This is a genomic window from Microcoleus sp. MOSTC5 (genome assembly GCF_036701825.1).
Classification (GTDB): domain Bacteria; phylum Cyanobacteriota; class Cyanobacteriia; order Cyanobacteriales; family Microcoleaceae; genus Microcoleus; species Microcoleus asticus.
Genome location: NZ_JAUBRK010000056.1, coordinates 1 through 52,697 on the forward strand (window position 1 = coordinate 1; position 52,697 = coordinate 52,697).

Genomic DNA, 52,697 nt, shown 5'->3' on the forward strand with positions numbered 1-52,697 from the left:
CGATCGTGTCTTCTCTGTTTGACCCTCATGAGTGAGTGTCAGTAACATGATACCTCATCTTTTCGAGAAAGGCTATATGTATATCTTGCCTTACAGATTTTTTTTGGCTCATTTTTTCAGTGCCATTGGGCTAAAGTCCTCATAAAACTCCTTCGGACTTGGGTAGTCACTACAAACTTTATAACGGTTATTTTACCCGACATTATATAATGACTGAGACTATTTGCGACTGTGACGCTCTAACTCTTTAATTATTTTCAGAACAAACAGCGACATGAAAGCGCCAATTAATGCCAGTTGCCACAACCCGCATCCTGCAGCAGTTCCTAAAGCTGCTGACACCCAAATAGCGGCCGCAGAGGTGAGCCCGTGAACTTCAACTTTGCCTATTTCCTGTTGATTTTGTCGCAGGATTTCTCCGCCTCCCAAAAACCCAATCCCGGCAGCAATGCCTTGAATTACGCGCTCTACAGAATCTCGTCCGTTTTCATGTTGACCCATTGACAGCGGTATTAAAACAAACAGTGCAGAACCCATACTTACTAGCATATGAGTTCTCAAACCCGCTGGTTTGTGTCTGAGTTGGCGCTCCCATCCAATAATTCCGCCAACAAACATGGCTAGGCACAACCTTAACAGTATGCCTAGCCAATTATCGGGAGACCACAAGTTAGCGATCGACAATGTTTTACTGCAAATAATTAATCGGAAGATTCCAATATTAGCGGAGCACGATGTCCGATCGCAATCTCACTGCCAAATCTTGTTCCGGGCGAATCACGATCACGTCAACGCTGCGCCGCCCCAACAAGACTCCAGCTAAAGCGCCGATCCCAGCACCTCCCAATACTTCTTCAGTGGCGATCGCTTTGTCGCCGGTAATGCCTGCTAGTGCTGCTGCTGCTGCTGCACCCAATGCTGCACCTTGGGCTAATGAACCTGTGCCAGCACCTTTTTGGACTCTTTCGGTTCTGGTAATAACTCCTGAATTTCCGTCAATCCGATAGCGTTGGCGGCGGCTGATAATTAACTCTCTGGCAACAAATTGAGTACCAATTTGATTGCCCCTTCTGACAGGTTGCAATACCCCGACTATCTGGCTGCCTGCGGGGATTAATACTCTGCCTTGACCTGTGCGGATGTCTCGCGCTACTGTTAAAGTTAAAGGTGCAGTTTCTTCGCGCGTGACAATAATTTTGTCTTTTTCATAGCTAACTGGAATTACACTGCCCGAGGGAATTCGGATGCTATCAAATTGGGAAATTCGTTGTTGAGCTTCTGCGGGAGTAGCTACTACCAGCGGCGCGCTGGTTGCAACTGTAATGCCCAGTGCGAGGATTGCTGCTGTTGCTGAACGCCATTTTTGAGAAGTAATCATATAAATTGTCTCCTTGCTTCGGTTTTGGTTTACTTAGGAACGCACTACTGCTAAATTTGTTTCTGGTTTCGCCTTCATCTGATGTTTTAATTATGGCAGGCTGGAATTCTACAAGTTGGGAAGATAAGGTAGATAATCCAGAATTTGAAAATTTGGAAAAATCGAGAAAACCCGCAAGACAGGGCGATCGGGAAGATAAGGAAGATAGTCAACAGTCAGCAGTCAGCATTCAACAGTCAACAGTCAACACTTAATTGTTGAGAGCGTTTAAGGCTAACAATCCAGCACCGAAAGCTGGTTCGTATCGAGGCAAAATTACCTTAGCTGTCGGGGCGATCGCACTTATTGCCGCTTCAAACCGAACCCGGCAATTTGCCTCGCCGCCCCACACACCTCCTACGAGCACAATTTCAAATTCTTCTCTGGGGTTAAATAGCGCTGAAATGGCTATTTTTGTTGAAAAGGTTAATTCTGCCACGGCACTATTAATAATGCGGTCAGCGACGCGATCGCCCTCTGCTGCGACTCGATCGACAATCGGCGCTAAAGCTGCAATTTCTTTGATTCCCCAACCGCGCCGGTAAACGACTTCTACCAATTCTTCTAGGTGATTTAGGCCTAAATGGTTTTGAAAATTTTCGGCAAGTGCTGTAAAGTCTCCGCGTCCGTCATAGAACTTCAAAGCCGCTTGCAAACCTTGAACGGCGATGTCATATCCGCTGCCTTCATCGCCTAAAAGATATCCCCAACCGCCGACTCGTTTAGTTTTCCCTTGACTGTTTTGCCCGAAAACAATCGAACCGGTTCCTGAAATAACGGTGATACCGACTGGATAGCCCGTGCCGCCAACAAGTGCGATCGCGCAGTCGCTGCAAATTACTATATTCCTAGGCAAGAACGATCGGGTTACTGGTAAAGTATTCGTCAACTGCAAGTTCTGCACTAGAAATTGCACTATTTCAATATCTTTTTGACGCCCCACGCCTGCTAGTCCCAGACAAATAGCTTCTATGTTGAAATTGCTATTCGCCTCGATTTTAGCGGACAGAACTGCTCGTTCGATCGCCAATTGAATCGATTGTTTTGCTCTCTCAATTCCCAGCGTTTGATAATTTGACTGCCCTGCTTCGCCGCGTCCCAAAACAAGGCTGTTTTCGTCCATTAAGATGCAGATAGTTTTTGTGCCGCCGCCGTCGATGCCCAATACATAACTCATGGATAATTTAGAGAATGAACCGCTGAGCAACCCAGCTCAACGCAGATATCTCTATTCTACGCTTTCTATAATTCGATTAAATCGACAGAGCAATGCTAATAAGAATTAAACCTAATAAAGCTAACCAAACGAGATGGCGCTGACACCAATTTTTGATTGATTGCGGCCAGCCGCCGCTGATGTAACGGCTCGTCTGCGGCACAAGCGGCTCAGCTCGATCGTGATAAAGCGTGCATTCTTTGGCAAAAGGACGTTGCGGGTAGTTGCAAGTGTCATCTTCGTGATAAATACAGGTAGTGCACAGAAATTCTTCGGCTTGCGATCGATAAAGGGGGATACCCGGATGACCGAAAGCCTTGAGAGGGGTTTTGCAGTGCGCGCAGGCGATCGCTCGGGCGTCTACAGGTTGGTGACAGCGGGGGCAATCAGGCATATACAGGATGTGATTGGGTAATTTTGTCGGTAGCTCGTTAGGGGGTTTACCGAACGCTGCTCGACACGCTCAACTCGCCATCAGGCGGCTGGATGCTCCAAAATAGAAAGGTAGGTGTGCGCTGATGTAACTTTAAGTGTACAGATAGTTTCGCAGCGACAGCAGGCGACCTGAGCCGATCGAGTATGAAGAGCAAACAGTAGGAAAAATATATGGATAACAATAGCAACTTACTCAAACAACTGGTAATGCTCGGCATTGGTACTACCTCCCTGGTTGCCGAGAAATTGCAGGAAGTCAGCGAGCAATGGGTCAAAGATGGCAAAATCAATTCCGACCAAGCCAAAACCTTTGTCGATGACATGACCGAGCATCTCAAGTCTGAACAAGGCAATTGGGATACGCAGTTGCAGCGGCAACTGCGGAATATGCTGCAAGATATGGGAGTCCCCCGACAATCCGAAATGGATGAGTTGCGGGGAAGGCTCGATCGTCTCGAACGTCAGATGCGGGATTTAGAAAACCGTAACTGGCGCTGAGTTCGATCGGGTCTGCCGGTTCGCTGCTATCTTGTGATAAGATTGTCACCCGAAGGCAGAAGGCTCAAAAAGGCACTTATGTAGAAGCCACTTATGTATAATTACAAACATTCTGACTTCATACTTTTGCCTTTAAAATTATCTGGAACCTGCCATCTTTTGGTGGAAAAGTTCAGATAAAATTTGGTAGTTATTGTTGTACTAGATGTCTTAGATATCTGAGATATCGCGGTTAAAATTATCAGGAGGATTAATTTTGCGAGGAGTTCTAGTGAGTTTGGGGGTAATGCTGGTTTGCTTTGTGTTTTTGATAGTCGCTCAAATGGGCGGTTCTGGGTCTCAAGCAGTTGCCGCCGAATTGAACAATCTTTTACCCGAGACTGCTATTGAGAATTTGTCAGCGCCGTCTTTGGAAGAAGATAGCTTGCTAGTAGCTGATGCTACTTTACCGGAGGTACCAGCTACTATCGCTGGCAATAATATGACTGATAATACTGAGAAAACTGTCACCACAGATTCAGGTCTGAAATATGTTGAATTGAAAGAGGGTAATGGGGCGACTCCAAAAACCGGGCAGACGGTTGTCGTGCACTACACTGGAACTTTGGAGGATGGTACGAAGTTTGACAGTTCGCGCGATCGCAATTCTCCTTTTCAGTTCAAAATTGGCGTGGGTCAAGTAATTAAGGGTTGGGATGAAGGTGTCGGTACGATGAAAGTTGGAGAGCGCCGCAAGTTGATTATTCCCCCTGAACTCGGTTACGGCGCTCGCGGTGCGGGCGGGGTGATTCCTCCTAATGCTACGCTGATTTTTGATGTGGAATTGTTGAAAATCGCTGGCTAGGTAGCTCAATCTAATTCAACGTAAAACTTTTACGGTGTTTAGAAACCCGGTTTTTTTAAGAAACCGGGTTTCTGTGTAAGATTGCGTCTGGTAAATAACTACAATATTTGTAGTGGCAGGTTTCACCAACAATCTTTCATTCACATCAATACGAAAATATCTATAAACCCGCCCCCACTTAATCGACCAAACTTTATAACTGCCAATTCAACGGACATAATATCAGCCCTAGTTGATTTACGATCGCTTCGGAGATGCCAGATTCCGAAAGCAGGTAAATTGGGCGTCGAATAATAGTTTGATGATTCCTGTGGGGCCGTTTCTGTGTTTGGTAATAATTACTTCTGCAATTCCGCGATCGGGCGAATCAGGATTGTAATATTCATCGCGGTAGAGCATAATTACTAAATCTGCGTCTTGCTCGATACTATTATGAGCGTACAATCCTTGTGTAACAAAGTTTTTAACTTTCTCTACCGTTAGATCGTAAACCATTTCTTCGCCGATGAAATCTATTTTTTTTATTTTATCCCAATAGATATCGCTAACAGCAATTTTCATAATTTCTTCAGAGTCTAGAAGAGTAGCTAACTGCGTAGCTCGTTCTCTACTGATATCACATTGATAGGAACTGTCGCCACAATAGCGCACGCCCAAACTTGCTTGAATTTGTTTAGTTGTTAAACCCAAACGTTCTCTGGCCATATTAACTTGGGTTCGCCAAACTTGGTTGGGAATTAAATCTCGGTTGGTATTAGCCCCTCCAGATTTTTCTAGATATATTTTGACGGCGGCTAAACTTTCTTGTTTATAATTGCCAATCGCACCAATCCGATATACAAATTTTTCTAGATCTTGCTTCCCACCTACCCATACTTGATATTGAGTTCGCCCTTTATTTCCTTGGGAAATGGATTTAAAAGAAGCATTAATATTCAATTTTAATAATAACGATCGAACTCCCCGCGCTAATTTTTCGCTACTAGATCCATAGTAAACACTGGGATAGTGGGAATTGTCTTTACTCGTACGGATACAACCATCAGTTGCCCATAGGTGTCGAAGGAAAAGAGCGATCGATTCTTGCGGTTGGGTAAATACTAAACTGGGAATAAATTTTTCATGGGAACGTAAACCAAATATTTCTAATTGGTCGAGCCATTTAGTAATCGGATTTTTAATATTGGGAGCGAGACGATAACTAGCGGGGAGATAAACTTGATACCAATCGCGTTCCCGTTTAATGCGGGAATTAATTTGATCGCCAAATACTTCTCTAGCCAAATGTGCAACTAATTCAGCTAAATCTAATTCTCGCGTCGTGTACTGAATGGTATGTCGGGGTAAAGTACAACCATCACCAATTAAATGTCCTAGTAAAGCTAATTCAGCATTACCCATCGTCTGCACTTCATTACAAGGAATTGAGCGTGGTGTAGCAATTCGATCGCCTATTTTAAATTCATCTAAACGCTTCCAACCATCTGATGTAAAGAACTTATGATTGCCTGTTGCTGTAATCGAATTTCCCAAGCAAGTCGTCATCTGCCAGACGGGCTTGACTCCAGTACAAAAAGCATTAGTCACCATCGCTTTTTCCTGTTTCAGGGTATCTGAATTTAATCCCCAAACAGCAAAGCCAGATTTGCCGACTAAATCACGAATCGGGACTTCTAATCCACTATCCGCCAGGGTAACTAAACTATCGCCACCGAGACATCCACTTTCTCTCAAATCAGACATCATCGGCCGCTTGTTTGTCCTCGCTTCCACACCTCGACTCAACTGAGATAAGGCAATAATCGGCACATTGAGTTCGCGGGCTAAACCTTTAAGGCTTCTGGTAATTCGAGATAGTTCTTGGACGCGGTTGTCGCTGCTTCCTTCCATTAATTGCAGGTAATCTAGCAAGATTAATCCTAGGGCTCCGCCTTGTTCTGCTTGGAGGCGGCGGGCTTTCGATCGTATTTCTGTGACGGTAATACTGGGAGTATCGTCAATAAATAGCGGTAGTTCTGATAAGTTGCCAATGGCTGTACTGATGGGTTCCCATTCGTTTTGACTGATTCTACCCGATCGCAATCGGTTACTTTCTATTTTGGCTTCGCTGGACAGGATACGCTGCACTAGCTGTTCTTTCGACATTTCTAAGCTGAAAACGGCAACCGGCAATTTCTGCTGTCCAGCGGCGATGTGATGGGCGATGTTGGTACAGAAAGCGGTTTTCCCCATTGCCGGCCTGGCTGCAACGATGATTAAATCCGATCGCTGAAAGCCTCCTGTCATAGCATCTAAGTCGTAAAAACCGCACGGAATACCGGGAAGTGTAAGGCCTTCATTGCGATTTTCTAGGTCTTGAAATGTTTGGTTTAGCGTTTCGCCGATCGACACTAAATCCTGTTGCGGACGTTCTTGAGTTATGCTGAAAATTTCTTGTTCGGCGCGGTCTAAGACTGTTTCTAGCGGTGTTGCCGTCTCGTAACCTAATTGTACTATGTTGTTGCCAGCTTCGATTAATTTGCGGCGCTGATATTTGTCTTCAACTAAAACTGCATATTGGTCGATGTTGACGGCTGAAACTGTGCGATCGACTAATTGTGCTAATTTAGTTAGTCCTCCTACTTGCTCTAACTGGTTGCGGTCGGTTAGAGAAGTTGTTACCGTCATTAGATCCGTAGGTTGACCCTGTAAAAATAACCCTAATGCCGATCGATAAATGACTTGATGAGCGGCGATCGCAAAAAACTCCGGCCGCAGAAGTTCGGCTATTCGGGAAATAGCTTCGGGGTCAATTAAAATCCCGCCCAAAATTGCTTCTTCTGCCTCTATATTTGTCGGCATCAAATCGCTCATTAGTCAATAGTCCTCAGTCAGTCGATTTTAGATTTTAGATTTTAGATTTTATATTTTAGGTTTTAGATTTTATATTTTAGGTTTTAGATTTTATATTTTAGGTTTTAGGTTTTAGGTTTTAGATTTTATATTTTATATTTTATATTTTATATTTACTTTACAGATGAATCTGGGAGCTTGAACAAGAGCCTAAAATTTTAGCTTCGACCATCAGGATCGTCGGGGCTTGTGTCCGTTTTTCCGGCGGGGTCATTAGTTATTATTAGTGTAAGCTTTTGTAGGAGTGCGATCTGTCGCGATCTCGCGTTTATACCAGACTCACGCTCTCTCGATCTCGCACTCCTGAAAAAATGCTTCTTACTCTCTGCAGAGATGCTCCCCTTCTCAATCTGCAAGTTAGCGTTACTGGGTCATTACTTAGCAGTGCTTAGTTGTTAGCTAATTACTAATGACTAACAACTAATGACTGATGACTGATGACTGATAACTCTTAATTACATCGGAACAACTTGAATATCAACTTCGGCGGTAACTTCTGCGTGTAGTTTGATTTCAGCTTTGTATGTACCAGTTTGGCGAATTTCGGGTAGGGTGATGCCGCGCCGATCGACTTCTTGACTGGTAGAGTTGAAAATCAGTTCTGCTACTTCTTGGTTGGTGACAGTACCAAAAATCGCGTCTCCTTCGCCGACTTGCTTGGAGATAATGAAAGGCCCGGCCGATTCCAGGGCGGTTTTGCGGACTTCAGCTTGCTGCTTGAGCTCTAGCTGGCGCAGTCTTTCTTCTTCACGGCGGCGCTCTGCTTGCTTGAGAATGCCCGGAGTGGCTCTAAATCCCATTCCTTGGGGTACTAGGTAGTTGCGGGCGTAGCCTGGGGCTACTTCTACTACGTCGCCAGCTTTGCCGAGTTTGCTGACATCTTTATTTAAAACTAATTGGACGCGCTTGGCCATGATCGTTGCTTCTGGGGTTTTAACTGCAACTTTTTATAATAGCGAAGTTTGAGGGGCGATCGCAAGGGAGAGGGAAGAAGGAAGAAGGAAGAAGGAAGACGGAAGAAGGAAGACGGAAGAAGGAAGAAGGAAGAAGGAAGACGGAAGAAGGAAGACGGAAGACAGGCATAATATCTTTTAACTGGCAAATTCTGTTGGAAATTCGCCAAACGGGGAGGTGCTGCTGTTTAAGCTTACCTAGCAAAGCGTCGCGCTCGCTCGTTGAGAGCGATCGATCGCATTACAGTAGCAACTAACTCAGTCGGATCGATCGGCTTGGCTAAGTGTTTGTCAAATCCGGCTTGCAAAACTTGGCGCTCGTTCGCTTCTCCAGCATAGGCCGTTAAGGCGATCGCCAACAACTGGCGATACTCAGGGGCAAGCTGAGTGCGGATGCGATTTATCAACATATATCCGTCCATCTGGGGCATTCCGATGTCGCTGACGAGCAAATCCGGTGCAGTTTGTGCGATCGACTGTAGCGCCTCAGCACCAGATGACAGGGAAATCACCTCTGCACCCGCTTCCTCAAGCACGAAAGCGACAAAATCTCGCGAGTCAGGCTCATCATCTACCACCAAAATCCTCAATCCAGCTAGCGGCAAGGATGAGATATCGGGACTAGCAGCCCAATGACGTTCTTCCTCCTCCTGCCTTCTAGAATCATCATTTAATAGCGGTAATCTCACCGTAAACGTCGCTCCTTGGCCTTCTCCGCTGCTTTCTGCAAACACCGTTCCGCCGTGAAGTTCGACGAGTTGGCGGACGATCGCCAATCCCAATCCCAAGCCGCCAAATTTGCGAGTTGTAGCGCTGTCTTCTTGTCGGAAATGGTCGAAAACATAAGGCAAGAAATCGGCAAGAATACCTTTACCCGTGTCCGTGACTTGAATTTGAGCTTTGCCTTCGATTTGCGCTAATCGAACTTCAACTTGACCGCCTTCGGGCGTGAATTTCACCGCGTTTGATAACAAATTCCACACAATTTGCTGCAAGCGACTTGTATCGCCGAGAACTTGCCCGATATCGCGATTTAAGATTGTTTGGATTTGAATTTTTTTTGCTTCGGCTGCTAATTGCACAGTTTCCACCGCAGACGGAATAATCGTTGCCAGATTCACCGGAGCAACATTTAATGTGAGTTTCCCTTGCAGAATCCGAGACACGTCAAGCAAGTCTTCGATTAATTGAGATTGCAGTCTGGCGTTGCGCTCGATCGTCTCAAAGGCTTTGGCAGTTTTAGTCGCGTTCAGCTTGCCGCCGAGGAGCAGTTGCGACCAGCCTAAAATCGGATTCAGGGGCGATCGCAACTCGTGAGAAAGCACCGCCAGAAACTCGTCTTTAATGCGGTTAGCTCGCTCGGCTTCCGCGCGGGCAGTTTGTTCTAATTGGAGAACCATATCGCGCTCGGTTTCCACTTGTTTTCGCTCTGTAATGTCGATTACAGAGCCGATATAACCCTCAAATTGTCCGCTTTCGGAAAATCTGGGAGCAGCCGCATCGATCGCCCAAGAATATCCGCCATCCTTGCGCCTGATGCGATATTCCACGCGGAAAGGTTCTTGGCGTTCGTTGGCGGTCAAAAATGCTTTCTTGGCCTGTTCTCTGTCTTCTGGATGCAGCGCGTTTACCCAACCCAATCCCAAACCTATTTCCTCAGTTTGACCTGTGAAGTCATACCAGCTTTTGCTCAAAAAAGTGCAATAGCCTGTGGAGTCTGTTACCCATACCATAAAAGGAGTGTTGTTAGCCATATTGCGGAATCGTTCTTCGCTTTCTTGCATCGCTGCTTCTGCTTGTTTGCGTTCTGTGATATCCCGACAAACAATCACTCCGCCTTTGATTTCACTGCTAGCATCAACTACCGGATAACCGCTGATACTGATCCAGCGATCTTCGGAATCTTCGCGGCGGACAAATACCTCTACATCATTGACATATTCACCTTTGATTGCTCTGGCTAGAGGTAGTTCAGCGTCGGGGAAGAGAGTGTTTTTGTCTGCCGTAAAAAGACCGTAGGTACTCGACCATTCCTCATAAGATTTTTCATTTGATAGCTGACCGAATATGCCTACGGCGGCTCGGTTAAACAGCACAAACTCCCCTTGTTGGTTGGCCAAAATCAAACCGTCACCAATGCTGTCAATAATTACTTGCAGTAACTTAGTTTGTTCTTGCATGGCGACTTCTGCTCGTTTGCGATTTGTGATGTCGCTGGAGATGCCAATCAGGCCGATGACTTCTCCCGCCTGATTGCGGTAGGGAGCTTTCATTGCCACAAATGTCCGAATGCCATCGGGAGATTCTTCGACGACTTCTGTTTGTCCGGATTCCATAATGCGGCGATCGTTTTCCGTGACTGTGGCTCCAAGTTCTGCTATTGGGTATAAATCGCGATCGCGCCGGCCAATTACTTCAGCAGCAGGTTTACCAAGCACCTTCAAGGTGGCTGGATTTGCATAAATAATCCGTCCTTCTCGATCTTTGACAAAAATTGGCGTGGGCGCTGACTCATTAATTAGATTCAAAATCGCATTCTTTTGCCGCAGTTCTTCTTCAGTGCGTTTGCGCTCGCTAATATCGCTCCAATAAGCCGTAAGTCCTTCGGCCGCAGGATAGGCGCTCACTTCTATATATCTCTGGAGCGACGGGGAAAACTCTTCAAATTTGACAGAAACTTGCTCGTTAACGACTCGATGAAATTCTTGATATGCCATTGAATTGGATTCTTTCTCGGCGGGGAATAGCTCCCAGATCGATCGACCTAACAAGTCGTTTCTCGATCGAGAAAGCAGTTTTTCAGCAGTGGCATTAACGTAGGTATAGCGCCATTGTGAATCGATCGCCATAAAGGCATCGGTAATACTTTCTAGAATATTGCTGACTTGCTGGGAGGCCGCTTGCAGCGCGAGTTCAGCGTTTTTGCGCTCGGTGATGATTTCGCAAAAAATCATGATGCCGCCAATCTCATTGGTGTTGGTTCGCCAAGGGTGAATTTCCCAGCGCACCCAGTCGATTAAGCCATCAGGGCGGGGAAACTGCTCTTCTTGGCAGGTTTCGACTGCTCCCGCCAGACAGCGCTGGTGGATTTGTTTGAAAAGATCGGGCAAATTGGGAAAGATGTCGTAGTGCGATCGGCCCACAATGTTTTGAGTGCCGAGCCCGTAACTTGCCATCCAGCGGTCGCTCACCAGCATATACCGCATCTGCCGGTCAAACATCGCCACCCCCGCAGGCGAATGTTTGACGAACAGCCGCAGTTGCTCGGACTGTTGCCGCAGCAGATTTTCCGATTGTTTGCGATCGCTGATTTCTTTGAAAAGTAAGGCGACTTTTCGGCTCTGCGGCTCAGGAGTGCGGAACGCCGAAACCTCAAACCAGCGGTTCATGACTTCCGAGCCGTGCTCAAAGCGCAAGGACTCCCCCGTCAGCGCGACTTTGCCGTACATCTCAAACCAATAATCTTCGAGTTCAGGAAGCATCTGTCGCGCCGTTTTGCCCACAGCTTGTTCGAGTCCGGTTTGTTTCAAAAAGGCAGGATTGACTTCCAAAAAGCGGTAATCGATCGGCTTGTCGTTTTCGTCAAACAGCATTTCGATGACGCAAAAGCCTTCGTCTAGGGACTCAAACAAAGTGCGATAGCGTTCCTCGGAACGGCGCAAAGCAGCAAGAGCTCGTTTGCGCTCGCTAAGATCCACAAACGCCCCCACACAGCCGCGAACTGCGCCCTGTTCGTCAAATAACGGCACCGCATTCACCAACCAATCAAACGCCGCGCCGTCCTCGCGCACCATTTGAATTTCCACATCTCGCACTGCGACGCCGGAAGCCGCGGCTAGTTGCATGGGGAGTTGTTCTCCCGGAATTTCCTGTCCGTTGCGGAGTTGTCTAAACGGAAGGACTGCGGCTTGCTCTCCGGTTCCAGAAACATTGGTATCGGGCGGCACTTTCAACATCGACTCGGCAAACCGGTTAGCGCGAATTACTTTACACTGTGGGTCGTCGGCGATCGTAATACCGACGGGTACAGCATCAAGTATCGATTGCAGTTCATTAACTCGCCGCTCTAGTTCTTGGTTGAGCCGTTGAATTTCTTTTTTGGTAGCTTTGCGTTCGGTAATTTCATGCACCGTCACATTCACTCCCAGGACGCGATCGTCCTCGGCCCTCAGCGGATAGAGACTCAACAGCCAATCCTGTTCTAGTTCTGGCTGTGCTGAGTTCGTCCTGCGAACTTCGAGCTGTTTGAGAGGAACTTTAGTTTCAATAGCTTGTCTGTAAAGCGGCTCTAAATCATCTGCCATTTCGGGCAAGATTTCGCGCCATGTTTTACCGATATGGGCGGCGGCTGGAACTCGGTTAATTTCTGCTAGGCGATCGTTGAGGCGGACAAACCGCAAGTCGGTATCGATAAAGCAAAGTCCGATCGGCGCACTAGCATAAATCGCCTCGATTTCTGCTAGTTGTTGCTGCACAGTTTGCGCTTGTTGAATAAAAATAGCCCGAGCCGCTTTCTCCTCGGTCACATCTTGAAAATAAACGGCAAGTCCCGATGCGATCGGATAGGCTCGTACCGCATACCAAGCATTGAGCGGCGGATAAAAAGATTCAAAACTAACCGTAACTTGGAAGGTCGCGGCGTGGCGATATTTATTTTCAAACAAACTGCCCACAGATTCGGGAAACTCTTCCCAAATGCTGTTGCCAATCAACTCTTCCGGGAGTCGATTCAGCCACCGCGCCGCTTGCAAATTGAGGTAGGTAAATCGCCAGTCTCGATCCAAAGCAAAGAACCCATCCGAAATACTTTCGAGGGTGTCTGACAGTTGTTGGGCGGGCGCGTGACAGACTGCTTGTGGCTGAGGTTGAGCGATCTCGGTGAAGGTTGTTACTACCGCATAGGGAGTCGATCGATCTCCCTGAAATAAAGGTTGAGAATTGAGCGTCAACCAAATCAATTCTCCCTGTGACCGATAAAAGCCCATGATGATATTTGAGCACGATCGCCCGGTTTGCAGCGCCACCATCGCCGGATGCTTCTCGCCGGGAAAATCCGAGCCATCTTCACGCACTGTCTGCCACAGACTATTGATTGAAGTGCTGCCCTGCATCTGTTCGGCTGTCATCCCCAACAGCTCCTGGGCGTGAGAATTGCACCCCTGAATGCTACCATCTGCCAATTGCAGAACCATCCCTACATCTGTGGGAAAAGGCGCGGCTGGGTAGAACGCTTTGTGAGAATCCGTTGAAACAGAGGGGTCGATTTTCAGTTGGGGTTCAGTATTGCCTGGATTTTGCATCGGTTTCTAACAACGCTCATTTTACTTTTGGCCAAGCCAATCGCGCTCATCAATGAATAGGGAAATAATTCAGAGGAACTTTTGATTGAATCAGGGTGACAATTCACACCTCAGAGGGATGTCGATCGTCCTGCGGTAATATCGATATCTAGACAATTTATTTTATCGTAGAGTCCCACGTCTTAACCAGTTGCGAGATTCAGCACAGGCAACGGGCAAATTTCTGGCTGTTTCAAAGCCCAGGTCAGTAAGTCTCATCAGTTTTCGGCGTTGCTGCATATTACCGACGGCTGTTGCTCGTTTTGGGGCGCGAACAGATGAAACTTGCGCACAGGTAAATAATAAGTGGATGAAGCTTGAAAATACATAAGGTTTCTCTCGGAGCGAGTGAAACGAAGCAATCGCTCTTGTTACGCCCTTCTTACATTCTGTTATATTGTAAACTTTATTTCTGCCTACCTACTTAGAAACCCCGTTTTTTTGTGTAAACCCGCTCGTAAATTGAGGCAAGATTATGTTGGTCTCAACGGTAAACGGGCGATCGCATTTACCCCACCAATACAGGGCTGCCTGCTTCCTCCAGTCCCAGCGTTTGTATCGCGTTTGACCGTGCGCCTTTTACTGCCATTCATTTCACAAACTTAATCCTATGCACATATTCACAGCCGCCGATCGCACCTATATTCTGGGGTTAGCAGCACTTCTCAAGTCTGTAGATCTCAATGTTAGCGAATCTGGGAAGCAGCCGGTAAAAATTAGCATTGTATCTACCAGGATAGATCCACAGCAAAAGAAACAGTTACAGAATTGCTGCAAATACCAGATTGAATGGCAAGAATTGCAATCTAATTACGACCAACTGCTTTCGGTGTCAGGTTCTAAACTTCCTTACGTTAAATTGGAGCCGCGAAAATATACGAAAGAAACAGAAAGGCTGATTTGGCTCGACAGCGACACGATCGTTTTGGGGAGTTTAGAGCCGCTGTGGAACCTAGATTTTCAAACTATGCCGGTAGCAGCCGCAGCTAACGTCTGGGGAAATTGCAACAATTATCAAGATCGAAACCCTTATTTCAATAGTGGCGTTTTAGTTTACAACATGAAGCTTTGGGAGGAAGACAAACTGTCCGAAAAGTTGCTCCAAAACGCTAGGGTTCACGTTTGGGGCGATCGCGATCAAGGTGCATTAAATTCTGTTTTAGTGGGAAGGTGGAAGCAATTAGGGCAAATATGGAACAACCACGATACTGATGATAAGTCAAGTAAAGTGATGCACTTTATGTCAAGACCGAAACCGTGGGAAAGCTCCGCCCCCAATCAATTATGGCTGGATATGTTGTCTAAGACACCGTTTAAGGACGAACTGGAAAAAATTCCAAATAAGTTTAAGGGGCTGTCGAGCTTTCAGGTAAAATACAGAAGATTAGATCGGTGGTTGAGCGAACCGATACTCAAGTTTAAGAGTTACCTGAAAAAACAAAAACGTTAAGGTCAATCGATTTTAGATTTTAGATTTTAGATTGAAGCATTGACCCCACGGATGAATCCGGGGGCTTATATCCTGGATGCTTTCGGTCAAAATCGGTCTTTCATGCCGCGCAATCGAGCGAAGGTTTGCACTGGATCGCGGCTGTTGGTGGCTGATTGGAGGTTGGGACAATCCCAGCGCAAAAATGGGTTTGTGCTTTTTTCGATGCCGATCGATGATGGTATTGTAGGTTGCGATCGACTGCGCGCTTCTTTGACTTCGCCCAAGCGGTGCTGTAAATCTAGATTGTCGCCATCCACGCTCAAGGCAAATTGTAGGTTGTTCAGCGTGTATTCGTGGGCGCACCAGACTCTCGTACTGTCGGGCAAGTTTCGCAGTTGCCCGAGGGAGGCTAACATTTGAGTTGGAGTGCCTTCAAATAGTCTGCCGCAGCCTCCAGCAAATAAAGTGTCGCCGCAGAACAATTCGCCGGTTTCCCCTGGGTTGCTGGGGGGGAAATAGTAGGCGATGTGAGCTTTTGTGTGACCGGGTACGAAGAAGATTTCGGCGCTTCTGCCAGCAAATTCAACGCGATCGCCCGCTTGTAAAAACACTTGCTGTCCGGGAATTCTGCCTCGGTCTTCTGCGCCGCCGTAAACTTTAACTTGGGGAAAGCGATCGATCAGTTGCTGGTTGCCGCCTACGTGGTCGCTGTGGTGGTGCGTGTTGAAAATTGCGGTTAATTCGGCTCCGAGCGATCGCAGTTGCTGCAAGACCGGCTCTGCTTGGGCTGGATCGACGACGGCTGCTGTGCGGCGATCGGGGTCGTGCAGCAAGAAAATGTAATTGTCGGACAGTACCGGAAGCCTATAAACCTGCATAAAAAACTACCTCTCTAGGAAAAATATTATATAATTAAATTAGTCTGAAGCGTATCCGAAGGCTGAATGCAGACTTATCAAGTCCGCACATCTATCTTTGGAACTAAAACTCTGATAGCTTATTTCTGCTGTTGAGCAAATTGAGTTACAGTCTGGTACGCACGATTTTTGGTTTTGGGTCAAAAACTGCAATCCCGTTTAACTATTGTGACATAGAAGCGATCGAATAAATGCGAACATCTCACAACAAATCGAACTTAACAATTTCTCAAATGGTCGATCGGATTGTAGCGTCTGGCAAGATTACTCGCCGGGAACATTTAGTTTTGACTTCTGCTATCCTGTCAGATGATAAAATTTCAGAAGAGGATCGACACCAAATTAATCGGATATTTGATTATCTCCAAATTGGTCGCCTCAAGTTTATCGATTGAACTGAAGAGTGGCGCAGTCAGCATCCCTCTGGAGTGTAAAAAGCGTTTTTTCGGAGTGCGATCGTGCCGCACAGGAAAGTCTATATATCTCGCTTGATTTCTCCGGCTCGCGTGGAGTGTGAAAGCGTCAGTTGTAGAAGTCTCAAATTAACAAGGCTCTTGGCAATCCCAGCTACAAAAACAGGCAGAATAAAATGAGTGCAGAAAAACAAACTATTTTGGTGACGGGTGGAGCTGGATATATTGGCTCTCACGCGGTATTAGCACTGAAAAACGCCGGTTACGGTGTGGTGATTTTGGATAATTTAGTTTACGGTCACCGAGATATAGTAGATCGGGCTTTGCAGGTGGAGTTGGTAGTTGGCGATACGAGCGATCGGACTCTTCTGGACAACCTGTTCGCTACGCACAATATTGCTGCGGTAATGCACTTTTCTGCATACGCTTACGTGGGCGAATCTGTTACCGACCCAGCTAAATATTACCGCAACAATGTCATCGGTACTATTACTCTTTTGGAAGCAATGCTCGCTGCTAACGTGAAGAAATTTGTGTTTTCTTCTACTTGCGCGACTTACGGCGTACCGCAGAAAATTCCGCTCACAGAAGACCACCCACAAAACCCGATCAATCCCTACGGCGCTACTAAGTTAATGGTAGAACGGATTTTGTCAGATTTTGACGCTGCGTACGATTTTAAGTCTGTGTGTTTCCGCTATTTTAACGCGGCTGGGGCCGATCCGAACGGGTTGTTAGGAGAGGATCACAATCCAGAAACTCACCTGATACCGCTGGTGTTGTTCGCTGCTTTGGGTAAACGAGATTCGATCGCGATTTTTGGCACGGATTACGATACTCCTGACGGTACTTGCATTCGCGATTACATTCACGTTAACGATTTGGCATCGGCTCACATTTTAGGATTAGAATATTTGCTAAATGGTGGCAAATCTGATTTCTTTAATTTGGGCAACGGTGGCGGGTTTTCGGTGAAAGAGGTGATAGAAACGGCTCGCCAAGTGACCGGAAAAGAGATTAAGGCTGTTGAGTGCGATCGGCGTCCGGGCGACCCGCCTGCTTTGGTTGGCAGCAGCGAGAAAGCCATCAAAACCTTGGGTTGGTCTCCAGAATATCCCGACATTAAGAACATTATCTCCCATGCTTGGCAGTGGCACCAAAAACGCCACTCGCAGGCATAACTATAAAGGCAGAAGGCAGAAATAAAATTTTATTTCTGCCTTCTAGATTTTATATTTAACTATGATATGGAGCCGCTTACTGTGAGTTAGATAGACAAGTGAAATTAGAAAGCAAAGGATTTATCACTATTTTAACCGGTCTTTACTCTTTCCAGGATTGCATTCATTTTCTGGCGTCTGTCAGGAAGTTTCACCGCGAACCCATTATTGTTTTAATAGATAGAGTTCCTCAAATTTTATACCCTTTACTTCAGGTGTTCGGAAATGTCATATTGAAACCTGCACCCTCTCACGAAAATCCTGTTTTAGCGTCGCGGCTAGCTAAGCTGGCTTTGTACGAAGAATCTCTGTTTGAGAAAACTATTTATATGGATTGTGATATTTGTTTGCTGTCGCCAATAGATGAGGTTTTTGATTTTCTTGACGGGGTGGATTTGTTGGTGACGGAAGATGTGCAGCCTGCGATTGCTAAAGCTGCAAATTTATTAAGAGTCAAGCAGGATATTCTGTCAACTTTGCAGTCTGTCGGGTTGCCGCTAAATGAAAATAGCATTCAATACAATGGCGGATTTATCGCTTTTACGAAAAGCAGTAAAACTCAGGAATTGTTCACAAATTTTAAGAAATATTTCGAGATGGTAGTTGCGCATCAAAATGTGCTATACTTAAAAGACCAGGGTGCTTTTGCGGCGGCTGTTGAATCTGTGAAACCGAAAATGACAACTTTGTCCCCTGTTTACAACTACTTGGATAAGTGGAAGGAAATTTATGCGATCGACAAACCGATTAAAGTAATGCACTGCACTTATCCTTACCGCCCTCAGTACGCAAAGAACGTGACGCGATCGCTCTTTACTAGAATAGTCGATCGCATGGCTAAAATATTTTTACCAAATCAACTTAACAATCCCTGGCGTTTAAAATAATTAAAGTTTGTTGGCAAACTGCATCAAAAGCAACAAAATTCAGCCAACAATTCAAAAAAATTAGCCTCAACATATCCGAATATTTACCTAGAATAAGTATTGCTGGCTTGAATAAAAGTCCTAGATGCGTCACTGGGTTTTTTTTACCAAAATACTTCATTGCTGCCCTTTTCCCTAGTTAAAAACCAGGTTTCTTTGGTTTGGGGCGCGCAAGTCCCGATTGCCTTGACAAAAGTTCGGTTAAGCAGGAAAATCAAACAAATGTTTTAAACAAAATACTCAGTGAAAGTTTCATTAGTAGTAAGCGATTTGTCAGGAGGAGGTGCAATTCGTGCTTTTCTTTTAGCTCAAGTCCTTAGCGAGCTTAAATGTGATGTAGAAGTTGTTGGATTTCAGTTTGGCAACGAATTGTATGCTATTCCTCCCAGAGATATCCCCGTATGTGCGATACCGGGTAAAAAATATCCGGGGTTTTTGATGGATGCTCAAAAACTTTTGAAAAAAATAGATGGGGATATTATTTATGCAGTCAAACCTAAACCTACAAGCTTTGGTTTATCGCTGCTAAAAAAACTGGCAACTCGCCACTCTATAATTTTAGATATAGACGACTGGGAACTGAGCTGGTACAGTGGAGATGAATGGCAATACCGTCCCTCTTTCAAACAACTTTATCGAGATATTTTCAAACACAACGGTCAATTGAGAGAACCAGATCATCCCCTCTATCTCAAGTGGATGGAAAGTCTCATCCACCGTGCTGATGCAGTCACTGTTGATACTGAGTTTTTAAAACAGCGTTTCGGGGGTGTATATTTGCCTAATGGCAAGGATACTGTAATGTTCGACCCTGCTAAATACAATCCTGAATTGAGCAGACAGCGTTACGGCTTGTCCGGGTATAGAATTCTGATGTTTCCCGGAGCACCACGACCTCATAAAGGTGTTGAGGATGTTTTGATGGCTCTCGAACAGTTAAATGAGCCCGATTTAAAATTAGTTATCGTCGGCGGAAGTCCTTATGATGATTATGATGATAAACTTGTGAAACAATGGGGGCGTTGGATTGTTAAACTGCCACGGTTTCCAGTCGAGACGATGCCGTCCGTTGTAGCGGGGGCTCATGTTGTCGTTGTTCCTCAGCGAGAAACTCTCACAGCCGTGGCTCAGTTTCCGCTCAAGCTGACAGACGGCATGGCAATGGCTAAGCCTGTTTTGTCTACGCGAGTGGGGGATATTCCAGCAATTTTAGGGGGAACGGGTTATTTAGTCGATCCGAGTTCTCCCGCTCAAATTTCACAAAAAATTAAATGGATATTTCAAAATTTTACAGCGGCTAATTTACAAGGAATGAAAGCTCGGAAAAGATGTGTAAAAGAATATAGTATTCAAGCAATGAAACCGATACTTTCAGATATAATTGCAGGTATGTAAAGGTTATTTTAAAACTACTCAATGGAGGAAGAAAAACTGGCTGTTATTAAAGAATATTTTGAGATGCCGTACTGTTTAGCTGGGAATGCTTCATGTCTGCCAATAAGCTACTCCTAAAATTTGCCAGACGATATCCCGGCAGGATTCTCTTAACCGTGATTCTGGGCTTTTCTGGCGCTTTATTCAACGGTATCAGCACTACTCTGATTGTACCAGTGCTTTTAAGTTTTTTAGAGGAAGCTATCGAGCTGCGCGGCGCTCCACCTATAATTAAAACTTTGATGTATCCCTTTGAGGGAATGCCAGGAAATCAGCGTTTAATGGTGATGACCGGCGCGATTGTTCTGGCAATTTTTTTGAAAAATATTGCGAGTTATATCAATACTTTAGTAGCTACTTCTCTGACGCGCTCTCTGACTTTTGATTTGCGAGAAGCAGGTTTGCGGTTGTTGTTAGAAGTAGATTTAGATTTTTACTCTAAAACTAAAGTCGGGGATTTAATTAATAGATTGGGCGGAGAGATTGGTCGGACTGCTAGTGCAGTTGGCACGGCGATAGGAATGTTTACTACCTCAATCACTGTTTTGGTGTTTGTGGGTCTGCTGCTTTCTCTTTCGTGGAAACTGACGGTGACAGCTACAGTTTTGCTGTCGTTTGTTGCTTGGACAAATCAATATATTATTAACCGTTCCAAGCATTTTGGCTACCTGCTTTCTGAAATGTCGAAAGATTATTCGATTAGGGTGCTGGAAACCATTACTGGGATTCGGCTGGTCAAGTCAACAGGGAACGAGGAAAGGGAGTATCAGCGGATCAAGCATTTAATTCAAAGGCGAGAACAAGCGGATTTTCAGGCTCAGGTAAATTATGCGGCGATCGCCCCAATTAACGAAGTTGTTAATTTAATTGTTATAATTTTGATTGTATTTATAGGTCGCACAATATTTGCGAATGAGATAGAGTCTATTTCTACCATTTTATTGACCTATTTATTGGTAATGTTTAGGTTAATTCCTTTAATTTCTCAATTGAATAGCGGGCGCAGTCAATTTGCTAATACATCGGCTAGTGTAGAGGTGGTTAATGAATTTTTGAGGTGCGACGACAAGCCATTTATGCTGAACGGTTCTGTGCCGTACACTCATTTGCGATCGGGAATTCATTTTAGTAAAATATCTTTTAGTTATCCTAACCACAAAAATTTAGTTCTTCAAGGAGTTGATTTATTTCTACCTCATGGGACTACTTTAGCTTTGGTAGGAACTTCGGGTTCTGGCAAGTCAACTTTGGCAGATTTACTGCCGAGATTTTACGATCCTACTGAAGGTCATATCTCGATCGATGGCAGGGATTTGCGCGACTTTGAGCTAAAAAGTCTCAGACAAGCGATGGGTATTGTTAGCCAAGATACGTTTTTGTTTAATGCTTCAGTGCGCGAAAATATTGCTTACGCTAGGCCTCAAGCGACTGAGGAAGAAATTGTGGAAGCGGCGAAGGGAGCGAATGCTTACGAGTTTATCCAACTGTTGCCGGAGGGGTTGGATACTCAAATTGGCGATCGGGGCGTGATCTTATCGGGAGGGCAGCGTCAGAGAATTTCAATTGCTAGAGCTTTGCTGCAAAACCCGGAAATCTTAATTTTAGATGAGGCAACAAGTTCGCTGGATACGGTTTCGGAAAGGTACGTGCAAGCGGCGATCGAGAAATTGAGCTGCGATCGCACAACCTTAGTCATCGCCCACCGCCTCTCCACAGTCCAAAAAGCCAACAAAATCGCCGTGATCGATCGCGGACAAGTCGTAGAAATGGGTTCCCACGAAGAATTGCTAGCAAAAGGAGGTTACTACACTCGCTTGTATTCAGTCCAATTTGCCGAAGAAACCGCTCGCGATGAAGCTCTAATTAGAGGTTCTTACGAAATTCGCACTCGCCTGACTCCTATGATAGCTTACCTCAAATTGCTAGTAGATGAAATGGTAGACTCTCCCGAAGAAAGAGACGAGTTAATCAGAGAATCATTTCACTCCGCTGCTAATATTTTCACGACTTTAGAATTTATAGAAAATACTATTAAGCGTCAGGCTGTTAAAAAGTAGTCAGTTGGCAGTTGACAGCAGTCAGTAGTCATTAGTCAACAGTCTGCACAGTCAACAATTACCAATTACCAATTACCATGTCTAAATATTATGTATTTTTCACCAGAAATATCTTGCCGCAACCCAATGTAGCGAGCTTAGTTCAAGTTGCGCACTCTGCCAATGCCGCAGCAAACCTCGGTTATCCAGCAGTTTTGGTATACCTCCGCAAAGGATGGAATGCTTGGAATCCCGTTGATTTACTTCGTCCTTTTCAACCGAGGAAACCGGATGACAAACTTGCCAAAATTTACAATCTTCAGGAACAATTAAAAGTAGCAGATTTGCCCGTCCCGTGGCCGATCGACCTTTGGGACAGCAAGTGGACGAGTGCGAGTACGATCGTCTCAAAATACTATTTACCGATTCACCTGGTTAAATCCACTAAAATTGTCCACACCCGCGACTGGAACTTTGTCAAAGCTGCCATTAAAAACGGTATTCCCGCTATCTACGAACAGCACCACCACGAAGACAAAAATTTTCAACCAGAAGTCGTTCGCAATCCTCTATTTCAAATTGCTGTAACTGTTGCAAATACTGTCCGAGACAGCATGATTAAGAATGGGATGCCACCGGAAAAAGTAATTACGCTGCACAACGGTTTTAACCATTTGTTTCTCGCCAGACAAACAGAAGCTGCCCAGAATTGGCGACACCAATTATTAGGAGATGGAAGACAGCATTTAGCAGTTTATGCGGGAGGACTTTACCCGTTTAAAGGTGTTGATATGTTGGTGGATGTGGCTAAGGAATTGCCACGGGTTCAATTTGCGATCGCGGGCGGTGATTTATCCCAAGTAACAGCCTACCAGCAGTTAGCAAAATCCAAGCAAGTTAACAACATTAAATTTCTCGGCTACCTGCCTCAAAATCAACTGGCTAGCTTGCTGCAAGCAGCCGATGTTTTGACTCACCCGCACTGTTTGACAGAGGCCGCGACGTTTACATCTCCTTTAAAATTCTTTGATTACATGGCATCGGGAACTCCGATTGTGGCGACGGAGATTGCATCTTTAATGGAATTTAAATCGGGAAATATAGCAGCAACTTGGTGCGAACCGGATAATCCGCAGCAGTTCGCGCAAAGCATTCGAGATAGTTTAACAAAATATCCGAGGAAAAGCGAAGGCTATGCAGAAACATTGAATTTTGTCAAGCAATTTTCATGGGAAAATAGGATCGAGAGAATTTTGAGTTATGTAGATGAGCAAGTGCGATCGCAAATTATTCATTAATCCGCATCCCATAATTTAAAAATCCGTATGGGCGGGTTTCACCCACAATCCTCGCCTCAAATAAATAATCTCATAAACCCGCCCCGTCCACGCGAAAACCAGATTTATTATTAAAAATGAACCCAAAAATCATCGGCACAATCACCACCTATCCAGGCATGAACCAAAGCGACTGGCTGTGGCAACAAACCCCCCACAACTTCGGCAAATGGGGAAACATTCAAATGCTAGCAAATCACCCAGAACCAGACTTTTTACTCATGTATCAATTCGACTTTCCCCGATCGCCCAAAAAGCAGTCATGGCTCAACAAAATCCGCCGTCCAAGCCCGCAAAATCCAGAAAAGGACTTTCGAGAAAAATTGGGCGGTGTCCCCCAGGAACGCATAATTTACCTGATCCGCGAGCCACCATTACCAGAAGTTATTGAAATTACCAAAGCCAACTACGAACAAGCCAAACTTTATTGCGGTTACGTTTCCGGGCCCGACGATTTCGCACCAAAACCAGATTATATGCCCGCGATTTGGTATCACTCTAACTCGTTTCGAGAACTCGATGAAATGCCTGCGCCGCCAAAAACTAAATCCTGTTCTTGGATTACTTCAGGTGTTAGCCGCACCGCCAATCACCGCCACAGATTAGACTTTATCAAATTGCTGCAATCGCAAGAATTAGATTTTGACCTTTACGGGCGAAACTTGCCAACTTGGGCACAGGGAAACGGCACTGTAAACAATAAATGGCACGCCGTGGCACCATACTATTACAACTTAGCTATTGAAAATTATGCGGAAAACGATTGGTATGTCAGCGAGAAGCTTTGGGATGCTTTGTTAGCTTGGTGTTTGCCAATTTATTACGGCGGTTCGGCGGCGGATAAGTTGTTGCCGGCAGGGAGTTTTCTGCGGCTGCCGAGTTTGGATGAGAAAGGAGTAGAATTTATTAAAGAGGTTGTTGCTACTGCGGATTATTGGCATGAAGCGAGGGAGAAAATTGCTGAAGCCAGACAAATCATTCTCCACGAATTGAACTTGCTCAATTGGCTGTCTAATTTTGTATCTCAAGAAATAGCACCATGACAGAAAACCAAAATCAACCCAGAGAATACGATGCCGTACTCGGCGGTCAATCTCAAGTGCCATTAGGTGCTGCTATCTTAGGCGGGATTCCCGGTATTAAGAGTCGTTTGGCTGCACCGATTGTCGAGGTAAAAATTGCTGCACTGTCTGAAGCAATCAGATATGGAGATGTTGGTTTAGATTTGATCGTTGGGGCACTGCAAGATGAATCGCTGCAGGTGAAGTTTGCAGTCTTTTTGGTGCTGAAGGATAGAGATGAACCAAATATAAAAAAGCAGTTACAAAAATATTTTCCTACTTTTGACTTTGATGCGATAACAGTAAATGCTAAAGGAAAAGAAAACAGTCGCTGCCCTTATTATGCTCACTTCTTCGCCGAAGACTTAGGGAATGGAGTTGTGCTGGAAATGGTTTATATTGCCGGAGGCACATTTATGATGGGTTCGCCTAACAGTGAACAAGGACGATATGATTACGAAAATCCGCACCATCTAGTCACGGTACCGGCTTTTTTTGCAGGCAAATACCCCATCACCCAAGCACAGTGGGAAGCAGTAATGGGAAACAACCCATCGGGTTTCAAAGGTGAAAAACGTTGTGTAGAAAATGTATCGTGGGATGATGCCGTCGAATTCTGTGCCAAAGTCTCGCAAAAAAACGGGAAAAAATATCGCCTCCTGAGTGAAGCAGAATGGGAATACGCCTGTCGTGCGAAAACCACAACCGAATTTCATTTTGGAGAAAACATTACCCCGGATTTAGTAAATTATCACGGATACTACCCCTACGCAAACGCTCCCAAAGGACTTTCCCGCAAAGAAACAACCAATGTCGGGAGATTTCCCCCCAATGCCTTTGGACTGTACGATATGCACGGCAATGTTTGGGAATGGTGCAGCGATAGGTGGCACGAAAACTATAACGGCGCACCAACTGACGGAAGTTGCTGGGAAACGGGCACATCTGAATACCGTATGCTGCGTGGCGGTTCCTGGGACAACTATGCGGTCAATTGTCGCAGTGCCGATCGTAACTGGCTTTCGGCGGGCGGTCGCCGCAGGAAGATCGGTTTTCGCGTAGCTGTGGATTTGGCGTAGTCTCCGGTTTTCGGTTCTGTGCTGCAGTCACCCGGGCTCGCCCTCCTCTACCATTTTACTAAATGATTTGGCGGTGGAAACCGCAACGACACAAACAAAGTCCGCCTTTGCGAGACTATAGATATGAATGGAATTTGCACCCTAGCCAACGATACAGTTTACGACCAACTAATTGCCTTGCTCAACAGTATTGAAGTTATCTTAGGCTCAAATATTCCTGTCTGCATTTATCCTTTCGACGACCAAATACAGGAAATCAAAGCTGAAATTGTCAACCGTCCCAACGTCTTTATTTATGAATATAGCGCTTCAATTCAGCGATGGGATAAATTCATGCAAGCAGCCGCACCAGAGCGTTTGAACCGCAAAAAGTTCCGGCTTTACGGCGCACATCGGCGCTTTTGCGCTTTCGACGGCCCGTTTGAAAAGTTTATCTATATGGATGCCGATACTTTGGTGATGAATTCCCTTGATGCGGTTTTTCAGAAGTTAGAGGAATCGGATTTTGTGGTTTATGATTTTCAATTTCGCGACCCAACTAAAGTATACAATATTCAGTCACCAAAACTCCTCGAAGTTTTTGAGCAAAATCGGATAGACTCGGAAATATTTTGTTCTGGATTTTACGCCAGCAAGCAAGGATTGTTTGAGCAAAATACTAGGGAATGGCTGTTAGCTCAACTGCAATCGGGCGAGGCGGAAATTCTCTATGAAGGTGCGGGAGAACAGCCGTTGCTCAATTATATGGTGATGAAAACGGGGATGAATAGCTATAATTTTGCTTATAGCCTCCCGGATGGCGAAAAAACTGGGTGTAGCGTCACTTCTAAACATTTTGAAGAGCAAGATCGGATTTTGTACGACAAGGGAAACCGACTTACTTACATTCATTATATTGGTGTGCCGCCGGATGTAATTCGGAGAGTTTGTGCGGGCGAAAATATTGAGTTTCCCTATCGCGATTTGTTTCTGCATTACCGCTATCTCCGGGAAGCGTCCAAGCGTCCGATTTTTGCCGAAGCGCCAAAGTCTTATACTGAGGTTTCTGCGCCGAATTTGTTAAAAAGGGTATTGAGAAGGTTGAGGATAAATGTATGAGTCGCGGTATTTATATTGTTGCGAATGATAAGGTGATCGAAAGTGCGATCGCCCTTTTAAACAGCATACGTCTGTACAATTGTCAAGTACCAATTTTTCTGATTCCCTTCGACGACAATTATCAGCAAGTCGCAGCCGCACTCAGCAGTCTCCACGGGGTGCGATTGTTCCCAAATCTGGAGTTTGTCGAACAGTTTACCAAAGAAATTGGCCAAATGTTCGATCGCAACTTTTTAGCACTGCCTAATAAAATGCGAAAACTCGCCGCCTGGTTTGGCCCGCTTGATGAATTTCTGTACATCGATACCGATATCATCGTCTTTGAAGACATCGCAGCCAACCTTAACAAACTATCAGAAGTAGACTTTTTTTGCTGCGACTACCACCACCTCAGCGAAAAACTGCGAAATGTATTTTCACCCGCTGTAAAAGAACAAAATATTTTTACCGACTCCCAGCTTCAAGATGTATTTAACAGCGGTTTTTGGGCTTCCAGAAAAGGAACTATTACAGAATCGCAAATGTATGAAATTTTGCAATTCTGTTCGCAGCATCGAGAATATTTTGACTTTACTCAAAATGTCACAGACCAACCTATACTAAATTATATCATTCTCAAGCTGATTCCCAAACGCTGCAACCTTGTTAAAGCTTCAGCAACAGAACCCGGAAGCTGGGCCGGTTCCAAGCATTTTCAAGAAATAGATTATGTTCTTTATGACCGAGGCAAAAGGTTAAAATATATTCACTGGGCTGGGATACCGATTAAATTAGGTAGCCCTTATTGGAAACTTTGGAAACATTATCGTTATCTCAATGAGGAAAAACCAAATTTACTGCAAAAAATATTTCGATATTTGCATGGATAAATAATATTGTTTCTAGTCACACGGCGATTAAAATCTCTAGCAACGCAAGCACACAAACAAAGTCCACGCGGACTAATAAATTAACTGATTTCCAGACCGAGCCTAGTAACGAGTAGAATTCTTCAATCTAAAATCTAAAATCTAAAATCTAAAATCCGATGACTGATGGCATTTATATTCTAGCAAATGATGTTGTTTTCGACCACTTAGTCGCTTTATTAAACAGTCTCGAAGTCAACGGGGCAAAAAATATTCCAGTTTGTATCATTCCCTATGATAATCGACTGAAAAAAGTGCGAGGAGAAATTGCAACTCGTCCTCATGTAACCCTGTTTGAAAATAGCGATTCAATCATTTTCTGGGAAGACTTTGCAACTCAAATTTGGAAAACTCATGCAAAAGCTCAAAAAGTTTGGCAATCTAAAGGTTTGAAACCTGTTCAATGTTTGGAAATGCACCGAAAATTATGTTGTTTCGACGGCCCTTTTGATAAATTTATCTATTTTGACGCAGACACTCTGTTAATGGGTTCTCTAGATTACATTTATCAAAAGCTTGATGATTTTGATTGGGTAGCAAACGATTTTCAATACAAATCAGATCTCAATTATATATTTGATTTTTCCTCCCCAAAATTACCTCAAATTTTAAATTTGGACGAACTGCAATCTCATACTTTTTGTGCGGGTTGGTTTGCGTCAAAAGCCGGGGTTTTAAATCGAAATAATTGCTATCAACTTTTAGAAAAATTAACATCAGGAGAAGCGGAAATTATGTCTTTACGGGGCGCTGACCAATCTTTACTTAACTATTTAGTCGCCCGCAGCAAAATCTCTTTTTACAACTTTGCATACGATCAACCCGAACAGGTGACGGGGAATCATTGGTCTTCTCAATTTGAGGTGATAGATGATGTTTTATATGATAAAGGACGGCGGCTTACTTATTTGCACTACATGAGTATTTCGGCTGCAAAGTTTACTCGATTGTGTGCTGGCGAAGATGTTGAGATTCCGTATCGAGAGGTATTTCTGCACTACCGTTATTTGAATTCGCCGGAAAGACAGCCAAAACTCGCGCCTCCAAATTTGTTGGTTCGCTTGCAGAGAAATCTCAAAAGTTGGGGAATTCAAAAAGTTAACAATGTTCAATTTAAGTGGCGGAAATTCTGGGAGAGATATAGCAATCCTAAATGAGTCGTAAATTTTTTACCCCACCCCAACCCTCCCCTTGGTAAGGGGAGGGAGTAAGAAATTCACAAATGATTTAGGATTGCTATAGCATCTAACTGTACAAAGACTGAATCCACTCCCATTCGCGCCTTAAACCTTCTTCTAAAGCAACCTGCGGCTGATAGCCTAAGATTTTATTGGCTTTAGACACATCTGCGCTAGTGTGCCGCGCGTCTCCCCTCGCAGCTTCGGTAAAATCGATCCGAATTGGTCGATCGACAATTCTCTCTATTGTATCAATAACTTCTCTCAAAACTACCCGACTTCCCCCACCAATATTAAAAACTTCCCCCGCAGCTTCCGGAACCTCAGCCGCCGCTAAATTCGCAGCAACGCAATCGCTGATAAACGTAAAATCCCGCGTTTGCAATCCGTCACCGAAAATTGAAATCGCCTCGTCAAACAAAATCGACTTAAAAAACTTGTGAAAAGCCATATCGGGGCGCTGTCTCGGCCCGTAAACAGTAAAATAGCGCAGCGAAGTAGTCGGAAGGCCAAAATTTTTGTAATAAAGCCCGCACAAACGTTCACCGGCTAATTTCGTAATTCCGTAGGGAGAAACTGGCTGCGGACAAGCGTTTTCATTCGTGGGAAAAGATTCAGCATTGCCGTAAATTGAAGAAGAAGAAGCATACACAAACTTTTGCAATTTTGGCGCATCTTTTGCCGCTTCTAACAATACTTGAGTGCTGTTAATATTGCGTTCGGTATAGCTGCGAAAACCGTCGCCCCAGCTAGCACGAACTCCTGCTTGCGCCGCCTGATGAAATATTACCTTAACATCTGATAAAAGACCTCGCCAATTTAGAGACAAAATATCCCCTTCCACCAATTCAAAACCCGGATACTTTTCAAATCGTGCAATATTCTTGCGCTTGAGGGCCGGATCGTAATAATCGTTGAACTCATCAACACCGATCACCGTCTCTCCTCGATTTAAAAGAGTTTCTACTAAGTTAGACCCAATAAATCCCGCCGCACCCGTAACAATTAAAATACTCATTCGATTTTAGATTTTAGATTTTAGATTTTAGATTTTAAAAAAATTACACAAATTATTGCCTAAGTTGTGATCTTCTTCTTCTTTCTCTTCCTCTGCGTTCTCTGCGTTCTCTGCGTTTGAAAAAGCATCAAATAGGATAATCTTAGAGAACTATCAACCTCCTTCCTTCTGATAAAAAGAGGTTGATAGTTAACTTTCATTGTTCAAAAGAATCTAAATCCAGCGCTTGCGAACCTCCCCGTTCTAGCTCGATCAAAAGCTTGCCTAGCTGAGTCCAAACTAGCCAGGCAGTCAGTACCGTCAGCGGCAAAGCTAGCGCATAACAAAGTAGTTTTGGGAAGGCAAAAATCTCCATCCCCGAAGCTAAAAATACACAAATTCCGCCAGCCATTCCCAGAAAAGGTATCAGCAATTCCAGCCCTTGCAGGTTAGCCAAAGTGCGAGTAGAACGATTTTTAGACCACAGTTGTACGGCTTGTTTGAGAGTTGCTTCAAATGCTAGGCCGGAAGCCATACCTGCTAGTAATCCAGCCGACATTAAAAAATAGGGAGGCTCTGGAAAATAATACACGAATAATTCCTTAATTTGGGTAATTGGAAATTGGGAATTAGGAGTGGGGAAGGGAGAATTTGGAATTGGGAATTGGCAAAAGTAGAATGATTTTTATTTCTTTTTCCCTCTTCCTTCTTCCTTCTTCCCTCTTCCTTCTTCCTTCTAATTAAAATCGAGTTAGCGCCGCTGCTCCTGTTGTGGAAAAATCCGCCAAAGCGCCTAGAGCAACGTTAAACAGGCGACCTGGTTGCAAGTCTTCCTTGACTAAATTCCACAGGCGGCGAACTTCTTCGGTGTGGAGTCGATCGTCCTCTATCAAAGCCAATATCAATTGGCGTCTCAAAAACGACCCTTCATCTGACAGCAAATATTGCAAGCCTAGTTGGGCGGTGGGGAGCAAGTCGAAACTGCGATCGGATCGGGCGATCGCGATCATGTCCTCTAACCTGTTCCACTGGAATTTGCCATCCTTGAATAATACCTCAATCAGACGCCGCCGCAGTGCCGGAGATTCTCCGTTCAACAAACGCCGCGCTACATAAGGATACGCCACCTCGACTATCTTGAAATCGGGATTCAGCGTCAGGGCCAAACCTTCTTCTGTCACCAGAGAGCGAATAATTAAGGCAAATTTCGCCGGCACTCGGAAAGGATAATCGTACATCAACTCCGAAAACTGGTCTGTAATCGTCTTGAAGTTAAAATCTGACACCTTTTCGCCGACGATATCACCGAGTACAGATTCCAACGCCGGGACGATCGGCATAATATCTGTATCTGGAGTCAAAAAGCCAAGTTTGACAAAATCCTTGGCTAACTCTAAATAATCTTTGTTGATCAAATGAACGACAGAATCAACCAAAGTTTCTTTAGTTGTTTCTTCCATCTGATCCATCATCCCAAAATCAATGTAAGCCATGCGGCCGTCCGCTAAGGCAAACAGATTTCCCGGATGGGGGTCAGCGTGAAAAAATCCGTGTTCCAGCAACTGCCGCAAACCGCTGCGGACTCCGACTTCAATTAAACTATCGGTATCCAAACCTGCGGCTTTAACACGTTCTATATCTGTCAGCTTGATGCCCTCAATCCATTCGAGAGTCAGAACGCAATTTGATGTATAACGCCAGTAAATACTCGGAACTTTTACTGTCGGGTCGTCGGCAAAATTTGTAGCAAATTTCTCGGCGTTCCGTCCTTCATTGATATAATCAATTTCCTCGAACAATTTGATACCGAATTCATCGACTATTAAACAAAGGTCGTGACCGAGATTCAGCGGCAACAATGGGCCCAACCATCCAGCCGCCCAGCGCATTAAATAAAGATCGAGGCTCAAGACTGGTAGCAAATTCGGTCGCTGAACCTTGACTGCTACTGCTTCTCCGGTGAGGAGGCGAGCTCGGTAGACTTGACCGAGACTTGCCGCTGCGACAGGTTCGGGGGAGATTTCGCTATAGGTTTCGCTAATTTTGCGATCGAGTTGCGCTTCAATAATCTCGAAAGCGCGCACCGAGTCAAACGGCGGCAATTGATCCTGAAGTTTGATCAATTCTTCGAGAAAGTCTTTGCGGATCAAATCCGGTCTGGTAGAAAGGGCTTGACCGACTTTAATGAAAGTGGGGCCCAAGCGAGTGAGTATTTGTCGCAGGTGGGTGGCCCGTTCCGGCTGGTGTGCTGCGACTTCGTGCTGCCAACTGTCCCACAGCATCCCCAGCACGAAGCCTGCAAAAGACCAAATAACGGTAATTGCGCGCCAAATTGCTTTCCAAGGACGGTTGCGGTAATAATGAGCGATCGCTTGTGGATCGTAGCGTCTAGCCTGAGTGAATTGATACTGAGGCACTCGTTTATTTTCCTCTTATCTTCTGAAAATTACAGGTTAAATTGAGAATTGGGCATCGGGCATCGGGCATCGGGCATCGGGCATCGGGCATTGGGGATGGGAAGTCGAAAGTTCAAACATTCTTTATTCTTCCTTCTTCCTTCTTCCCTCTTCCTTCTTCCCTCTTCCCTCTTCCTTCTTCCTTCTTCATCATTGACCGATCGCATTCCAATTTTTAGGCGAGCGGAAAATGCACCCGTTCGAGGCGGATTGCTAGCCTAAATTTGTTTCTTTTCATTAAATATAGTACATAAAAGTACAAGTGATCGGTCAAAATACTTAACGGCTCTCCCTGACCCAGCCCAAAAACGGATACGCTGCCACGTACTTAAGTCGTGGAAAGATAAAAATTTTAGACCCTAGTTCAAGCTCCCAGATTTATCTGTGGAGTAAATCTAAAATCTAAAATCTAAAATCTAAAATCGACTGACCGCTGCACATTCTCACAGCACTGCAACCCTGCAATTCTTTTCTCCTCCTGCATTTCCCTCGCTTCTGCCATCGCGCCAAAGCTACCGGATGCGATCGGCCTTTGCCAAGCAATCTTTCAGCCCATAAATCGTCCGCTCTTGTTGATCCCTCGACAGTTCGGGAAACATCGGCAAAGACAAGACCTCGCGACAAACTTGCTCGGCCTGTGGCAATTGACCGGCAGAATAGCCCAAAGATTTGTAAACAGGTTGCAGGTGCAAAGGTAACGGATAGTAAACCATCGAACCGATGCCGGATTCCTGCAACTGAGCCCGCATCCAATCTCGAAAATTGCTAGAGGGATTTTGCGCGTCTTCTGGACTTGTCAGCCGGATCGTGTATTGATTCCAAACTCCTTTTGCTTCCGGCAATTCTTTGGGAACGGCAACTCCGGGTACGCGGGAAAGAAATTCGCTGTAAAGAGTTGCGATCGAACGTCGCTGGGCGTTCCAACTGTCGAGATATCGCAATTTAATGCTGAGAATCACCGCTTGCAGGGCATCTAAACGGCTGTTGCAGCCGATTTCTTCGTAGAAATATCTAGAAGACTGTCCGTGTTCTTTGAGCACTCGCATCGAAGCTGCCAGGGCAGGATCGTTTGTCGTCACCGCGCCACCGTCACCGCAAGCGCCTAAATTTTTGGTCGGGTAAAAACTGAAGCAGCCGACATGGCCGATGCTGCCGACTTTTCGAGACTGCCACTCGGCCCCGACAGACTGCGCGCAATCTTCAATTACGGCTAAATTGTGCCGAGTCGCAATTTCCATCAGCCGAGTCATGTCTACCGGTTGGCCGAAGATGTGCACTGGCATAATTGCCTTAGTTTTGTCGGTAATTGCCGCTTCGAGGAGTTCGACATCCAGATTAAAAGTCCCGCTGTCAATATCAACAAATACTGGAGTTGCACCGACGGCGCTAATTACCTCAGCCGAAGCAAAAAAGGTAAAAGGAGTGGTAATCACTTCATCGCCGGGGCCAATTTTGAGGGCTCGCAAGGCCAAAATCAGCGCATCCGTGCCGGAGTTGCAGCCAACGCACTCGGAAACGCCGATGTAGTCGGCGAACTCTCGTTCAAAACTCTTCACGACCGGGCCGCCTACGTAGCCGCCAGAGGCAAGCACTTTTTGCACTGCAGCGCTTATCTCGTCGCCAATCTGCGCGTATTGGCGGGTTAAGTCGAGGGGGGGGACATTATTCACTCTTCACACCACAAATTTCAACCATTATCAAAGCAAATTCTTGCAGCAAAACTGTTTCTCAGAAACCTTTATTGCAATATCTTATATTTGGACAGGCAAACAATCACATTATCGAAAGGGTTCTCCGGTGTTAATTCTGCTAGATTTTACAGATTTGGGTTGGGCTTTGGGGATGGTGGCGATCGCGATCGGGCTTTCGGCGTGGCAAGGATTGGGATTGGAGGGGGCGATCGCGATCGCCGCGGGGCGCACCCTGATCCAGCTAATTTTAGTCGGATACGTGCTCGCAGTCGTATTTGACCCCGAGGGGAAAAATCCTTGGCTAGTTTTAGCAGTTTTAGCAATCATGCTGACAACAGCTAGCATGGTTGCCAGCAACCGCATCAGCAAAAAAATCAAGAACTTACTGCCCTTAGTTTGGGGTTCAATTTTTATCAGTACGGCCTTGACTCTCGCCTATACAAACTTGCTAATTTTGCAACCTGACCCTTGGTACGAACCGCAATACCTGATTCCTTTAGCCGGTATGATTTTGGGCAATGCCATGAACTCCGGGGCGATCGCCGGCGAAAGACTTCTGAGTACAGTTAATAGCAGCCAGTTAGAAATAGAAACCCATTTAAGTTTAGGTTCGACGCCGCAGCAAGCAGTAAAGCAGTACCGCAAAGATGCCATCAAAGCTGGATTAATCCCGACATTAAACACAATGACGGTGGTAGGAATCGTAACTTTACCCGGAATGATGACAGGTCAAATGCTGAGCGGTGTCAGTCCTCTCGATGCAGCATCTTACCAGATTTTGATTATGTTTGTGTTAGCGCTGGCAACTATAATCGCAACTCTGCTGTTGACTGAGGGATTGTCCCGGAAGTTTTTCAATCAAGACGCACAATTGATAAAATGGTAATTGGGCATTGGGCATTGGGCATTGGAAATTGGGCATTGGGCATTGATAATTGGGCATTGGGCATTGATAATATAATGTAAGTAGGAACTTGCATTTAGTCTTATTTTATTGAACAGGCTTTCCGACCTGTTCCACACAGAGTGAGTTATCTTGTGGGGTGAGCAGAATAGCCCGCCCCAGTCATCACTAAGGAGAGTAGCCATGATTCAAACTGCAACTAAACCGCTAACTTTTGAAGAATTTGCGGAATGGAAGCCCGAAAATGCACGTTATGAACTGCACAATGGAGAGATTGTTGAAATGTCACAGCCATTAGGAGAGCATGAAGAAGTTATCAGTTTTTTAGGTTCAGAGTTAAACGCTGAGTCCAGAAGGCGAAAACTTCCGTACATTTTCCCCAAACAAGCCTTAGTTAAAAAGAGCGAAAACCTCTCTGCTTATTCTCCAGATATTTTGATATTAAACCGCCCAAATTTAGCATCAGAACCTCTGTGGCAAAAGTTCTCAACTGTGACTCAAGGCGAATCAATTCCGCTCGTTGTTGAAGTCGTTAGCACGAATTGGCAAAATGACTACATCAGGAAGGTGGGCGAATATGAACTAATCGGGATTCCTGAATATTGGATTGTGGATTATCTCGGGTTGGGTGGCCGCAGGTTTATCGGAAATCCCAAGCAACCGACTATTTCGATTTATCGGTTGGTTGATGATGAGTATGAAGTTAGTCAATTTCGGGGAGATGACAACATCGAATCCGCAGCTTTTCCAGAGTTGAATTTGACGGCGCAACAAGTTTTTCAAGCTGGATTGACTGCGGATGAAATTGCTGGCGATGCGTGAGTGTAAATATTGCGATCGTTCTGACTGACAAATTTTTCGCCCTCACGCACCCTACAACTACAACTACTTCGGTTCGTGACTCGCAATCCGCTTGCCTTCGCCATCGTACACCTGCATCGGGATTTTGGCGTTTTCGGCGATCGCCTCCAAGGCTTTTTGCAATGTTTGAACGTGCTTTTCTACAGCTTGGCGAGTCTTGGTAGCGTTGTTGTTTTCCGCTTGGATGAAAGTTTGTTGCAGTTTCTGCACGTAATTAGGAGTCATCTGCACGGCAATCAAACCTTTGCTAACAGTATAGTCGCAAATCTTGGGGTTGCCTTTACAAGTTCTATCTAAATCCGTGCGGGCTTTTTGCAAGTTTCTTTCTTCCTGCAACCTTACTTCTGCTTGCTGCAAAGAAGTTTTGTAGGAAGCGAGCAGCGGTTGGGCTTTCTCGGAAAATGAAGTTGCTGCCGGCACTTGCTCCGCGTAACTCAAAGCTCTCCGCCAGTATTCTGATGCTTTAAACCAGGCGTTTTTGCCCTCAAAAATTCGAGCTTCCGCTGCTAAAGTCACAGCTTGAGTATACGCATTTTCCGAAATTCCTTCGACATTTTTGCGCTCGCGAGCTTCTGAAAGTTTGGTTTCGTATTTGGGAACTAGCAGTTTAGCTTGTTGGTAAGATGTCGTGCTCGTGGGAATTTCTGATAGGATGTCGAGGGATTCTTCCCAACCTGATTGCACTTGAGCCCAAGTCTCGGCTGTCTGAGCTACTGCTTCGCGAGCTTCTGCTATTTGGGCTGTATTTTTGGCGGCGAGCAGCGTTTTTTCGGCTTGTTTCTCTGTGCTTAACTGCCGATTTCCAGTTGCTACATTCTTCCGGTATTCTTTTGACTTTTTCTGAGCAAACGGATAAACTGGGCTGTCTGTGGGGATTTCTCCGAGTTCGGCGATCGCACTTTGCCACAGAGCTTGCGCTTCCTGCCCGTTCAGGGCCGAATAAGGCGGATTTTGGGTTTTCTGGGCTGCCGACTGTGCGAAGCGCGCTGCATCGATCGCAGAGTTTAAATTCTGATTTTGCTTCCGGTAGTTTTCCAGGGCGCTTTGAGCTTCACCGCGATGAATTGACCAGGAGGGAATCGGTTCTAAAAGGGCGATCGCCTGTTTTAACTGTCGCTGCGCTTCTTGGGGACTGTTGGCAACTTTTGACGTTTTCAGCGTCTTCGTCGAATTCTCGCTCAACTGCTTGGCATTAGCTAATGCAGTACATTCTCCGATGACGCAGGGGCGGCTCAGCATATAATAACCGCCTGCCAAAATTAGCGCCGCCATACTGACCATTCCTGCAGCAGCCAGGATCGCAAACGGTGAATGCTTGGGTTTTTGGGCAACTGTTACCGCTTCCATATCCAGCGGATTGAAGGGATTTTCTGCAATATCTGTCGGTATTGCAGCTACCTTAAAGGCGATCGGATCGGAATTGCTGGAACTCTCAGAAAAATTGGGAAAATATTCTTCATCCCACGCATCTTTCCCATCCGTTCCTAACGGTATCTCTTCCTCTACATCCGCCGTCTCGACCGCATTTTCTGTTAAGACTATCCCGGTTTCTGCTGCGGGGATATTCTCTGTTTTTTTGAACAACTGCACTGTTTTGGGTCTAGACAAAACAGGCTGGTGCATGGTAAAAGAATGGAAAGCATAAGGCTGTTTTTGCCCGGTAATTTTTAGGCAAAGTCCAATCTGTTGAATAGATTCCGGTTCAATTTCGATAATTGCGGCTTCTAGCACCGCAAAAGTCGGTTTTGCTTTGAGAACTAAACTGCGCGGGTGTTCTCCCACAACCGTTAAAGAGTCATCTCGAAAATCGCAACTAATATAAAGCGGTAAATTTTTAAATCCGGCTGCTTGCAAGTGCTGCTGCAACTTTACTTCTAGAATTTGGGCGTTGCTTTGTCGCGCTGCTACTGTCATATTTTTCCTCTTTCTGATATCGCCACTTTCGATTTTAGATTTTGAATTTTAGATTTTAGATTGCAGAACTGTCGGGATTTTTGATTTGTTTGAATTTTGACACCGATTCATCCCAAATCTTAACTCTTAAAATTCAAGTTGCCACAAAATCTTAACTCTCAAATCTCAACTTGCAAAGTCTCTCCATAACTTTCACTGTAATAAACTTGAGTCACCTCAAAACGCCCGCCGTATTGTTTCAAAGGTTCTGCTGCATAACCAAGCGGCAGCAAACAGCAAACATCTACTTCTTCGGGAATTTGAAAGGCTTCTTTCACCTTAGCGCCGACAAAACCTTCCATCGGGCAACTATCTACCCCAAAGCTTTTAGCTGCAATCATTAAGTGAGCTACTGCGAGCATTGTATGCCTGTTTGTCCAAGTTTCTAGGGACTCGAAGCAGGGACGGTTCTCGAACAATTGCGGGATTGCTTGTCGCATATAACCGGCTAAATTGTCATTCATTGCGCCTGCGGCTTTGCCCAATTCGATGACGGCTTCGGTGTTTTCGGGTTCACCGGCGCGCCGATCGCCACAACAGATTAATACTACTGGGGCTTCTACCACTTGGCGCTGATCGAAGGCGCAAGCTTTTAATTTTTCTTTGCTGGCTGGGTCTTGAAGTACAATAAACCTCCAAGGCTGCAAGTTGTAACCGGAGGGCGATCGCACTCCCAACCGCAAAATCTCTGCCAATATTGCTGGGGGAATCGGATCGGGTTTGAAACTGCGCGCGGCCCGTCGGCTTTCGATCGCGGTTTTAACATTAATTGAAGGTTGGATTTCAATTGTCATGGATAATTGGTAATTGGTAATTGGTAATCGGTAATTGGGAATTGGGAATTGGGTATCGGGTACTGGAAGTTGAAAGTTACAAGTTCAGTCCTGGACGAATAACCTAATTATTTAGGGTGCGCCGTGGGCAGCTTACGCCCATTAGGAATTGGGAATTATACCAGTTCCCAAAAGGATGCAACTCTAAAGAATATCCCAACCATTATGCAGTCATTCCCAATTTTTTAATCGAAAATCGAAAATCGAAAATCGAAAATCGAAAATCGTATCACCCCAAGCCCAACTCGCGCTTGAGCAAATTAATGGACTTAGAGCCGATGTAATTTTCGGAGCATATCAGTTGCGGGGGACGAATAATATCTTCTCTAGCCGCATTGATGGCAGCTTTTACTGTAGCAAAACTCGGTTGGTCGCAAAAAATTGTTCTGGCCGATCGCACGATCGAGTTAATCTTGTACTCGTCTGACACCAAGGCCGTCATCACCAGTAAATCCTCTCCCCGGATGCTGTGGATGATGACTTCGGTCGATCGCAGCATTCCCGGACTCAGGCTGACGAGGCCTAAATAGCTGTCTTTAGGCAAACCCCCCACTAACTGGATTTCCTGGCTGTAGTCGTAGATGTCTACGGGAATAACTCGCACCGAACGCGGTGCCGAAATCGATTCTGCTTCTCCGATAAAATATCGACTCGTAATCACGGTTCCCGAAGAGATTTGATCCAAAAAAGTACCTAGCTGTTCCATTGGCACTAACTGTATGGGAATGCGGAGAGCTTGTTCGAGTTCTTTCGCCATCAGCTCGCCCACGCCGATGTCTTCTGTGGGGGCTGTGACGAGCACTCGGGCGCTGCACCTGAGCCGCCAGTCAATTTCGGCCAAAAATAATTCCCTCGCTTGGTTGAGCGTACAGCCCTGTTCCAGCAGTTGATCGATACTTCCTTGTACTATTTTGTTGGCAAGGGGATATTCTTCGAGGATCGGAGATTTGAGTTTGTTGCCTACAACTTCGTTGCCTTGAGCGCGGACGTAAATGCCCGATCCTGCTTGGGCTTCTACGAGTCCGGTATTTTCGAGCTGGCGGTATACTTTGCTGATGGTGTTGCGGTGCAAACCCGTCTGCATGGCTAGCTGTCTGGTGCTGGGCAAGCGGTGTCCGGGCGGAAATTGTCGCGAGGCGATCGCAAACCTGATTTGATTGAATAGTTGGGTGGATGCTGGAATATCACTATCGGTTTGAATATGAAATTGAACCATTATTAAAGGCTCCGACGACTTCAACTTAGTATTTTTATAACGTCGAGTACCGCGCCTAGGATTGCTCGGATATCTCTGTCTATAGCATAATCTTATTTGGTTGATCTGCGGCGGCGGTTTTGCTTGCCTTACGATCGCAGCCACTTTTTCGTTCCCCGTAGGGACACGGCATTGCCGTGTCCCTACAATGGCTGTATCTCGCTTCGATATCTATAGGCGAACACTCCTAAAAAAACGCTTTTTATAAAATCGGGATGCTCCCTATTTACTCTCAAATTTTGAGATCGCTTGCTGTTTTTCTACCCGTCAGCAAATAAGTCCGCATTTCCCCTTTACCTTTAATCTCGATCTCGCCGCGATCTTCAAATTCATATTTATCCTGGAGCAACTCATAAGTATAGTGGCTGACTTGAATGCGACCTGTTATGCCGTGAGATTCCATGCGGCTGGCTGTATTCACGGCATTTCCCCACAAATCGTAAATGAATTTTTTAGTGCCGATTACGCCCGCTACCACCGGGCCGCTATTAATCCCGATGCGGAGGTCAAATTGCGCGTCTAGCTTCACATTTAATTCCTTAATTGCCGCTAGCATATCCAGCCCCATTTCGGCGATCGCTTCTGCGTGGTCTGGGCGTTCAATGGGAATACCGCCTGCTACCATGTAAGCGTCCCCGATCGTCTTGATTTTTTCTAAGCCGTGCTTCTCACTCAGTTGGTCAAAAGCTGAGAAAATTTCATTCAGCAAGTACACTAATTTAGTTGCGGACATGGTGGTAGAAATCTGGGTAAAATTTACCAAGTCAGCAAAAAGAATTGTTGCTTTTTCAAACTTATCTGCAATCAACCCCGGTTGGTACTTCAACCTGTCGGCGATCGGTTCTGGCAAAATATTTAGCAGTAAACTTTCAGTTTTTTTCTGTTCTTTTCTGAGTGCTGATTCCATCCGCTTGCGCTTGGTTATGTCGTGAAAAAACACTGAAATGCCGTCATGAGAAGGAAAAGCCCGGACTTCCACCCACACTTTTAAGGGACGATAATATTGTTCAAAAGCCACTCCAACTTGTTTTGCTACAGCTCCATGATACTCTTCATAAACATCCGAATTCACTAATTCTGGAAACTCTTCCCAAAAATTTTTACCATAAAGTTCTTCCGGCGATTGCTGTAGAAATTGCGCTGCTTTGTAATTGACGTAAGTAAATCGCCACTGGAGGTCGAAAGCAAAAAAAGCATCGCTCATCCCTTCCAAAAAATTGACAATTTGCTCGTCACTTGAACGGAGTTTTGCTTCAACTTGTTTCTGCCGAACCTGTGCGCGCTTTAATTTAGTCAGATTAATTCGCAACTCCATTTGGGTAATAACTTGCCGCCCTAAAGTCCGCAGCGCTTCTAGCTGTTCTGGAGTGAGTTTGCGAGGAACTGTATCTATCGCGCACAAAGTGCCGATCGGGAAACCGTCAGCAGTTACTAGCGGGGTTCCAGCATAAAATCGAATATTGGGATCGGAAGTTACTAGCGGATTGCCGGCAAAGCGATCGTCTTCTAGAGCATTCGGTACAACTAGCAATTCGTTGGGATTTAAAATAGCGTGGGCGCAAAAAGCTAACTCTCTCGGAGTTTCTGGCGCCTCCAGACCGACTTTTGATTTAAACCACTGTCGGTTAGAATCTATTAAGCTGACTAAAGCAATAGGAGTGCCGCAAATATAAGAGGCTAAAGCTGTTAGGTCATCAAAAGCTGCTTCGGCATCTGTATCGAGAATGTGGTAGCGGTAAAGTGCTTCTAGCCTCTCTTCTTCGTTGCTGGGCAAAGGTGCAGCTTGCATCGGCGGTGGCGAGGATACACGTTTCTGAAAAATGCGCGCAAGTCTCTGTGCTGCGAATTTTTGGACTTGCGCGGCAAGTTTTTCAACGAGCATCAAAAGACCTATTTGCCAAGCTTTATTCATCTTTATTTATCTTTTTTCATACCCGATCGAACTGAGGGCGATCGATCTAATTCAATCGATACTTATGCACTTACCGCAACTAACTCCTCAATCTCCAGAGCTTTTGTCGGCAATTTCCCTGTCAATACTTCTCTACCCTCTTCGCTGACAAGTATATCATCTTCTATGCGTATTCCCCGCACATCTGCAAATTTTTCCAACTCCTCCCACTTAACAAAATCTTTATATTTGGCACGATTTTCAGAGTCATTCAAAATTGCCGGAACTTGATAAAATCCCGGTTCGATCGATACCAGCATTCCCGGACGCAAAACTCGATTCAGGCGCAAAAATCCCAACCCAAACCGACTGCTTCTCGTTCTTCCTTCTTCATAGCCAGCCAAATCTCCTAAATCTTCCATATCGTGAACATCTAAACCGATTAAATGTCCGATACCGTGGACAAAAAACAGCGCGTGAGCGTCCATTTCTACCAAATCTTCAACATTCCCCCGCAAAATGCCCAAATCAACCAATCCTTCCGCCATAATTCGAGCAGCTAACAGGTGAATGTCTTGATATTCCATGCCCGGACTAATTTTATCGATACAAGCATCATGCGCTGCCAAAACTACATCATAAATCGCTCTTTGAGTCGGAGAAAACTTGCCAGAAACCGGCCAAGTGCGAGTCACATCAGCCGCCCATCCCGTTGATGTTTCCGCACCGACATCTGCTAACAGCAAATCTCCTGTTTGTAGGGGATTGTGATAATGTTCGCTGTGCAGCACTTCTCCATGCACAGTCACGATACTGGGATACGCATAGGTCATATTTTTGGAGATGATGACACTTTCCATTGCAGCGCGCACCCCTGCTTCAATTTGAGCATTTCCAGTTGCCGCCATTCCCGCTTTGTGAGCTTCTACGGTGACAGCCGCAGCTTGACGCAATTCGGCCAAACTGGCTGCATCGTGGCTCAGGCGCAGAGATACGATCGCCTGAGTTAATTCTAGATCGATTCCGATTGGGGATTTGGGCGGTGCCAGAGGGCGATCGAGAATTTGAGACTGTTGCAACTGAGTCAAAGAATCCTGAACGGCGATAGTTGCTGCATTTGTCGATCGCGCTTTCAATTCGGCCATTGGAAAAGCAGCATCAGCCCCAATTAGTTCGGCAATTTCTGCTCTTTTCGGCATTTCTCCGTGCCAAAGAGTGCTGCTAGCAGGTGCGTCATCTAAGAACAGTTCTAATTTGCCAGATTCTAAGCGAATGGCAGCATTTTCTAAGGGCAAACCAGCAAAATATAGAAAGTGACTGCTGGCGCGAAAGGGATAAGTAAGTGCCGGATAATTGCGAGGAATGCTGCAACCAGACCAGAGAATTGTAGGAAAATCAATTAAACTGGCTAGTTTTTGCCGCCGTTCGTGTAAACTATTTACTAAAAACTTATCACTTTTTGTAATTTTCATGGGTAAAAACCAATTATTTTGAGTTTGGTTTGCAGTAAGCCGGGAGTTTTTTTGTTCTCGACCTTAAAGCACTAAAGTCCTGACTGCCAAGTTTGCCGTCATTTTTGGTAAAAAGTTTCGTCTTTATCTTCTTCCTTGCTATCATCTGTTTGGCGGTCTTTTCGATCGTATTTGTCGCGATCGTATGCATGATTTTGTTCAGTAATAACACTGTCAGACTGCTAGGATAAAAAGGCTGGAAGTGCGACTCCGCCGACAATTAGCATCGTCGGTGGCAATACCCGCAATCAGCAAAATGTGTTGGTTTGGTGTTTGTTGATTTTGTGACATGAGCGATCGCCTCTATTGACTATTTTATATTTTAGACTTTAAAGTATAAGTAAAATGTACAGAAAAAAACATGAAAACTGTTCACAAAGCTCCTCAAACTTCCTTGCAACTACGCGACTGGCCGATCGCACACTTACCGGGATTGAGCAAGGAAAACCAGTCTCAACTGGAAGAGTGCAGCATCACCACAACCGAACAACTAATTCGCATGACGAAAACGCAGGCTGCGAAAGTGTTGCTAGCGCATCAATTACAGATTAACATTCAATATGTTAATAAATGGGTAGCGATGGCAAATTTGGCTCGAATTCCGAGTGTAGGGTGTCAGTATTGCGGGCTGTTACTTCACGCCGGAGTTGCTTCTCCGGCTCAATTGGCTCAAATGCCCGTGGAGAGATTGCACCAACAAATTTTAAGGCTGCACGTAGCGACAATGCAGCGCAATGACTTAACTCCTTCGGTCGATCGCGTGCAAAAATGGGTTCAACAAGCTAGATTAGTCAGCAGTCATTAGTCAGTTGTTAGTTGTCAGTTGTCAATTGTTATTAGCCAACAGCCAACAGTCAACAGTCAACAGTCAACAGTCAACAATCATTATTATGTCAATTCAAGTTTACGGAATCCCGAACTGCGGAACCTGCAAAAAAGCTTTTCAGTGGCTCAAAGATAGCGACATTCATTACGAGTTCATTAACACAAAAGAACAGCAGCCAACTCGCGAAAAAATTAAAAGCTGGGTAGCTGCTTTGGGTTTTAAACCTATGCGAAATACTTCCGGTCAATCTTATCGCGCTTTGGGCGAGGACAAGAATAATTGGACTAGCGAACAGTGGGTAGAGGCTTTTGCTAAGGATGCGATGCTGCTTAAACGTCCTCTTTTCGTTAAAGATGGAACTGCTGTTTTAGTAGGTTTCAAAGAAGACGCCATTCGAGAAAAATTGGGGCTTTCAACAAGCTGAGTTCAGCCTGTTGTTCGCCGCAAAAACTTAAGTTCGCCCACATCATCTGAGAAACCCCAACGCTGGTAAAACGGCATCATATTGGGCAAACAATTAAGATAAAAATGCTCGACAGCTTGCAGTTCAGGATGACTTAAAACAGCATCCATCAACTTCGCGCCCAGTCCCATCTTTCTGTGTGTCGGCTTGATAATGAGATCAAAAATCATAGCTCTGTATACGAAATCGGTAATGACGCGGCTAATGCCAATTAGTCGATCGCTCTCATCGACAAAAGCAATGATAACATCAGTCGCAGCCAGCATTTTCACAACATCCTCCCGCGTCCGCTTGTCGCTCCAAAACTCGTTTTTGTATAAATCCATCAAGTCGGAAACCTGGCTTTCGGTCAAAGTTTCGACAATTCGGTAGTTATCCATTTTATCGGTCATACTCTACTTTACCGTAATCTAGTTTAATTGCGCGATCGGCTAAATCAAAATAGCGGTCATCGTGACTAATCACAAAAACCGTTTTCCCCCGCCGCTTCAACTCCGGTAGCAACTGCTTGTAAAAAATATCCCGGAAAAACGGATCTTGATCCGAAGCCCATTCATCAAACAAATAAATCGGTCTATCTTCCAAATACGCCGTCAGCAAAGCCAGCCGCTTTCGCTGTCCCTGAGACAAAGCCGTAGTTGACAAAACTCCATCTTTCACCTCAACTTTTTTTTCCAAATGAAACTCTCGCAAATATTCAGCAGCCTGCTTGTCCAAATCGTGATTAGTCATCCCCAAAAGCCTTTCAAACAGATAGAAATCCGAATAAATCGCAGAAAAATGCTGCCTGTACCACTCTCGATTTTCCTCAGTAATTGGCTGACCATCTAGGATAATTTTTCCCGATTCAGGAATATACAAACCAGTGATTAACTTAGCTAAAGTAGACTTACCGCTGCCATTCCCGCCAATTATAAACACCAATTGACCGGGATGAAACTTCAAATTAAGCTCGCCCAAACTAAAATTGCTGTCTTCTTTTTCTCCCGGATAGCTGTGAATTACTCGATTTAACTCCAGCGTCTCCCACTGAGCCGTGTCAGGCAGTTTAACCGTTGAAGTTATCTCAGCTTGACTCGCCAAAGCCAATCCCATTCTCTCTATCTTTTCCACAGAAGTATTAGCACGAAAAAGCGCCGGCAACCTTTGCAAAATATTGTTAAACGGAGACATCAAATAGGTACTTGTCAGAATGTAAGCTGACAAAACCGGAGTTGAAACAGGCACAAATTTGGGTAAGACAAATAACAACAAACCCATCAGCATAAAAAACAGCAACTGCCCAACTCCCATCGCAACTGCACCAGTATTCAAAGCAGTCACGTTATAATTGCGGGAAGCATCAGCACTCCCCTGCAATTCTTCCGTAAAAAACTCTTGGCGGCGCAAGGAATGCAGTTTTAGTTCCTTAATTCCATCAGTAATACTGCGAAAATGCTTAAACAATATATCTTGTTCTTCTCTAGCTAAATCGAAGAATTTCCGCATTTTATTGAGCAACAACTGCACCGTGCCAATCGTCAGCACCATAAAACCAAATACCACAACAAAAACTGTACCTGAAATCGTGCTTAAATAAGTTAAGCAGCCGATAACAACGGCGATATCAACACAGAGAAAAGGAATCAAAAATATAGTATTAGAAAGCGTTCCCACATCATCTGTGAGAGTTGCCAGCAAGCGGTTAGCGCCCAACTCTTCCAAATTCCGCAAAGGAGTAGACAAAATGCCACGGCTCAAACTCAGCCGCAGATTGTAAACAGCTTCTTGAGAAAGGTAGATTAACAAAAATTGCGAGATGACTCCGGCGACGAGAGCCAAAACTGCTAATCCGGCAAAATACCAGACTAAATTCTGATTTGAATTGTCGCTAATGGCGCGGTTGATTAGAGCAATTAACATAGCGCTGCAACCGCCGCTGATTAAGCCTGTGAGTATGGCGATGGAAACATTTAACCAAGAAGCTTTTAACAGTAACCAAATTACATTCATAGAAGTTTATTGAGGTTGATTTTTGACGGTAGTCAGAGCTCGATCGCACCCTTACCTATTTTGCCAATTTTTTCCAGATTTAGGGGCAACCACGGGGGGATTGCCCATACAAAAAACTATATATGGACACTCTGCGTCCATGACTGTCTATTTGGCAAATTTTTGGAAAAAATGTCCTCATCTTCTCTACACATAGCGCGACAGATTAGGAACAAAAACTTTAAATCTTAATCCCGGTAGCATAAATAAAATAGCTTTCTGTCACCTTAACTTCGGCTTTAAACCCGATTTTAGTTAATTTTTCTAAAAGCGAATCCGACTGGTAATAAACTTTATAAACTTGAAATTCTCGACCGTCATTTAACTTGCGATTTTGGCAAATACTGGTTTCATCCTTCAGAATATGATTTGTGGCTGAAGAGGTTTCTTCAAATAAAGAGTCAACCATAAATACTTGTCCCCCAAAGCGAACCGATCGGTAAACTTTTTCCAAAAACTCATCCACTAAAGTTGGGGGTACGTGAGAAAGCCAAAAAGCAAAGAAAACTAGATCGTACTCGCGATCGGGTTCCCATGAAAATAAATCAATCTGTCGGTAAGTAACTTGAGAAGCATTTAGCTTTTGGCGGTTAATTTCGATAACTTCTGGCGCGGCATCAAAAGCATCGAGCTCCTCGCCCACCTGCAAAAGTTCAGCAGTCCAAATACCCGTACCGCAAGCCAACTCTAAAACACTTGCAAATTTGCCAAGTTTATGCAAAGCACTTTTAACAACGGCAACCTGATTAAACCAACGCTGGTTCATTTCCGCTCCGCGATCGTAACGACCTATTCTGTAAAACCATTCATCATATTCGCTAGCTCTGGCACGGTAGTAATCAACTTGTTCTTGGAGGTTTTCTGGGATTGTCATGTTCCTTTCCTCATAGCTATATTTTGGTTTGCCAGTCATAAAGTTAAGCTTCGCATCCCCCACTAGGATGAATTTCATTCCTGTACTTCCGTTTCTTGGGTTTCAAATACAACCAGCTCATAAATATCGAGCATGGACATTTGCACTTCCATTGAAGCGAAGGAAACTATTGCTGATTCTCCCTCATATTCCCGAAACAACCATTCATTTGATTCTGTTTTAATATATTGTGCGACTAAAAACTCAGATTGATAGACTAACACATATTCACGGAATTCAGGAATCGATCGATAAAACCGAAACTTATCCTCCCGATCGAAATTTTTGGTAGACTTAGAAAGCACTTCCACGATGAGCATCGGATTGAGGATCTCATCACTGCGTCCCTCGGTAAAAACTGGCTCCCCTTCAATCACCATCAGATCCGGGTAAGTTGCCCGTCGGTACCGAGGAATCCACAACCGCAAACCACTGATAAATACTTTTGCATTCTTCCCCCGCAAAGCAGTATGGAAACCAGCACAGATATTGCCTTTAATCTGGCTGCGATTAATCGTGCTGCCTGCAATTGGTACAATTTCTCCATCGCGGTATTCATTTATAAACTCGGCAGTTTCCTCTAACTTTCGATACTCATCTAGAGTATAAAACTTGTTAGGCTGATTTTTTACTAGCATTTTTGCCTCATGCAGCACCGAAAAATTCACCGAATTAGCAATAAAACAAACATGATGTGCGTTGTCGTGCAAACTGCGGGCTTTTTCCAAATCTTCACCAGCTTCGATTGTTACCAGCGGATGCAAAATTACCTCGGTAAACCGAATCTTTCCATCCTTTTGTGCCATCTTGCCCGTCGCTGCATCCGAGTAAGAGACTACCCGAATCCCAGCACGAGCGCACAAAGCAAGATAGCTCAACATATGACAAGCTGACAGTGCCATCAACAATAAATCTTCGGGATTGTACAGAGAAGCATCGCCCCGAAAAGTTGGGTCTGCCGAACCCACAAATGGCGGCTTACCCTCAATATTTATGGCATACTCACGAGAATAAGCGTCGTAAGATGAAGTAGAACCTTGACTGGCACCAGTCCAAAGAGTGTTGATGCGGTATACGTGCTCTTTAGTCATTCTCAATTCCCCACTTTTATCTGCGTTAATCTGCGCTTAAAAATCATAATTAACAGTATGAGGAGTTACGCAAGTGTCATAATTAGTAAGGTGCGTCAGAGCGTAAACTCTTGATTACCCGTTGATAATAAAAGTCTGACGCACCCTACAAGTCGATAGTCCCCAGTTGGCTTTAGTGCTAAGTATATCACAACAAAAAAGAAACGCCCAACTTCAAAAAGTCAGGCGCTTTCCACTATTTCAAAACCAGGAAAAATTAATCCCGGCGAGACAACAAATTAGATTCAACTTTCGCAGCAGAAATCGGTATAACGTGACTCAATGCTGACTGCAACAGGGGAGTTTTGATAACAGAATCGTTTGCTAAATTAAACAAAGGATTAGACAAAATTCCTGCCAAACTGGTCGCAACTAACGTGAGTACAACGCTGACCTGCAAAGGCCGCATTCCCTGAAGGTTCCAGCGAACTTCGGGATAATTTTTTACCGCGTCTGACATCTCTTGAGGTTCCTTCACTACCATCATCTTAACAACGCGGATGTAGTAGTAAATCGAAACCACGGTGGTAATTAATCCCAGGATAACTAAGCCGTAAAGTCCAGCTTGCCAGCCGGCCCAGAACAGATAGATTTTGCCGAAAAATCCAGCCAGGGGCGGAATTCCGCCGAGAGAAAGCAGGCAAATACTCAACGTTAAAGTTAGCAGCGGGTCTTTTTGATACAAACCCGAGTATTCGCTAATTTGGTCGGTTCCAGTCCGCAGGGAGAACAGAATAATGCAGGCGAAAGCGCCCAAGTTCATGAACACGTAAACCAACAGATAAAATATCATGCTGGAGTAACCGGCTTCTGTGCCTGCAACCAAACCAATCATTACAAAACCGGCTTGGGCGATCGACGAATAAGCCAAAAGCCGCTTCATGCTAGTCTGGGCGAGGGCAACCACATTTCCCAACACCATGCTGAGAATGGCTAAGGCCGTGAATACGAAGTGCCACTGTTCGGTAAGTGCGGGGAAAGCAGTTGTTAACAAGCGGATTGCTAGGGCAAAACCGGCTGCTTTGGAACCGACAGAAAGGAAGGCAACAACGGGTGTAGGAGAACCTTCGTAAACGTCAGGAGTCCATTGGTGGAAGGGAACAGCAGAGATTTTGAAGGCGATTCCGGCGATCGTAAAAACCAAAGCAATCACTAAACCGAGAGATTGACCTTCATTCACAGTAGAAAGGCTAGCCGCGATCGCACTCAGCTTAGTTTCGCCGCCAGACAACCCGTATAGCAACGAAAGCCCGTAGAGAAACACTGCCGAAGAAGACGACCCAATTAACAAATATTTCAAAGCAGCTTCATTGGAACGCGGGTCGCGTTTTGTGTAACCCGTTAGCAAATAAGACGAGATACTCAGAGTTTCCAACGAAATAAAAATCATCACCAATTCATCAGCGCCGCTGAGGAACATTCCCCCCAAAGTAGCGCTGAGCAAAATGCCGATAAATTCCGCTAAAGCAGTACCCGTTTGCAGTACATAGCGGACGGATATCAAAATAGTGACAGCCGTAGTCAAAGCGATAATTCCGCGAAACAGTAAACTCAAGGCATCGCTGTTAAAACCGCCCAGAAACGAGATGGTATCCGTGTTATCCCACTGCAAACATAAAGCAGCGACGGCGGCCAGCAAACCCGCAACGGCAACGTAGGGAGTCCAACCCGAGGAACTGCGGCCTACGATTAAATCGCCGACGAGAACAACCAAGAGGGTGATGATGACAATTCCCTCCGGTAAGATAGTTCCAGCATTTAGCTGGGCGGCAAGAGTAGCAAAATCCATATTTTCACGCAGGTTGGGTAGTACAAGCCGCAAAGGCTGTAATGGGCAGTGAACTCGTAAAAATTCTTTACCAAACACAGATTGTAGCGGATTAGAGCTTCGCAAGCCGAGTTGGGCGGGTGTTTGTTGCGGGGGAGTCGATACTCGGTAGCGGTTTTGCATACATTTGCGGGCATTGTAGAGATTGCCGACCGAAAGCATCCAGGATACAAGCCCCGGATTCATCCGTCCAGAAATAAAAAACCTGTATCCGATAAAGCAGCCCCCGAATTTATCCGTGGGGTCAATCCTTCAATTCTTTAATCTAAAATCTAAAATCTAAAATCGATTGACTGATGTCACCGGCGGCTATCGTCGCGATCGACCATAACTGCCACAATGTAGAAAGTTAAACCAGTAATTCGGCATGACTGACTCGCTAAGTGCCTACAAACAGCAGATTCTCAATGACTTCAACAACCGCCCCGACTACGAGAATGAATTTCACAAACAAGCTGCAACTCGGTTAGTAGAATTGGCAAAAGTGCGATCGAGCCAGCAAGTTCTAGATATCGCCACTGGAACAAGTTTAGCGGCGATTGCGGCTGCGGAGGTTGTTGGTTCTACGGGGCGTGTTTTGGGAACTGACTTTGCTTCCGGAATGTTGCGGCAAGCTCAGCAAAAAATTAGCGATTTAGCATTGACAAATATCGAGTTTGAGGAAGCAGACGCAGATGAGCAACAATTTCAGGAAAGCCAATTTGATGCAATTTTGTGTTCATCTGCGATCGTCTATCTGACAGATATTCCAAAAGCCCTCCGTCAATGGCACAATGCTCTCAAAGCAGGCGGAGTAGTCGCCTTTTCCTGTCTTGCAGAAAGCTCTCCAACTTCGTCTGTATTATTTCGGGAAGTAGTGCAAAGATACGGCATTACCATTCCAAATCCCAACGAGTTACTTGGAACGCATCAGAAGTGTTGCCAAATGCTTCAATCTATTGGCTTTGAGAAAATTAAAATTACGAATGAGCAATTCGGCTTCTACTTGCAAGATCCAGAAGCTACCTGGAATGGCAACGCAAAAAGCGCATTTGGACTTCAGGAAGTGCAATGGTCAGAGCAGCAAGTGGAACAGTGCAAACAGGAGTATTTTGCCGAATTGAATACAGTCTCAAGTGAACAAGGCTTTTGGAACGATGTCACAATGTTTTTTGTAATTGCCTACAAATCTCATACACCAACTTTTTGTGAAATATCAAGCTAAGGCAAGAGGAAAAATTATGCCTGTCAGTAAACCGATCGTAGAGAGTATTTGCGTCGAGGCCTCATGTATTAATAATTCTGGTTATGTTGAATACAGAGGCGTGCATACAGCAACCAGGGAAGTAATTTTTCACAAGCGTCCCATGTCAAATGGCACGAAGGAACTCGCAGAATTTTTAGCAATTGTTCATGCCCTAGCTCATCTCAAAAATCAAGGTAGGAACATACCTATTTATTCCGCTTCGGAAACAGCTATTCTGTGGGTTAGAAGCAAGAATGTGTGGACAGACTGGGAACGAAGTGAAAATAACGAAGAAATATTTAACTTAATTGAAAGGGCATTAACTTGGTTAAAAAATAAAGATTATACCAATGCTGTATTGAAGTGGGATACTTCATCTTGGGGTACAATTTCTGCTAATTTTGATCGGGAACACCCATTAATAAATTCCTGCCAACAGACCGTTCAACAACTAAAAACCCTTGAAAGCAGCGTTAATTTAACAGTGTCGAGAAGCATTGAGCAACGAGTTAACATTCTTATTTATGGAAAAACTTATCCAGTCAAGGAGCAGTTGAATAAAGCCGGACTAAGCTGGAATGGCAAGGCATGGATGGGAGCTTTGCCACTGGATAAGATTGAGAAATTGAAACAGTTATGCCGTCACTATGACCTCCAGTATACGATTAAAGGAGATGGATTCAAAGAGTCCAGACTTGCCAGAGGTGCTCGCCCCCTCCCAAGTTCCAAGATTGCGGCAGTCATGGGAGAAGGAAAGTTTCAATGGGAAATTGAAGAGACTTTCGATATTGAAGGTTTGCGGCATCGGCAACGCAATTCCAAGGATCGAAGTTAGAAAAGGTGAAATCAGTTCAATATTGCCTCGATCGATCACAAAGCGCAATGATGAGCGATGCCGCAGCAAGCGCTGCTGCTACACGAATATGATTCCAGATTGTGCAGTTGGCAAGGTAGCTAGCCCATAGTTTCGCGCCGTCAGTGCTACTAGGCTCGACTTTTGCCAATGCTTCGTTTAGCGGTACATTAAATGCGATCGTCACTCACTGCTAAATACAGGCTCCATCAGACCTCACACCATGATGCTGATGGGATTTTTTTGCACAAATCTCTCAAATATTATTTCCAGCCTCAACTCTTGACTCTTTATGCTCTAAAACAGCCTACCTTGTCTCTTCCCGAATTCCAACGCCTCCAGTCCGGCGGTCTCCGGACAAGCCCGTTAGGAATGAAAATTTAATAACTTCACTATTTACTCAATTGTCGGAACAGCACGGTAATTCCATTTTGGCAAATATT

General features: G+C 45.0%; 46 protein-coding genes. 22 read left to right on the forward strand and 24 right to left on the reverse strand.

Annotation, left to right across the window (positions count from 1 at the left end):
• Nucleotides 1-219: 219 nt before the first annotated feature.
• Nucleotides 220-618, reverse strand: coding sequence for an MgtC/SapB family protein (locus QUA54_RS25715; RefSeq protein ID WP_333416908.1), 399 nt, complete (start codon nt 616-618; stop codon nt 220-222).
• Nucleotides 619-721: 103 nt separating this feature from the next.
• Nucleotides 722-1,378: a hypothetical protein gene (locus QUA54_RS25720; RefSeq protein ID WP_333189993.1), complete on the reverse strand. Its 657-nt coding sequence runs from the start codon at nt 1,376-1,378 to the stop codon at nt 722-724.
• A gap of 92 nt (nt 1,379-1,470) precedes the next feature.
• On the opposite strand from QUA54_RS25720, the gene QUA54_RS25725 reads away from it, so the two are divergent.
• Complete coding sequence (locus QUA54_RS25725) at nt 1,471-1,632, forward strand: hypothetical protein (protein ID WP_333416910.1); 162 nt, start codon at nt 1,471-1,473, stop codon at nt 1,630-1,632.
• Here the strand turns inward: QUA54_RS25725 and QUA54_RS25730 are convergent.
• Entirely contained in the window at nt 1,629-2,594 is a 966-nt protein-coding gene (locus QUA54_RS25730; RefSeq protein WP_333416912.1) for a BadF/BadG/BcrA/BcrD ATPase family protein, read from the reverse strand. The genes QUA54_RS25725 and QUA54_RS25730 overlap by 4 nt on opposite strands.
• A gap of 76 nt (nt 2,595-2,670) precedes the next feature.
• The gene (locus QUA54_RS25735) at nt 2,671-3,027 is read right to left on the reverse strand and encodes a zinc ribbon domain-containing protein (protein WP_172185914.1); all 357 of its coding nucleotides are present in this window, start codon (nt 3,025-3,027) and stop codon (nt 2,671-2,673) included.
• A gap of 212 nt (nt 3,028-3,239) precedes the next feature.
• Between QUA54_RS25735 and QUA54_RS25740 the strand changes: the two genes are divergently transcribed.
• Both QUA54_RS25740 and QUA54_RS25745 read left to right on the forward strand, forming a co-directional pair.
• On the forward strand, nt 3,240-3,566 hold the full coding sequence (locus tag QUA54_RS25740; RefSeq protein ID WP_333189997.1) for a phasin family protein: 327 nt from the start codon (nt 3,240-3,242) through the stop codon (nt 3,564-3,566).
• A 256-nt stretch (nt 3,567-3,822) separates the two neighbouring features.
• On the forward strand, nt 3,823-4,410 hold the full coding sequence (locus QUA54_RS25745) for an FKBP-type peptidyl-prolyl cis-trans isomerase (RefSeq protein ID WP_333416914.1): 588 nt from the start codon (nt 3,823-3,825) through the stop codon (nt 4,408-4,410).
• Nucleotides 4,411-4,647: 237 nt separating this feature from the next.
• On the opposite strand, the gene QUA54_RS25750 is transcribed toward QUA54_RS25745, so the two are convergent.
• Both QUA54_RS25750 and rplI read right to left on the reverse strand, forming a co-directional pair.
• Nucleotides 4,648-7,263: a replicative DNA helicase gene (locus QUA54_RS25750; RefSeq protein WP_333416916.1), complete on the reverse strand. Its 2,616-nt coding sequence runs from the start codon at nt 7,261-7,263 to the stop codon at nt 4,648-4,650.
• A 494-nt stretch (nt 7,264-7,757) separates the two neighbouring features.
• Nucleotides 7,758-8,216, reverse strand: a complete 459-nt coding sequence (rplI, locus tag QUA54_RS25755; protein ID WP_015177225.1) for a 50S ribosomal protein L9 — start codon at nt 8,214-8,216, stop codon at nt 7,758-7,760.
• A 48-nt stretch (nt 8,217-8,264) separates the two neighbouring features.
• Here rplI and QUA54_RS25760 point away from each other — a divergent pair, with 48 nt between their 5' ends.
• Nucleotides 8,265-8,387, forward strand: a complete 123-nt coding sequence (locus tag QUA54_RS25760; RefSeq protein ID WP_333416918.1) for a hypothetical protein — start codon at nt 8,265-8,267, stop codon at nt 8,385-8,387.
• Nucleotides 8,388-8,449: 62 nt separating this feature from the next.
• Here the strand turns inward: QUA54_RS25760 and QUA54_RS25765 are convergent, their stop codons facing one another.
• On the reverse strand, nt 8,450-13,555 hold the full coding sequence (locus QUA54_RS25765) for a PAS domain-containing protein (RefSeq protein WP_333416920.1): 5,106 nt from the start codon (nt 13,553-13,555) through the stop codon (nt 8,450-8,452).
• A gap of 649 nt (nt 13,556-14,204) precedes the next feature.
• Here QUA54_RS25765 and QUA54_RS25770 point away from each other — a divergent pair.
• Nucleotides 14,205-15,044, forward strand: a complete 840-nt coding sequence (locus tag QUA54_RS25770) for a glycosyltransferase (protein ID WP_333416922.1) — start codon at nt 14,205-14,207, stop codon at nt 15,042-15,044.
• An 86-nt stretch (nt 15,045-15,130) separates the two neighbouring features.
• Here QUA54_RS25770 and gloB read toward each other — a convergent pair whose 3' ends face one another.
• Complete coding sequence (gloB, locus tag QUA54_RS25775; RefSeq protein ID WP_172185921.1) at nt 15,131-15,904, reverse strand: hydroxyacylglutathione hydrolase; 774 nt, start codon at nt 15,902-15,904, stop codon at nt 15,131-15,133.
• Between the two features lie 230 nt (nt 15,905-16,134).
• On the opposite strand from gloB, the gene QUA54_RS25780 reads away from it, so the two are divergent.
• The 11 genes from QUA54_RS25780 (at nt 16,135) to QUA54_RS25830 (ending at nt 28,612) form a co-directional block, all read left to right on the forward strand.
• Nucleotides 16,135-16,338, forward strand: coding sequence for a hypothetical protein (locus QUA54_RS25780; RefSeq protein WP_333197859.1), 204 nt, complete (start codon nt 16,135-16,137; stop codon nt 16,336-16,338).
• 194 nt (nt 16,339-16,532) lie between these two features.
• Complete coding sequence (gene galE, locus QUA54_RS25785; protein ID WP_333416924.1) at nt 16,533-17,537, forward strand: UDP-glucose 4-epimerase GalE; 1,005 nt, start codon at nt 16,533-16,535, stop codon at nt 17,535-17,537.
• Nucleotides 17,538-17,635: 98 nt separating this feature from the next.
• Nucleotides 17,636-18,463, forward strand: a complete 828-nt coding sequence (locus QUA54_RS25790; protein WP_333416925.1) for a hypothetical protein — start codon at nt 17,636-17,638, stop codon at nt 18,461-18,463.
• A 282-nt stretch (nt 18,464-18,745) separates the two neighbouring features.
• Nucleotides 18,746-19,897 carry a glycosyltransferase family 4 protein gene (locus QUA54_RS25795; protein WP_333416927.1) on the forward strand — a complete coding sequence of 384 codons (1,152 nt, stop codon included), beginning with the start codon at nt 18,746-18,748 and terminating at the stop codon, nt 19,895-19,897.
• Nucleotides 19,898-19,989: 92 nt separating this feature from the next.
• A complete protein-coding gene (locus tag QUA54_RS25800; protein ID WP_333416929.1) occupies nt 19,990-21,993 on the forward strand; it encodes an ABC transporter ATP-binding protein in 2,004 nt (667 codons plus the stop codon).
• Nucleotides 21,994-22,070: 77 nt separating this feature from the next.
• Entirely contained in the window at nt 22,071-23,270 is a 1,200-nt protein-coding gene (locus tag QUA54_RS25805) for a glycosyltransferase family 4 protein (protein WP_333416931.1), read from the forward strand.
• A gap of 116 nt (nt 23,271-23,386) precedes the next feature.
• On the forward strand, nt 23,387-24,352 hold the full coding sequence (locus QUA54_RS25810) for a glycosyltransferase family 10 domain-containing protein (RefSeq protein WP_333416933.1): 966 nt from the start codon (nt 23,387-23,389) through the stop codon (nt 24,350-24,352).
• Nucleotides 24,349-25,449, forward strand: a complete 1,101-nt coding sequence (locus tag QUA54_RS25815) for a formylglycine-generating enzyme family protein (protein ID WP_333416934.1) — start codon at nt 24,349-24,351, stop codon at nt 25,447-25,449. The genes QUA54_RS25810 and QUA54_RS25815 overlap by 4 nt, the downstream gene beginning before the upstream one ends.
• Nucleotides 25,450-25,572: 123 nt before the next feature.
• Nucleotides 25,573-26,547, forward strand: coding sequence for an Npun_R2821/Npun_R2822 family protein (locus QUA54_RS25820; RefSeq protein WP_333416936.1), 975 nt, complete (start codon nt 25,573-25,575; stop codon nt 26,545-26,547).
• Complete coding sequence (locus tag QUA54_RS25825; RefSeq protein ID WP_333416938.1) at nt 26,544-27,416, forward strand: Npun_R2821/Npun_R2822 family protein; 873 nt, start codon at nt 26,544-26,546, stop codon at nt 27,414-27,416. Before QUA54_RS25820 ends, QUA54_RS25825 begins: the two co-directional genes overlap by 4 nt.
• 158 nt (nt 27,417-27,574) lie before the next feature.
• A complete protein-coding gene (locus tag QUA54_RS25830; protein ID WP_333416940.1) occupies nt 27,575-28,612 on the forward strand; it encodes an Npun_R2821/Npun_R2822 family protein in 1,038 nt (345 codons plus the stop codon).
• A gap of 88 nt (nt 28,613-28,700) precedes the next feature.
• Here the strand turns inward: QUA54_RS25830 and QUA54_RS25835 are convergent, their stop codons facing one another.
• From QUA54_RS25835 to QUA54_RS25855, 5 genes are all read right to left on the reverse strand, one after another.
• Entirely contained in the window at nt 28,701-29,651 is a 951-nt protein-coding gene (locus QUA54_RS25835) for an NAD-dependent epimerase/dehydratase family protein (RefSeq protein ID WP_333190028.1), read from the reverse strand.
• Between the two features lie 196 nt (nt 29,652-29,847).
• The gene (locus tag QUA54_RS25840; protein WP_333416942.1) at nt 29,848-30,222 is read right to left on the reverse strand and encodes a hypothetical protein; all 375 of its coding nucleotides are present in this window, start codon (nt 30,220-30,222) and stop codon (nt 29,848-29,850) included.
• 148 nt (nt 30,223-30,370) lie between these two features.
• A complete protein-coding gene (locus QUA54_RS25845; RefSeq protein WP_333416944.1) occupies nt 30,371-32,047 on the reverse strand; it encodes an AarF/ABC1/UbiB kinase family protein in 1,677 nt (558 codons plus the stop codon).
• Between the two features lie 29 nt (nt 32,048-32,076).
• Complete coding sequence (locus tag QUA54_RS25850) at nt 32,077-32,253, reverse strand: hypothetical protein (protein WP_333416946.1); 177 nt, start codon at nt 32,251-32,253, stop codon at nt 32,077-32,079.
• A gap of 345 nt (nt 32,254-32,598) precedes the next feature.
• Entirely contained in the window at nt 32,599-33,756 is a 1,158-nt protein-coding gene (locus QUA54_RS25855; RefSeq protein ID WP_333416947.1) for a DegT/DnrJ/EryC1/StrS family aminotransferase, read from the reverse strand.
• A 127-nt stretch (nt 33,757-33,883) separates the two neighbouring features.
• On the opposite strand from QUA54_RS25855, the gene QUA54_RS25860 reads away from it, so the two are divergent.
• Together QUA54_RS25860 and QUA54_RS25865 are read left to right on the forward strand one after the other, a co-directional pair.
• On the forward strand, nt 33,884-34,663 hold the full coding sequence (locus QUA54_RS25860; RefSeq protein ID WP_333416949.1) for an ABC transporter permease: 780 nt from the start codon (nt 33,884-33,886) through the stop codon (nt 34,661-34,663).
• Between the two features lie 201 nt (nt 34,664-34,864).
• Complete coding sequence (locus tag QUA54_RS25865) at nt 34,865-35,503, forward strand: Uma2 family endonuclease (RefSeq protein WP_333416951.1); 639 nt, start codon at nt 34,865-34,867, stop codon at nt 35,501-35,503.
• Nucleotides 35,504-35,566: 63 nt separating this feature from the next.
• On the opposite strand, the gene QUA54_RS25870 is transcribed toward QUA54_RS25865, so the two are convergent.
• From QUA54_RS25870 to QUA54_RS25890, 5 genes are all read right to left on the reverse strand, one after another.
• Nucleotides 35,567-37,456 (reverse strand): hypothetical protein, encoded by a 1,890-nt coding sequence (locus tag QUA54_RS25870; protein WP_333416953.1) that lies wholly within the window; start codon nt 37,454-37,456, stop codon nt 35,567-35,569.
• 158 nt (nt 37,457-37,614) lie between these two features.
• A complete protein-coding gene (locus QUA54_RS25875) occupies nt 37,615-38,289 on the reverse strand; it encodes a nitroreductase family protein (RefSeq protein WP_333416955.1) in 675 nt (224 codons plus the stop codon).
• A gap of 268 nt (nt 38,290-38,557) precedes the next feature.
• Nucleotides 38,558-39,544 carry a GntR family transcriptional regulator gene (locus QUA54_RS25880; RefSeq protein WP_333190041.1) on the reverse strand — a complete coding sequence of 329 codons (987 nt, stop codon included), beginning with the start codon at nt 39,542-39,544 and terminating at the stop codon, nt 38,558-38,560.
• A 271-nt stretch (nt 39,545-39,815) separates the two neighbouring features.
• Complete coding sequence (locus QUA54_RS25885; RefSeq protein WP_445301590.1) at nt 39,816-41,372, reverse strand: adenylate/guanylate cyclase domain-containing protein; 1,557 nt, start codon at nt 41,370-41,372, stop codon at nt 39,816-39,818.
• 185 nt (nt 41,373-41,557) lie between these two features.
• Nucleotides 41,558-42,946 carry an aminopeptidase P family protein gene (locus QUA54_RS25890; RefSeq protein WP_333416959.1) on the reverse strand — a complete coding sequence of 463 codons (1,389 nt, stop codon included), beginning with the start codon at nt 42,944-42,946 and terminating at the stop codon, nt 41,558-41,560.
• 400 nt (nt 42,947-43,346) lie between these two features.
• Between QUA54_RS25890 and QUA54_RS25895 the strand changes: the two genes are divergently transcribed.
• Both QUA54_RS25895 and QUA54_RS25900 read left to right on the forward strand, forming a co-directional pair.
• On the forward strand, nt 43,347-43,790 hold the full coding sequence (locus QUA54_RS25895) for a DUF4332 domain-containing protein (protein WP_333202505.1): 444 nt from the start codon (nt 43,347-43,349) through the stop codon (nt 43,788-43,790).
• Between the two features lie 85 nt (nt 43,791-43,875).
• Nucleotides 43,876-44,235 carry a Spx/MgsR family RNA polymerase-binding regulatory protein gene (locus tag QUA54_RS25900; protein WP_333416961.1) on the forward strand — a complete coding sequence of 120 codons (360 nt, stop codon included), beginning with the start codon at nt 43,876-43,878 and terminating at the stop codon, nt 44,233-44,235.
• 2 nt (nt 44,236-44,237) lie between these two features.
• Here the strand turns inward: QUA54_RS25900 and QUA54_RS25905 are convergent, their stop codons facing one another.
• From QUA54_RS25905 to QUA54_RS25925, 5 genes are all read right to left on the reverse strand, one after another.
• Nucleotides 44,238-44,666 carry a GNAT family N-acetyltransferase gene (locus tag QUA54_RS25905; RefSeq protein ID WP_333416963.1) on the reverse strand — a complete coding sequence of 143 codons (429 nt, stop codon included), beginning with the start codon at nt 44,664-44,666 and terminating at the stop codon, nt 44,238-44,240.
• A complete protein-coding gene (locus QUA54_RS25910; protein ID WP_333416965.1) occupies nt 44,656-46,266 on the reverse strand; it encodes a cyclic peptide export ABC transporter in 1,611 nt (536 codons plus the stop codon). The genes QUA54_RS25905 and QUA54_RS25910 overlap by 11 nt, the downstream gene beginning before the upstream one ends.
• A 220-nt stretch (nt 46,267-46,486) precedes the next feature.
• Entirely contained in the window at nt 46,487-47,257 is a 771-nt protein-coding gene (locus QUA54_RS25915; protein WP_333416966.1) for a class I SAM-dependent methyltransferase, read from the reverse strand.
• On the reverse strand, nt 47,254-48,309 hold the full coding sequence (locus tag QUA54_RS25920; protein WP_333416968.1) for a Uma2 family endonuclease: 1,056 nt from the start codon (nt 48,307-48,309) through the stop codon (nt 47,254-47,256). The genes QUA54_RS25915 and QUA54_RS25920 overlap by 4 nt, the downstream gene beginning before the upstream one ends.
• A 256-nt stretch (nt 48,310-48,565) precedes the next feature.
• Nucleotides 48,566-50,137 (reverse strand): NAD(P)H-quinone oxidoreductase subunit N, encoded by a 1,572-nt coding sequence (locus tag QUA54_RS25925; protein ID WP_333416975.1) that lies wholly within the window; start codon nt 50,135-50,137, stop codon nt 48,566-48,568.
• A 406-nt stretch (nt 50,138-50,543) separates the two neighbouring features.
• Here QUA54_RS25925 and QUA54_RS25930 point away from each other — a divergent pair, with 406 nt between their 5' ends.
• Both QUA54_RS25930 and QUA54_RS25935 read left to right on the forward strand, forming a co-directional pair.
• On the forward strand, nt 50,544-51,380 hold the full coding sequence (locus tag QUA54_RS25930) for a class I SAM-dependent methyltransferase (RefSeq protein ID WP_333416970.1): 837 nt from the start codon (nt 50,544-50,546) through the stop codon (nt 51,378-51,380).
• A gap of 16 nt (nt 51,381-51,396) precedes the next feature.
• A complete protein-coding gene (locus QUA54_RS25935) occupies nt 51,397-52,236 on the forward strand; it encodes a hypothetical protein (protein WP_333416972.1) in 840 nt (279 codons plus the stop codon).
• Between the two features lie 16 nt (nt 52,237-52,252).
• Here QUA54_RS25935 and QUA54_RS25940 read toward each other — a convergent pair whose 3' ends face one another.
• Nucleotides 52,253-52,441 (reverse strand): anthrone oxygenase family protein, encoded by a 189-nt coding sequence (locus QUA54_RS25940; RefSeq protein WP_333416973.1) that lies wholly within the window; start codon nt 52,439-52,441, stop codon nt 52,253-52,255.
• Nucleotides 52,442-52,697: the final 256 nt, after the last annotated feature.

Bases quoted from the DNA above. Each gene is read 5' to 3' on its own strand.
- QUA54_RS25720 (WP_333189993.1), bottom strand. From the start codon at position 1,378: ATGATTACTTCTCAAAAATGGCGTTCAGCAACAGCAGCAATCCTCGCA.
- QUA54_RS25870 (WP_333416953.1), bottom strand. From the start codon at position 37,456: ATGACAGTAGCAGCGCGACAAAGCAACGCCCAAATTCTAGAAGTAAAG.
- QUA54_RS25895 (WP_333202505.1), top strand. From the start codon at position 43,347: ATGAAAACTGTTCACAAAGCTCCTCAAACTTCCTTGCAACTACGCGAC.
- QUA54_RS25735 (WP_172185914.1), bottom strand. From the start codon at position 3,027: ATGCCTGATTGCCCCCGCTGTCACCAACCTGTAGACGCCCGAGCGATC.
- QUA54_RS25725 (WP_333416910.1), top strand. From the start codon at position 1,471: ATGGCAGGCTGGAATTCTACAAGTTGGGAAGATAAGGTAGATAATCCA.
- QUA54_RS25805 (WP_333416931.1), top strand. From the start codon at position 22,071: ATGTCTAAATATTATGTATTTTTCACCAGAAATATCTTGCCGCAACCC.
- gloB (WP_172185921.1), bottom strand. From the start codon at position 15,904: ATGCAGGTTTATAGGCTTCCGGTACTGTCCGACAATTACATTTTCTTG.
- QUA54_RS25885 (WP_445301590.1), bottom strand. From the start codon at position 41,372: ATGCAAGCTGCACCTTTGCCCAGCAACGAAGAAGAGAGGCTAGAAGCA.
- QUA54_RS25820 (WP_333416936.1), top strand. From the start codon at position 25,573: ATGAATGGAATTTGCACCCTAGCCAACGATACAGTTTACGACCAACTA.
- QUA54_RS25905 (WP_333416963.1), bottom strand. From the start codon at position 44,666: ATGACCGATAAAATGGATAACTACCGAATTGTCGAAACTTTGACCGAA.
- galE (WP_333416924.1), top strand. From the start codon at position 16,533: ATGAGTGCAGAAAAACAAACTATTTTGGTGACGGGTGGAGCTGGATAT.
- QUA54_RS25935 (WP_333416972.1), top strand. From the start codon at position 51,397: ATGCCTGTCAGTAAACCGATCGTAGAGAGTATTTGCGTCGAGGCCTCA.
- QUA54_RS25715 (WP_333416908.1), bottom strand. From the start codon at position 618: ATGTTTGTTGGCGGAATTATTGGATGGGAGCGCCAACTCAGACACAAA.
- QUA54_RS25925 (WP_333416975.1), bottom strand. From the start codon at position 50,137: ATGGATTTTGCTACTCTTGCCGCCCAGCTAAATGCTGGAACTATCTTA.
- QUA54_RS25765 (WP_333416920.1), bottom strand. From the start codon at position 13,555: ATGCAAAATCCAGGCAATACTGAACCCCAACTGAAAATCGACCCCTCT.
- QUA54_RS25770 (WP_333416922.1), top strand. From the start codon at position 14,205: ATGCACATATTCACAGCCGCCGATCGCACCTATATTCTGGGGTTAGCA.
- QUA54_RS25780 (WP_333197859.1), top strand. From the start codon at position 16,135: ATGCGAACATCTCACAACAAATCGAACTTAACAATTTCTCAAATGGTC.
- QUA54_RS25890 (WP_333416959.1), bottom strand. From the start codon at position 42,946: ATGAAAATTACAAAAAGTGATAAGTTTTTAGTAAATAGTTTACACGAA.
- rplI (WP_015177225.1), bottom strand. From the start codon at position 8,216: ATGGCCAAGCGCGTCCAATTAGTTTTAAATAAAGATGTCAGCAAACTC.
- QUA54_RS25800 (WP_333416929.1), top strand. From the start codon at position 19,990: ATGTCTGCCAATAAGCTACTCCTAAAATTTGCCAGACGATATCCCGGC.
- QUA54_RS25830 (WP_333416940.1), top strand. From the start codon at position 27,575: ATGACTGATGGCATTTATATTCTAGCAAATGATGTTGTTTTCGACCAC.
- QUA54_RS25730 (WP_333416912.1), bottom strand. From the start codon at position 2,594: ATGAGTTATGTATTGGGCATCGACGGCGGCGGCACAAAAACTATCTGC.
- QUA54_RS25810 (WP_333416933.1), top strand. From the start codon at position 23,387: ATGAACCCAAAAATCATCGGCACAATCACCACCTATCCAGGCATGAAC.
- QUA54_RS25920 (WP_333416968.1), bottom strand. From the start codon at position 48,309: ATGACTAAAGAGCACGTATACCGCATCAACACTCTTTGGACTGGTGCC.
- QUA54_RS25825 (WP_333416938.1), top strand. From the start codon at position 26,544: ATGAGTCGCGGTATTTATATTGTTGCGAATGATAAGGTGATCGAAAGT.
- QUA54_RS25740 (WP_333189997.1), top strand. From the start codon at position 3,240: ATGGATAACAATAGCAACTTACTCAAACAACTGGTAATGCTCGGCATT.
- QUA54_RS25910 (WP_333416965.1), bottom strand. From the start codon at position 46,266: ATGAATGTAATTTGGTTACTGTTAAAAGCTTCTTGGTTAAATGTTTCC.
- QUA54_RS25865 (WP_333416951.1), top strand. From the start codon at position 34,865: ATGATTCAAACTGCAACTAAACCGCTAACTTTTGAAGAATTTGCGGAA.
- QUA54_RS25850 (WP_333416946.1), bottom strand. From the start codon at position 32,253: ATGCGATCGGTCAATGATGAAGAAGGAAGAAGGAAGAGGGAAGAGGGA.
- QUA54_RS25880 (WP_333190041.1), bottom strand. From the start codon at position 39,544: ATGGTTCAATTTCATATTCAAACCGATAGTGATATTCCAGCATCCACC.
- QUA54_RS25875 (WP_333416955.1), bottom strand. From the start codon at position 38,289: ATGACAATTGAAATCCAACCTTCAATTAATGTTAAAACCGCGATCGAA.
- QUA54_RS25915 (WP_333416966.1), bottom strand. From the start codon at position 47,257: ATGAAATTCATCCTAGTGGGGGATGCGAAGCTTAACTTTATGACTGGC.
- QUA54_RS25900 (WP_333416961.1), top strand. From the start codon at position 43,876: ATGTCAATTCAAGTTTACGGAATCCCGAACTGCGGAACCTGCAAAAAA.
- QUA54_RS25930 (WP_333416970.1), top strand. From the start codon at position 50,544: ATGACTGACTCGCTAAGTGCCTACAAACAGCAGATTCTCAATGACTTC.
- QUA54_RS25835 (WP_333190028.1), bottom strand. From the start codon at position 29,651: ATGAGTATTTTAATTGTTACGGGTGCGGCGGGATTTATTGGGTCTAAC.
- QUA54_RS25815 (WP_333416934.1), top strand. From the start codon at position 24,349: ATGACAGAAAACCAAAATCAACCCAGAGAATACGATGCCGTACTCGGC.
- QUA54_RS25750 (WP_333416916.1), bottom strand. From the start codon at position 7,263: ATGAGCGATTTGATGCCGACAAATATAGAGGCAGAAGAAGCAATTTTG.